Annotated in this window: 48 protein-coding genes and 1 pseudogene (1 of these 49 running past the window's edge); 29 read left to right on the top strand and 20 right to left on the bottom strand. The window is 69.7% G+C overall.

The annotated features are described in order from the left end of the window. Window positions 1-299: the 3' end of a M10 family metallopeptidase gene (locus tag GEMRO_RS0108335; RefSeq protein WP_084506708.1), read on the top strand. 1,468 nt of this gene lie to the left of the window's left edge; only the last 299 of its 1,767 coding nucleotides appear in the window; its start codon lies beyond the left edge, outside the window; it ends in the stop codon at window positions 297-299. Between the two features lie 921 nt (window positions 300-1,220). On the opposite strand, the gene GEMRO_RS0108340 is transcribed toward GEMRO_RS0108335, so the two are convergent. Beyond that, complete coding sequence (locus GEMRO_RS0108340) at window positions 1,221-2,297, bottom strand: ATP-dependent 6-phosphofructokinase (protein ID WP_027133619.1); 1,077 nt, start codon at window positions 2,295-2,297, stop codon at window positions 1,221-1,223. 98 nt (window positions 2,298-2,395) lie between these two features. On the opposite strand from GEMRO_RS0108340, the gene GEMRO_RS0108345 reads away from it, so the two are divergent. Next, window positions 2,396-2,605: a YdcH family protein gene (locus tag GEMRO_RS0108345; RefSeq protein WP_027133620.1), complete on the top strand. Its 210-nt coding sequence runs from the start codon at window positions 2,396-2,398 to the stop codon at window positions 2,603-2,605. A 37-nt stretch (window positions 2,606-2,642) separates the two neighbouring features. Here GEMRO_RS0108345 and GEMRO_RS0108350 read toward each other — a convergent pair whose 3' ends face one another. Genes GEMRO_RS0108350 through GEMRO_RS0108360 form a run of 3 tightly spaced genes read right to left on the bottom strand, consistent with a single transcriptional unit; the run spans window position 2,643 to window position 4,498 of the window. Then, window positions 2,643-3,734, bottom strand: a complete 1,092-nt coding sequence (locus GEMRO_RS0108350) for a 5-(carboxyamino)imidazole ribonucleotide synthase (protein WP_035484961.1) — start codon at window positions 3,732-3,734, stop codon at window positions 2,643-2,645. Between the two features lie 33 nt (window positions 3,735-3,767). Then, window positions 3,768-4,256, bottom strand: a complete 489-nt coding sequence (purE, locus tag GEMRO_RS0108355) for a 5-(carboxyamino)imidazole ribonucleotide mutase (protein ID WP_027133622.1) — start codon at window positions 4,254-4,256, stop codon at window positions 3,768-3,770. An 11-nt stretch (window positions 4,257-4,267) separates the two neighbouring features. Beyond that, window positions 4,268-4,498: a carbon storage regulator gene (locus GEMRO_RS0108360; protein ID WP_027133623.1), complete on the bottom strand. Its 231-nt coding sequence runs from the start codon at window positions 4,496-4,498 to the stop codon at window positions 4,268-4,270. A gap of 108 nt (window positions 4,499-4,606) precedes the next feature. On the opposite strand from GEMRO_RS0108360, the gene flgB reads away from it, so the two are divergent. From flgB to GEMRO_RS0108405, 9 genes are all read left to right on the top strand, one after another. Further along, window positions 4,607-5,026 carry a hypothetical protein gene (flgB, locus tag GEMRO_RS28480; RefSeq protein WP_051328851.1) on the top strand — a complete coding sequence of 140 codons (420 nt, stop codon included), beginning with the start codon at window positions 4,607-4,609 and terminating at the stop codon, window positions 5,024-5,026. 85 nt (window positions 5,027-5,111) lie between these two features. Continuing rightward, window positions 5,112-5,519 carry a flagellar basal body rod protein FlgC gene (gene flgC, locus GEMRO_RS0108370; protein ID WP_027133624.1) on the top strand — a complete coding sequence of 136 codons (408 nt, stop codon included), beginning with the start codon at window positions 5,112-5,114 and terminating at the stop codon, window positions 5,517-5,519. 42 nt (window positions 5,520-5,561) lie between these two features. After that, entirely contained in the window at window positions 5,562-5,876 is a 315-nt protein-coding gene (locus GEMRO_RS0108375) for a flagellar hook-basal body complex protein FliE (protein ID WP_027133625.1), read from the top strand. 16 nt (window positions 5,877-5,892) lie between these two features. Then, window positions 5,893-6,171: a flagellar biosynthesis protein FliQ gene (gene fliQ / locus GEMRO_RS0108380; protein WP_027133626.1), complete on the top strand. Its 279-nt coding sequence runs from the start codon at window positions 5,893-5,895 to the stop codon at window positions 6,169-6,171. Continuing rightward, window positions 6,168-6,938: a flagellar biosynthetic protein FliR gene (locus tag GEMRO_RS0108385; RefSeq protein WP_027133627.1), complete on the top strand. Its 771-nt coding sequence runs from the start codon at window positions 6,168-6,170 to the stop codon at window positions 6,936-6,938. The genes fliQ and GEMRO_RS0108385 overlap by 4 nt, the downstream gene beginning before the upstream one ends. 4 nt (window positions 6,939-6,942) lie before the next feature. After that, the gene (gene flhB / locus GEMRO_RS0108390) at window positions 6,943-8,025 is read left to right on the top strand and encodes a flagellar biosynthesis protein FlhB (protein ID WP_027133628.1); all 1,083 of its coding nucleotides are present in this window, start codon (window positions 6,943-6,945) and stop codon (window positions 8,023-8,025) included. 119 nt (window positions 8,026-8,144) lie between these two features. Next, window positions 8,145-10,061 (top strand): bifunctional 5-dehydro-2-deoxygluconokinase/5-dehydro-2-deoxyphosphogluconate aldolase, encoded by a 1,917-nt coding sequence (locus tag GEMRO_RS0108395; protein WP_027133629.1) that lies wholly within the window; start codon window positions 8,145-8,147, stop codon window positions 10,059-10,061. Further along, window positions 10,058-10,858: a 5-deoxy-glucuronate isomerase gene (gene iolB, locus GEMRO_RS0108400; RefSeq protein WP_027133630.1), complete on the top strand. Its 801-nt coding sequence runs from the start codon at window positions 10,058-10,060 to the stop codon at window positions 10,856-10,858. Before GEMRO_RS0108395 ends, iolB begins: the two co-directional genes overlap by 4 nt. Before the next feature lie 74 nt (window positions 10,859-10,932). Then, window positions 10,933-11,313 carry a hypothetical protein gene (locus GEMRO_RS0108405; protein WP_027133631.1) on the top strand — a complete coding sequence of 127 codons (381 nt, stop codon included), beginning with the start codon at window positions 10,933-10,935 and terminating at the stop codon, window positions 11,311-11,313. A 28-nt stretch (window positions 11,314-11,341) separates the two neighbouring features. On the opposite strand, the gene GEMRO_RS0108410 is transcribed toward GEMRO_RS0108405, so the two are convergent. Together GEMRO_RS0108410 and GEMRO_RS0108415 are read right to left on the bottom strand one after the other, a co-directional pair. Further along, window positions 11,342-11,890: a hydrolase gene (locus GEMRO_RS0108410; protein ID WP_027133632.1), complete on the bottom strand. Its 549-nt coding sequence runs from the start codon at window positions 11,888-11,890 to the stop codon at window positions 11,342-11,344. 103 nt (window positions 11,891-11,993) lie between these two features. Further along, window positions 11,994-12,530, bottom strand: a complete 537-nt coding sequence (locus GEMRO_RS0108415) for a hypothetical protein (RefSeq protein WP_157505508.1) — start codon at window positions 12,528-12,530, stop codon at window positions 11,994-11,996. 498 nt (window positions 12,531-13,028) lie between these two features. Here GEMRO_RS0108415 and rfbF point away from each other — a divergent pair, with 498 nt between their 5' ends. Genes rfbF through GEMRO_RS0108435 form a run of 4 tightly spaced genes read left to right on the top strand, consistent with a single transcriptional unit; the run spans window position 13,029 to window position 17,275 of the window. Then, on the top strand, window positions 13,029-13,802 hold the full coding sequence (rfbF, locus tag GEMRO_RS0108420) for a glucose-1-phosphate cytidylyltransferase (protein WP_027133634.1): 774 nt from the start codon (window positions 13,029-13,031) through the stop codon (window positions 13,800-13,802). Between the two features lie 11 nt (window positions 13,803-13,813). Next, window positions 13,814-14,851: an NAD-dependent epimerase/dehydratase family protein gene (locus GEMRO_RS0108425; protein ID WP_027133635.1), complete on the top strand. Its 1,038-nt coding sequence runs from the start codon at window positions 13,814-13,816 to the stop codon at window positions 14,849-14,851. Window positions 14,852-14,853: 2 nt separating this feature from the next. Beyond that, complete coding sequence (locus GEMRO_RS0108430) at window positions 14,854-16,080, top strand: class I SAM-dependent methyltransferase (RefSeq protein WP_027133636.1); 1,227 nt, start codon at window positions 14,854-14,856, stop codon at window positions 16,078-16,080. A gap of 13 nt (window positions 16,081-16,093) precedes the next feature. After that, window positions 16,094-17,275, top strand: coding sequence for a class I SAM-dependent methyltransferase (locus GEMRO_RS0108435; RefSeq protein ID WP_027133637.1), 1,182 nt, complete (start codon window positions 16,094-16,096; stop codon window positions 17,273-17,275). 98 nt (window positions 17,276-17,373) lie between these two features. Here the strand turns inward: GEMRO_RS0108435 and GEMRO_RS0108440 are convergent, their stop codons facing one another. Next, a complete protein-coding gene (locus GEMRO_RS0108440; protein ID WP_027133638.1) occupies window positions 17,374-18,078 on the bottom strand; it encodes an SDR family oxidoreductase in 705 nt (234 codons plus the stop codon). 129 nt (window positions 18,079-18,207) lie between these two features. On the opposite strand from GEMRO_RS0108440, the gene GEMRO_RS0108445 reads away from it, so the two are divergent. Continuing rightward, complete coding sequence (locus GEMRO_RS0108445; RefSeq protein WP_027133639.1) at window positions 18,208-19,125, top strand: LysR substrate-binding domain-containing protein; 918 nt, start codon at window positions 18,208-18,210, stop codon at window positions 19,123-19,125. Window positions 19,126-19,138: 13 nt separating this feature from the next. Here the strand turns inward: GEMRO_RS0108445 and GEMRO_RS0108450 are convergent, their stop codons facing one another. Together GEMRO_RS0108450 and GEMRO_RS0108455 are read right to left on the bottom strand one after the other, a co-directional pair. Then, entirely contained in the window at window positions 19,139-20,338 is a 1,200-nt protein-coding gene (locus tag GEMRO_RS0108450) for a glycosyltransferase family 4 protein (protein ID WP_084506710.1), read from the bottom strand. A 795-nt stretch (window positions 20,339-21,133) separates the two neighbouring features. Continuing rightward, window positions 21,134-22,546 carry a homospermidine synthase gene (locus GEMRO_RS0108455; protein WP_027133641.1) on the bottom strand — a complete coding sequence of 471 codons (1,413 nt, stop codon included), beginning with the start codon at window positions 22,544-22,546 and terminating at the stop codon, window positions 21,134-21,136. 129 nt (window positions 22,547-22,675) lie between these two features. Between GEMRO_RS0108455 and GEMRO_RS0108460 the strand changes: the two genes are divergently transcribed. Next, the gene (locus GEMRO_RS0108460) at window positions 22,676-23,914 is read left to right on the top strand and encodes a serine hydrolase (protein WP_051328852.1); all 1,239 of its coding nucleotides are present in this window, start codon (window positions 22,676-22,678) and stop codon (window positions 23,912-23,914) included. Window positions 23,915-23,945: 31 nt separating this feature from the next. On the opposite strand, the gene GEMRO_RS0108465 is transcribed toward GEMRO_RS0108460, so the two are convergent. After that, complete coding sequence (locus tag GEMRO_RS0108465; protein ID WP_027133643.1) at window positions 23,946-25,556, bottom strand: BCCT family transporter; 1,611 nt, start codon at window positions 25,554-25,556, stop codon at window positions 23,946-23,948. A 679-nt stretch (window positions 25,557-26,235) separates the two neighbouring features. Between GEMRO_RS0108465 and GEMRO_RS32520 the strand changes: the two genes are divergently transcribed. Together GEMRO_RS32520 and GEMRO_RS28490 are read left to right on the top strand one after the other, a co-directional pair. Then, window positions 26,236-28,437 carry a M10 family metallopeptidase gene (locus tag GEMRO_RS32520; RefSeq protein ID WP_051328853.1) on the top strand — a complete coding sequence of 734 codons (2,202 nt, stop codon included), beginning with the start codon at window positions 26,236-26,238 and terminating at the stop codon, window positions 28,435-28,437. Between the two features lie 70 nt (window positions 28,438-28,507). Continuing rightward, window positions 28,508-29,326, top strand: coding sequence for a calcium-binding protein (locus GEMRO_RS28490; RefSeq protein ID WP_084506712.1), 819 nt, complete (start codon window positions 28,508-28,510; stop codon window positions 29,324-29,326). A gap of 10 nt (window positions 29,327-29,336) precedes the next feature. On the opposite strand, the gene GEMRO_RS0108480 is transcribed toward GEMRO_RS28490, so the two are convergent. The 4 genes from GEMRO_RS0108480 to GEMRO_RS0108495 are packed head-to-tail and all read right to left on the bottom strand — an operon-like array spanning window position 29,337 to window position 32,666. Continuing rightward, window positions 29,337-30,281: a branched-chain amino acid ABC transporter permease gene (locus GEMRO_RS0108480; protein ID WP_084506714.1), complete on the bottom strand. Its 945-nt coding sequence runs from the start codon at window positions 30,279-30,281 to the stop codon at window positions 29,337-29,339. Continuing rightward, window positions 30,281-31,195 (bottom strand): branched-chain amino acid ABC transporter permease, encoded by a 915-nt coding sequence (locus GEMRO_RS0108485; RefSeq protein ID WP_027133644.1) that lies wholly within the window; start codon window positions 31,193-31,195, stop codon window positions 30,281-30,283. Before GEMRO_RS0108485 ends, GEMRO_RS0108480 begins: the two co-directional genes overlap by 1 nt. After that, complete coding sequence (locus GEMRO_RS0108490) at window positions 31,192-31,902, bottom strand: ABC transporter ATP-binding protein (RefSeq protein ID WP_035484965.1); 711 nt, start codon at window positions 31,900-31,902, stop codon at window positions 31,192-31,194. The genes GEMRO_RS0108485 and GEMRO_RS0108490 overlap by 4 nt, the downstream gene beginning before the upstream one ends. Window positions 31,903-31,904: 2 nt before the next feature. Beyond that, a complete protein-coding gene (locus GEMRO_RS0108495) occupies window positions 31,905-32,666 on the bottom strand; it encodes an ABC transporter ATP-binding protein (RefSeq protein ID WP_240476634.1) in 762 nt (253 codons plus the stop codon). Between the two features lie 387 nt (window positions 32,667-33,053). Between GEMRO_RS0108495 and GEMRO_RS0108500 the strand changes: the two genes are divergently transcribed. From GEMRO_RS0108500 to GEMRO_RS35210, 4 genes are all read left to right on the top strand, one after another. Further along, window positions 33,054-33,362, top strand: coding sequence for a DUF1127 domain-containing protein (locus GEMRO_RS0108500; protein ID WP_084506716.1), 309 nt, complete (start codon window positions 33,054-33,056; stop codon window positions 33,360-33,362). Window positions 33,363-33,441: 79 nt separating this feature from the next. Then, entirely contained in the window at window positions 33,442-33,720 is a 279-nt protein-coding gene (locus GEMRO_RS0108505; RefSeq protein WP_027133648.1) for a hypothetical protein, read from the top strand. Between the two features lie 171 nt (window positions 33,721-33,891). Continuing rightward, window positions 33,892-34,248: a calcium-binding protein gene (locus GEMRO_RS32525; RefSeq protein WP_276202850.1), complete on the top strand. Its 357-nt coding sequence runs from the start codon at window positions 33,892-33,894 to the stop codon at window positions 34,246-34,248. A 276-nt stretch (window positions 34,249-34,524) separates the two neighbouring features. Continuing rightward, the gene (locus GEMRO_RS35210) at window positions 34,525-34,764 is read left to right on the top strand and encodes a hypothetical protein (RefSeq protein WP_051328856.1); all 240 of its coding nucleotides are present in this window, start codon (window positions 34,525-34,527) and stop codon (window positions 34,762-34,764) included. Window positions 34,765-34,781: 17 nt separating this feature from the next. On the opposite strand, the gene GEMRO_RS0108515 is transcribed toward GEMRO_RS35210, so the two are convergent. Continuing rightward, a complete protein-coding gene (locus GEMRO_RS0108515; RefSeq protein WP_027133649.1) occupies window positions 34,782-35,471 on the bottom strand; it encodes a GntR family transcriptional regulator in 690 nt (229 codons plus the stop codon). 108 nt (window positions 35,472-35,579) lie between these two features. Here GEMRO_RS0108515 and GEMRO_RS0108520 point away from each other — a divergent pair, with 108 nt between their 5' ends. From GEMRO_RS0108520 to GEMRO_RS0108535, 4 genes are all read left to right on the top strand, one after another. Beyond that, window positions 35,580-36,653 carry a 4-hydroxythreonine-4-phosphate dehydrogenase PdxA gene (locus GEMRO_RS0108520; protein ID WP_027133650.1) on the top strand — a complete coding sequence of 358 codons (1,074 nt, stop codon included), beginning with the start codon at window positions 35,580-35,582 and terminating at the stop codon, window positions 36,651-36,653. A 43-nt stretch (window positions 36,654-36,696) separates the two neighbouring features. Continuing rightward, on the top strand, window positions 36,697-37,683 hold the full coding sequence (locus GEMRO_RS0108525) for a TRAP transporter substrate-binding protein (RefSeq protein WP_027133651.1): 987 nt from the start codon (window positions 36,697-36,699) through the stop codon (window positions 37,681-37,683). An 87-nt stretch (window positions 37,684-37,770) separates the two neighbouring features. Continuing rightward, the gene (locus GEMRO_RS0108530; protein ID WP_027133652.1) at window positions 37,771-38,328 is read left to right on the top strand and encodes a TRAP transporter small permease; all 558 of its coding nucleotides are present in this window, start codon (window positions 37,771-37,773) and stop codon (window positions 38,326-38,328) included. Then, complete coding sequence (locus tag GEMRO_RS0108535) at window positions 38,325-39,608, top strand: TRAP transporter large permease (RefSeq protein ID WP_027133653.1); 1,284 nt, start codon at window positions 38,325-38,327, stop codon at window positions 39,606-39,608. The genes GEMRO_RS0108530 and GEMRO_RS0108535 overlap by 4 nt, the downstream gene beginning before the upstream one ends. 155 nt (window positions 39,609-39,763) lie before the next feature. Here the strand turns inward: GEMRO_RS0108535 and GEMRO_RS0108540 are convergent, their stop codons facing one another. The 5 genes from GEMRO_RS0108540 to GEMRO_RS28500 form a co-directional block, all read right to left on the bottom strand. Beyond that, window positions 39,764-40,516 carry an SDR family NAD(P)-dependent oxidoreductase gene (locus GEMRO_RS0108540; RefSeq protein ID WP_027133654.1) on the bottom strand — a complete coding sequence of 251 codons (753 nt, stop codon included), beginning with the start codon at window positions 40,514-40,516 and terminating at the stop codon, window positions 39,764-39,766. 45 nt (window positions 40,517-40,561) lie between these two features. Further along, window positions 40,562-41,002 carry a hypothetical protein gene (locus tag GEMRO_RS0108545; RefSeq protein WP_205624934.1) on the bottom strand — a complete coding sequence of 147 codons (441 nt, stop codon included), beginning with the start codon at window positions 41,000-41,002 and terminating at the stop codon, window positions 40,562-40,564. A gap of 65 nt (window positions 41,003-41,067) precedes the next feature. After that, entirely contained in the window at window positions 41,068-41,733 is a 666-nt protein-coding gene (locus GEMRO_RS0108550) for a nitroreductase (RefSeq protein ID WP_027133656.1), read from the bottom strand. A gap of 35 nt (window positions 41,734-41,768) precedes the next feature. Continuing rightward, window positions 41,769-42,686 carry an MBL fold metallo-hydrolase gene (locus tag GEMRO_RS0108555; protein ID WP_084507747.1) on the bottom strand — a complete coding sequence of 306 codons (918 nt, stop codon included), beginning with the start codon at window positions 42,684-42,686 and terminating at the stop codon, window positions 41,769-41,771. A 117-nt stretch (window positions 42,687-42,803) separates the two neighbouring features. Continuing rightward, the gene (locus tag GEMRO_RS28500) at window positions 42,804-43,574 is read right to left on the bottom strand and encodes an SDR family oxidoreductase (protein WP_051328857.1); all 771 of its coding nucleotides are present in this window, start codon (window positions 43,572-43,574) and stop codon (window positions 42,804-42,806) included. A gap of 227 nt (window positions 43,575-43,801) precedes the next feature. Between GEMRO_RS28500 and GEMRO_RS0108565 the strand changes: the two genes are divergently transcribed. Next, window positions 43,802-45,397 (top strand): winged helix-turn-helix domain-containing tetratricopeptide repeat protein, encoded by a 1,596-nt coding sequence (locus tag GEMRO_RS0108565; RefSeq protein ID WP_027133658.1) that lies wholly within the window; start codon window positions 43,802-43,804, stop codon window positions 45,395-45,397. 589 nt (window positions 45,398-45,986) lie between these two features. After that, window positions 45,987-46,788 (top strand): annotated as a pseudogene (locus GEMRO_RS28505) (IS630 family transposase); the annotation flags it as partial.

The raw sequence follows: 46,788 nt of genomic DNA on the forward strand, positions 1-46,788 counted from the left end.
GCGCCGACCTGCTGGACGGCGGCAGCGGCGACGACCTGATGTTCGGCGGTGCCGGCGACGACCTGATCATCGCCTGGTACGGCCAGGACACGATCGATGGCGGGGCCGGGACCGACACGCTGTCGGTGGCGTTCGATTCAACCGGCTACCGGGTCGAGGGAACGCTCACCGCCGGCCGGTTGGTGGATATCGGTCCAGGCGACGGCGATCTGGGCATCGACAGCCTGCGCTCGATCGAGGCGGTTCAGTTCCTGGACCGGACCCTGGTCTGGCAGAACGGCCAGTGGCTGGAAGGATGATCCCGACCTGCCGAAGGACCGGCCTGGTCGCAGCCATGACGGGCCATGCAGGACCGGATGCAGGCCAGGGGCTTCCTGCCAGGGTCGGCGCGAGCCGGACCAGCGGGCGGCGACGGGTCGATCGCCTGGGCCCTGGATGGCTCGGCACGTGAACACGGCCCGGCTGGGCTGGAGCGCCAGGCGCATGGGAACGCGGTGACGCGCTGCCAGGCAGGGCTGCACGACCGGCCGGATGGGCCTGATGCCGGGCGAGCCGGCTGCCTTGAAGGCCCGGATGCCATGGAATGTCGCTCCGGAGCGGGATGGGGAGAGTGCATGGCCATGAGTGGATTTGGGCGGCTTTCCCGAAGCAGCTGAGGGGGCCTGCTCGGCGTTTGGGGCATGGGCCGCCTGCTTTGGCCCCTTCACCTGATCCGGCCGACGACATGCCTCGGGCATGATCCCAAAGAATTGGCCTTGTCGGCCGTATCGGGATTGGAACGCCGGCCGAGGCTTGTCCGGACCAGCGGCTACGGCCGTGGGATCAGGCTGGAGCGGGATCCGGCCGGAAGGGCTGGATCTGTCGGCGCTGGTATTCACGCTGGATGCGCCCGTCCGGCCCTGCCAGGAAGCGCTCCCCGAACTTCTACCTGTTCGCCACCCCCGGCCCTGGAGGATCAGGCCTTCTCCCTCGTTCTGCCTGACCCCGACACCCGGCCAAGGAGCCTGTTCCTGCCGAAGAGCTGTCCAGCCGGGCGAGACCGGCATCCACGCTCCCAGGCGGCCTGAGGTACAACCGGCATGGCGCCGCTGCACCGGCTGCTTCGGGTCCAACCTGGTCGAGCGGGTCTGGCCAGGGCTGGCCAGAGCGCTTGCACTCCCGCCGCGTGCCCGATGGTCGCCAAAGCCTCCTCGCCGGCCCGCCTGGAACCGGCCGGCGGCTCAGGCAGGCTCGCCGAACGAAATCCCCAGGCCGCGGGCGGTGTGGACCAGCGTGTCGTTGGGATCGACGGCGCGGGTGCCGGCGGTCACCGCCTCCAGCGGCACGTCCACCACCCGGCGGTCCTGCCAGGCGACCATCCGGTCGAAGCGGCCCTGCGCCACCAGGTCGACCGCGCTCACCCCGAAGGCGGAAGCGACGATCCGGTCGAGCGGCGAGGGCGAGCCGCCGCGCTGGACATGGCCCAGCACGGTCACCCGGCTCTCCGCCCCGGTACGCTTGGCGACCTCCTCGGCGATCACCCGGCCGATCCCGCCATAGCGGCTCTGCCCGTGCGCGTCGGTGACCATCCGCACCGACCCCTCCGGCGACTTCACCGATTCCGCCACCACCACCAGCGAGAAGTTGCGGCCGATCCGGCGCCGCTCCTCGATCTTCGCGCAGACCGCCTCCAGCCGGTAGGGGATCTCCGGGATGAGCACCACGTCGGCGCCGCCGGCGATCCCGGCAGACAGGGCGATGTAGCCGGCATCCCGGCCCATCACCTCCAGCACCATCACCCGGTTGTGGCTGGCGGCGGTGACGTGCAGCCGGTCGACCGCCTCGGTGGCGATCTCGACCGAGGTGGAATGGCCGACCGCGTGCTCGGTGAGGTCGACATCGTTGTCGATGGTCTTGGGCACGCCCACCAGGTTCCAGCCGCCGGCAAGCGCAAGCTTGCGCAGGATCGCGAGGCTGCCGTCGCCGCCGATCCCGATCAGCGCGTCCAGGCCCAGCTCATGGTAGCCCTGGATGATCTCCCGGGAGCGGTCGACCGTGCCGCCCTCGCCGTTCGGGTAGGCGTAGGGGTTGCCGCGGTTGGTGGTGCCCAGGATGGTGCCGCCCAGGTGCAGGATCCCGCTGGTGGTCTCGCTGGTGAGCGGGATCGCCGCAACCGGCCGGCACAGGAGGCCATGGGTCGCCTCGCGGATGCCGAACACCTCCATGCCATGGCCATAGACCGCCCGCAGCATCACCGCCCGGATCACGGCGTTCAGGCCGGCGCAGTCGCCCCCGCTGGTGAGCACGCCAAGTCGCATCTGCCCTCTCCCGGAAACCTCGACTGCCTGCCAAGCTGCACGCCCAGCTGCAAACTGGTATAGTCGATCGCCTGCAGCGGGGAGAGACCAAGCGGACGATGGCCGATGAAATCGACAAGCGCGAGATCGACACCGAACTCGAGGGGCTGAGGGCTGCCCACCGCGCCCTGGACGACCTGATCCGTCAGCTGACCGCCGAGGGGGCGGCCGACCAGCTGCGCGTCCAGCGGCTGAAAAAGCGCAAGCTGATGCTGAAGGACAGGATCAGCACGATGGAAGGCGACCGCATCCCCGACATCATCGCCTGACGACCGGCCAGCCGCCTTCGCCGGATCCGGCTTTCGGTCAGCCGTCCAGCCCGTCCGGGCGTTCGCCTAGGGGGAACAGAAGGTTGAGGTGGCCCATCTTGCGGCCGGGCTTGGTTTCGGTCTTGCCGTAGAGATGCAGGCGCAGGCCGGGCTTGGCCAGGAGCTCCGGCCAGGCCTCGGCCTCGAAGCCCAGGAGGTTGCGCATCAGCGCGTCGTGGTGGCGGGCCGGGCTGCCCAGCGGCAGGCCGCACACCGCCCGGACCAGCTGCTCGAACTGGCAGGTGGCGCAGGCATCCATGGTCCAGTGCCCGGAATTGTGCGGCCGCGGCGCCAGCTCGTTGACCAGGACCCGCCCGTCCCTGGCCAGGAACATCTCGACCCCCAGCACGCCCACCAGGTCCAGGGCCACCGCGATCTGCTCGGCCATCGCCACCGCCTCGGCGCGCTGCGCCTCGCTCAGGCGGGCAGGGGCCAGGGTCAGCGCCAGCACATGGTCGGCATGGCGGTTCTCGACCGGGTCGAAGCTGGCCTGGCTGCCGTCCGCGCCGCGCGCGGTCACCACCGAGAACTCGAAGGCGAAGTCGACGAACGCCTCCAGGATCGCCGGGCCGCCGCCGATCCGCTCCAGCGCGCCCTGGACGTCCGCCGGCGTGCGCAGGGCGGTCTGGCCCTTGCCGTCATAGCCTAGCCGGGTGGTCTTCAGGATGGCGGGCAGCCCGACCCGTTCGACCGCCAGCGCCAGCTCCGCCTGGTCGGCCACCGGGGCGAACGGGGTCACCCCGATGCCCAGCCCCTCGACGAAGCGCTTCTCCGCGATCCGCTCCTGGCAGACCGCCAGCACCGCGGTGCCCGGCCGGACCGGCACGCGCTCGGCCAGATGCTCCACCGTGGTGGTCGGCACGTTTTCCCATTCCAGGGTGACCACGTCGACCGCGGCGGCGAACCGGTCGAGGGCGGCGCGGTCGTCGAAGGCGGCGCGGGTCTGCGCCGCCGAGACCAGGGCCGCCGGCTGCTCGGTCTCGGGCGCGAAGACATGGCAGCGATAGCCCAGCCGCGCGGCGGCCAGCGCGGTCATCCGGCCGAGCTGGCCGCCGCCTAGGATTCCGATGGTCGAGCCGGGCGGGATCATGGGCACGTGCAGGGTCCGTCCAGGAGGAAGAGGTCAGTCCTCGACGCTGTCCGGCACCGATTCGGTCTGGGCCAGCCGCCAGCTGTCCAGCCGGGCCGCCAGCTCCGGATCGCCCAGCGCCAGGATCGAGGCGGCGAGCAGGCCGGCATTGATCGCCCCGGCCTTGCCGATCGCGAGCGTGCCGACCGGAACGCCCCCCGGCATCTGCAGGATCGAGAGCGCGCTGTCCACACCGCCCAGGGCGGCGCTCTGCACCGGCACGCCCAGCACCGGCAGGGGCGTCAGCGAGGCGATCATGCCCGGCAGGTGCGCGGCCCCGCCGGCACCCGCGATGATCACCCGCAGCCCCCGGTCGCGGGCGGTGCGGGCAAACTCGAACAGGCGCTCGGGCGTGCGGTGGGCGGACACCACCCGGCTCAGATGCGGCACGCCCAGCGCCTCCAGGGTCGCGCAGGCATGGCGCATCGTGGCCCAGTCGGACCGGCTGCCCATCACCACCGCGACGCGGGCCGCCGGATCCATCGCGCTGCTGCTCAAGATGACGTTTCTTTCCGCTCGGGAAGGTCCAGAAGCGCGCCCGGATCGGCGGCGGCCTGCTGGTTGGCCTGCTTGATCTGCAAGAAGACCTCCTCGCGCAGGACGCTGGCCTCGGGCGGGAAGTTGAAGCCGAGCTTCACCGTCCGCCCCTTCATCTCGATGACGCGGACCTCGATGGCATTGTTGATGATGACCGCCTCACCCGGGCGGCGCGTCAGATAGAGCATCGATCCACCCGCCACCGTTTCAGCGAGAACGCAACGATTTGTTAACCTTAACGGCGTTAGGCTGCAACTGCGCCCGGATGGAATGCCGCACGCGAGGAGTGATCTTTCATGGTAGCGGTCAATTCGCGGTTGTTCACCCTGTTGTCGGCCCGGCAGGGCTGGCTGGCCGACCGCCAGACGGTGCTGACCCGCAACATCGCCAATGCCGACACGCCGGGCTTCGTGCCGAGCGACCTGTCCGAGGCCGAGTTCCGCCGCCGGGCGACAACCCTTGCCCGTCCGGCGCCCAAGGTGGCGATGGCCGCGACCGATTCGTCCCACCTGCCGCCGGTCCGGCAGGCCGACCTCGCCGACGCCCGGCCGCGCAGCGCGCAGGGCTGGGAGGTGGCGCCGTCTGGCAACGCGGTGGTGCTGGAGGAGCAGGCGGAGCTGATGGCGCACACCCAGCTGAACCACCAGCTCGGCAACGACCTCTACCGCAAATACGCCCAGATGTGGCGCACCGCCGTGGGCAGCGGCCGTGGTTGAGCCGCGGCGGCCGGGCCGGCCGGGGCGCAGGTCCCGGCCTGAGCAGGCCGGTGGCCGATAGCCCCCCGACAGGAAAGCACGACCCATGGATCTCGAAAGCTCGCTGGCCATCGCCGGGGCAGGGATGAAGGTGCAGAGCTCGCGGATGCGAGTGACGGCCGAGAACCTGGCCAACGCGGATTCCACCGCGACCACCCCGGGCGGCGACCCGTATCGGCGCAAGACCATCTCGTTCGGCGAGGCGTTCGACCGGGCAAGGCAGCTGGATCTGGTCGAGGTCCGCCGCTACGGCACCGACCCCGCCGAGTTCCGCACCGAGTACAAGCCCGGCCATCCCGCCGCGGATGCCGACGGTTATGTCCAGCTGCCGAACGTCGAGCCGCTGGTCGAGATGATGGACATGCGCGAGGCGCAGCGCTCCTACGAGGCCAACCTGAACGCCTTCGAGGTCAGCAAGAAGATGATGCAGCGCACGATCGACCTGCTGCGCTGACCCCCCTCCCTGTTCCCCTGATCCGAACTCTGGAGACTTTCGATGAGCATCGAGATCGGCCCCAAGGCCGCTGCCGCCGCCTACCGCCGGGCCCTGGAGCGCATCGCCGGACCGGGCGGCGCCGAGGCGCCGGCACCTGGAGCCAGCTTTGGCCAGCTGGTCCAGGACCAGCTGGGCGAGGCCATTCAGTCCGGCCGGCTGGCCGAGCAGAAGAGCGCCGAGGCGCTGGTCGGCAAGGCTGACCTGCAGCAGGTGGTCGAGGCGGTGACCGCGGCCGAACTGAACCTGTCCACGGTGACCGCGGTGCGCGACCGGGTGGTCGCCGCCTACCAGGACATCATGCGCATGCCGATGTGACGGCCGGGACGTCCCGATGACCCCGGAGCAGGTGCTCGACCTGGTGCGCGAGGCGATCTGGCTGATGGTCCGGATCGGCGGGCCAGTGATGCTCACCGCGGTGGTGGTGGGCCTGGCCGTCTCGCTCCTGCAGGCGCTCACCCAGATCCAGGAGATGACCCTGACCTTTGTGCCCAAGGTCCTGGCGATGTCGCTGGCGCTGGTGCTGGCCCTGCCCTTCATGCTGGGCGAGCTGCGCGCGTTCACCGAGGAGCTGTTCGCCCGGATTGCCGTGGTCGGGACCAGCCAGGAGTGAGCGGCCTGCTCGCCGAGCTGGTGGTCGCGGACGTGGTCGCCTGCTTTTTGGTGTTCGCCCGCATCGGCACCGCCATGATGATCCTGCCGATGTTCGGCGAGCCCTGGCTGACCATGCGCGGCCGGCTGGTGATGGCGCTGGTAACCGCCTTCGTGCTGGTCCCCGCCTCCGGCGTCCAGGCCCCGCCGGTGCCCGACCCCGCCCGGATGTTCGTGCCGGTGGTGAGCGAGATGGCGGTGGGCGCGTTCCTGGGCCTGCTGGTCCGCTCGGTGTTCGCCGCCCTGCACGTCGCCGGCGCCACCATCGCCATGCATGCCGGGCTGCAGGTCGCCTCGATGTTCGACCCGAACGAGGCGACCCAGTCGACCATTCCCTCGATCCTGCTCTCGACCACGATCCTCACCCTGATGTTCGCCGCCGACGCCCATCACTTGCTGCTGGCCGGCCTTGCCCGCAGCTACGAGGTGCTGCCGTTCGGCCTGCTGCCCGACGCCGGCTACCTGTCCGAGGCGATGACAAGGGCCGGCAGCCGCGCCTTCGACCTGGCGTTCCGCGTGGCCGGCCCGGTGATCCTGGTGGCGCTGCTGCTCAACGCCGTGCTGGGCGTGATGAACCGGATGATGCCGACCCTGCAGGTCCTGTTCATCGCGGCGCCCTTGCAGATCATGGTCGGCCTGTTGGTGCTGGCGGCGGCGCTGGGCTCGATCGGCTCGTTGTCCCTGCGCTTCGTGGCGCTGGCCTGGACCGACGTCCTGGGGGACCTGTGAGCCGATGGCCGAGGAACGGGACGACGACAAGACCGAGGAGCCTTCCCAAAAACGGCTGGACGACGCCCGGGCCAAGGGCCAGGTCGCCCTTTCCCGCGACGTCAGCCACGCCCTGATCCTGGCGACGGCCGCGAGCCTGCTGGTCCTGGCGCTGCCGGCTTTGGGCCCGCAGGCGCTGCTGGCGCTGCGCTGGTACCTGGAACATGCCGCAGCCCCGGCCGGGCAGGTCGACGAGATCCGCGGCCATCTCGTTGCGGCGGCCGTGACGCTGGCGACGGTGGTGGCGGTCCCGGCCGCGGGCTTCGCCCTGGCGGCGATCCTGGCCACGGTGGGCCAGCAGGGCCTGCTCTGGAGCGCGGAGAACCTGCACCCCAAGCTCGAGCGGCTCTCGCCCCTGGCCGGTGCCAAGCGGCTGTTCGGCGGCACGGCGCTGGTGGAGTTCGCCAAGAACGCCCTTCGGCTGGTCGTGGTCGGGGTGGCGTGCTGGCTGCAGCTCCAAGGCGAGCTCGCGGCCCTGGTGGCGGCGGTGGGCCGGGAGCCCGGCGGGATCGGGGGGGAGATCCTCCGCCTGCTGGGCAGGGTCGCCCTGGTCTGCACCTTAGCCGCCGCCGGCTTCGCCGTGCTCGACCTGTTCTGGCAGCGCTTCCGGTTCCGCCAGCGGATGCGGATGTCGCGCCAGGACCTGAAGGACGAGATGAAGCAGAGCGAGGGTGATCCGATCATCAAGCAGCGCTTGCGCCAGATCCGGATGGCCCGCTCCCGCCAGCGCATGCTGGCCGACGTGCCGAGATCCACGGTCGTCATCACCAACCCGACCCACTACGCGGTGGCGCTGCGCTACGAGAACGGCGAGCAGGCGGCGCCCCTGGTGCTGGCCAAGGGCGTCGACCATCTGGCGGCGGCGATCCGCAAGGCCGCCGCCGAGCATGGCGTGCCGGTGATCGAGAACCCGCCGCTCGCCCGCGCCCTCCATGCGATGGCGGAGATCGGCCGGCCGATCCCAGTGGAGCACTACCAGGCGGTGGCCGAGGTGATCGCCCTGGTGATGCGGCTGCGCCGGGACGGCGGCCGCCGCCCGCCCGGCTGACCGCCCCTCTGTCTGATCGCCGTCCCGCCGTCCTGCCGGGTCCGGCGCCGAGACGGCTGGACCATGCCCGCTCTCCTGGTCGATGATGGCGGCAGAAAACGGAAAGTTCGGGTGGGGCGATGACGATCGGTCTCGACGTGGTGACCCTGGGCCGCAGCTCGGTCGACCTTTATGGCGAGCAGGTCGGCGGCAGGCTCGAGGATATGGCGAGCTTCGCCAAGTATGTGGGCGGCTGCCCGGCCAACATCGCGATCGGCACGGCCAGGCTGGGCCTGCGCTCGGCCCTGATCACCCGGGTCGGCAACGAGCATATGGGCCGGTTCATCACCGAGCAGCTGCGCCGCGACGGGGTCGACACCAGCGGCGTCGTCACCGACCCGGACCGGCTGACCGCCCTGGTGATCCTGGGGATCCGCGACCAGCACAGCTTTCCGCTGATCTTCTACCGCGAGAACTGCGCCGACGCGGCGATGCAGCCGGACGATGTCGACCCGGAGCTGGTCGCCTCGGCCAAAGCACTGCTGGTCACCGGCACCCATTTCAGCCGCCCCAACCTGGACGCCACCAGCCGCCGCGCCATGGCGATCGCGAAAGCGCACGGGCGCCGGATCGTCCTGGACATCGACTACCGCCCGGTTTTGTGGGGGATCGGCGGGCATGACAGCGGCGAGGAGCGGTTCGTCGCCGCCGACGACGTGTCGCGGCACCTGCAGTCGATCCTGCCCGGCTGCGACGTGGTGGTGGGCACCGAGGAGGAGATCCACATCGCCGGCGGCTCCACCGACACCCTTTCGGCCCTGCGCCGGGTGCGAGAGGCGGCGCCAGGGGCCCTGATCGTGCTCAAGCGCGGGCCGATGGGCTGCGTCCTGTTCGACGGCCCGATCCCCTCTTCCCTGGAGGACGGGATCACCGGCCAGGGCTTTCCGATCGAGGTCTTCAACGTGCTGGGCGCCGGCGACAGCTTCATGAGCGGGTTCCTGCGCGGCTACCTGCGCGACGAGCCGCTCGCCCAGTGCGCGCGCTTCGCCAATGCCTGCGGTGCGATCACCGTCAGCCGCCATGGCTGCGCCCCGTCCGGCCCATCCTGGACCGAGCTGCAGTCCTTCCTGCGCGAGGGCAGCCCGACCCGGCGGCTGCGCGAGGACGCCCGGCTGGAGCAGCTGCACTGGTCGACCAACCGGCGCCGCCGCCAGGGCCAGGTCCTGGCCTTCGCCTTCGACCACCGCATCCAGCTGGAGAACAAGGTCGCCGAGCGTGGCCTGCCGGCGGAGCGGATCGGCCGGTTCAAGGAGCTGGCCCTGGACGCGGCGCTGGCCGCCACGCAAGGCCGCGCCGATGGCGGGATCCTGGTGGATGCCCGGCTGGGCCAGCAGGCGCTGCACCGCGCCGCCGGCACCGGCCTTTGGATCGGCCGGCCGATCGAGTACCCGGCGACCGTGCCCCTGGCGTTCGAGGGCGGCGACGATTGCGGCTCCAGCCTGAAGGAATGGCCGCTCGACCACTGCGTCAAATGCCTGGTGTTCCAGCATCCCGACGACGACCCGGCGCTCCGGGCAGTCCAGGAGCGCAAGGTCGCGCAGCTGTTCGACGCCTGCCGGCGGACCGGCCACGAGCTGCTCCTGGAAGTGATCGCCTCGAAATCCGGCAAGCCTGTGGACGAGCTGAGCGTGCCGCGCGTGATGGCGCGCTACTACGAGCTCGGCATCCACCCCGACTGGTGGAAGCTGGAGACGCCCGCGGGCGATGGGGGCTGGCGGGCGATCCGCGACGTGATCGTGCGCCACGACCCGCATTGCCGGGGCGTCTTGCTGCTGGGCCTGGAGGCGCCGCTCGACCGGCTGGTCGAAAGCTTCGCCCTGGCGGCCCGCCACCCGGTCTGCCGCGGCTTCGCGATCGGCCGCTCGATCTTCGGCCAGGCCCTGGACGGCTGGCTGGACGGCCGGATCGACGACGATGCGGCAAGCGCGGCGATGGCGGGGATCTATGGCGACCTGATCTCGGCCTGGGATCGGGCGAAGGCGGAGGCGGCCCGATGAGCGACCTGCAGCTGAAGAACCATGCGCCCGATCCCAGCGGCCTCGTCCACCGGGTGACGCCGAGGAGCGCCGGCTGGACCTATGTCGGCTTCGACCTCTGGCGGCTCCATCCCGGCCAGTCTCTCGACCTCGCCACCGGCGAGGAGGAATGGTGCATTGTCCTGATCTCCGGGCAGTGCGACATCGCCATCGCCGAGGGCCCGGTCTGGCCAGGGGTCGGCGGGCGGCCTGACCCGTTCTCCGCCCTGCCGCACTCGGTCTACGTGCCCTGGCACCGGCGGCTGCGCCTGGAGGCTAATGGCTCGGTCGAGCTGGCGATCTGCAAGGCGCCGGGCGGCGGCGACTACGCGCCGCGCCTGATCGCGCCCGACGACGTGCGCACCAGCTCGCGCGGCAAGGGCAGCAATACCCGCTACCCGCGCGACATCCTGCCCGAGGACCAGCCGGCCCACTCGCTCCTGGTGGTCGAGGTGATCACCCCCTCGGGCTGCTGGTCGTCCTACCCCTCGCACAAGCACGACCAGGACGACCTGCCCGAGGAGTCCGCGCTGGAGGAGGTCTACTACCACCGCTTCACCCCCCCGCAGGGCTTCGGCTTCCAGCGCGTCTACACCGACGACCGCTCGCTCGACGTGGCGATGGCGATCGAGGACGGCGACCTGACCCTGGTGCCGAAGGGCTACCACCCCTGCGCCGCCGCCCATGGCTACGACCTCTACTACCTGAACGTGATGGCCGGCCCGAAGCGGGTCTGGAAGTTCAACACCGAGAAGGCGCATCGCTGGCTGCTCGGCTGAGCGGCCCTTTCCCCGGGCAGCCCGGGCGCTAGATGGAATCCGGGACCCACCTCCATCCGGAACCTTGCTGCCCCATGTCGTCCGCACCCGCCAGGACCAGGATCGAGCCCGGCCACCGCCTGGTCCTGCCCGAGCCGCTCGGCACGCTGCGGCCGGCCCGCACCGAGACCCAGCGCTGGCAGCGGCTGGGCATGGCCGAGGGCGAGCTGGTGCTGGGCTGGTCGGCGGGCCAGGTCCTGGTGCGGATCGAGTATCACTGGATCCGCTGGCTGAGCCGGGCGGATCCGGGAGCGGACGACGTCTACACCGCCGAGCTCTGGGCCAGGCGCCCGGCCGGCGACTGGGCCTACCTGATCCTGCCGGGCGGGCCGCGCCTGCGCCTCGTCGAGCATGGCCGGCTGCGGCCCCTGCTGGCACGGCAGCTGGGGGTCGACATCGGCGAACCCTCCGGCTGAGGCAGGCCGGCCCTCCCGGCAAGCGAGGTCAGAGCTGGCGCAGCAGCGGCGCCATCGCCTTGAAGTCCTCGGTGCCGGCCCGCTCCAGCCATTCGAACGCGACCATGTCAGCGGTGACGATCTGCGCCCCGGCCCGGCGCATCCGCACCAGGGCGACCTTCTTGTCGGCCGCCCGGCGCGAGCCCGAGGCGTCCGACACCACCGCCACCTTGCGGCCGCGCGCCAGCAGGTCCAGCACGGTCTGCAGCACGCAGACATGGGTCTCCGCCCCGGCCACCACCAGCGTCTCCCGGTCCAGCATCGCGATCCGCTCGGCCACCTGCGGCTCGCGCAGGGCGGAGAACGCCGACTTCGCCACGATCTCGCCCGGCGCCAGCAGCTCGTTCAGCTCTGCGACGGTGTGGCCCAGCCCCTTGGGGTACTGCTCGGTCGCCAGGACCGGCACGCCCAGCTGCCGGGCGGCGGTCAGGACCAGCCGGCAGCGTCCGATCAGGCTTTCCGGGTCCAGCAGGGCAGGCACCAGGCGGCCCTGCAGATCGATCAGCAAGAGCGCACTGGAATGCGCTGAAAGCAGCATGGAAGGGTTCCTTTGTCGGACGGCTCCGCCTGTCCGCCCATCATCGCCGCCCGGCACCGACAGGTCGATGACCATCCGGCTGCGGGACCGGAGGGAAGCAAGGTCAGGCGGACGGCAGGCCCAGGGCCGCCAGCCGCTGGTCCAGCACCGCCGTCTCCGCCGCCATCATCCGGCGCCGCTCCAGGACCAGCCGCCGCTCCGGCCCGTCCGGCAGGCGTTCGCCGCGCTCGCCCAGGCAGGACAGGCAGCGCTGCCGGTCCTGCCGCATCCGCGCCGCCAGCAGGGCGCGCCGCTCGGGCGGGAGCAGGCCGATGAAGCAGAGCCGGAGCTGTTCCTGGAGCACGCGGAACTGATGGCAGGGCCGGCCATCCAAAGGCCGGCACAGCTCGTCCTCGAGGCGCTGCCGCCCGGCCGGGGTAGCCACCAGGTCGCGGTCCTGCCCGGCCAGGGCCACCACGCCGTCGCGCAGGCCGATCTCGACGCGGCCGAGAACGAAGCTGTCCCCTGGGTCCAGCCAAGGCCGGCACAGGGCCCGGGTGCCGTCGACGGCCCGCCCGACCATCCTGGCGCGATCGTACAGCGTGCCCAGCAAGGCGGCGTCGACCAGCCGCATGGTCGCATCGACCTCCATTGCCGGCATCCCGAATCTCCAGCCCGGGCGGCGTGATCCGCCATGCGACGAGCAGTGGAACCAGACCCGGCGCCGGGCGTCCAGGAAAAGGCGACCGAACGTCGAATGCGAACATTTCCATGAGCCCGGGTTCCCGGCCATGGATGGCAAGCCCGGCCTGGCGATGCTGCCGACCCCCAGATTGTCCGCCTCTGGAGGGAAGGTGCGGCTGCAATGTGGCGCGCATGTCACGTCAGTGACACGCTCTTGGTCAAGTGATCCCAGTCACCTGCGCAATGCTGGCGACAAGCGGGGGATCGGGCTAGGTGGCAGCCGGCGCAACAACGTCCTGCCCCTTTCGCGCCTGTGCAATCCCTCTTGCGCCTGCGCAACAATGCCGCGGAAATCTCGTGCTGCGGCGGATTGCGTGGCTATCAGGCCGTGCGCCAGCTGCCTTCTTGGTAGTACCGGAAAGGCAGCTAGGTCTATCTGGAGTATGGATGTGGCTTTCGACTATCGGTGGAGCTCATGAAGGTTGGAATTCTAGCGGGTGGTCTCGGATCCCGCCTTTCGGAAGAAACCGTCAGCAAGCCGAAACCCATGGTCGAGGTGGGCAGCAAACCCATCATCTGGCATATCATGATGCATTATGCCCATTTCGGGCATAAGGACTTCGTGATCGCCCTGGGGTACAAGGGCGAGTACATCAAGAAATACATGACGGATTACTGTTCGCTGAGCAGCGACCTGACGGTCGACCTGCGGCGCAGCACCGTCGAGCGCCACACCGAATCTTCGCTGGACTGGCGGATCGACCTGATCGACACCGGCCTGAACACCCAGACCGGCGGCCGGATCAAGCGCCTGGCGCCCTATCTCGCCAAGGACGGCACCTTCCTGCTGACCTGGGGCGACGGCGTCTCGACCATCGACCTGGACGAGCTGGTCCGGTTCCACAAGCGCCACGGCAAACTGGCCACGGTCTCGGCGGTCCGTCCGCCGGCGCGCTTTGGCCGCCTGGACATTCAGGGTGACCAGGTGGTCTCCTTCGAGGAGAAGCCGCAACTGGGCGAAGGCTGGATCAATGGCGCCTTCTTCGTCCTGGAACCCGGAATCTTCGACTATATCGACAACGACAACACCCATTTCGAGCGCGAGCCGCTGGAGCGGATCGCCTCCGACGGGCAGTTGATGGCCTATCGCCACGAAGGCTTCTGGCAGTGCATGGACACGGTCCGCGACCGGGTCCGGCTGGAGGAGCTGTGGGATTCCGGCCAGGCACCCTGGAAGATCTGGGACTGAGGATATCTCCGATGCGCGTTCTCGTTACCGGCCATGACGGCTATATCGGCCATGTCCTTGTTCCGATGCTCCAGGCCGCTGGCCATGAGGTGATCGGGCTGGACAGCCTCCTGTTCGACGGCTGCACCTTCCCCGGCCAGCCGCGGGTGTCCTGCCGCCAGATCGTCAAGGACGTGCGTCAGGTCGAGCGGTCGGATCTGGAGGGCATCGACGCCGTCCTGCATCTGGCCGGCCTGTCCAACGACCCGCTTGGCGACCTGGACCCGGAGACCACCTACGACATCAACTGGCGCGCCTCGGTGCGGCTGGCCGAGCTCGCCCGCGACGCCGGCGTGCAGCGCTTCGTGTTCTCCTCGTCCTGCTCGAACTACGGCGCTGCCGGCAACGACTACCTGGACGAGAGCGCCGGCTTCAACCCGGTCACGCCCTATGCCGAGAGCAAGGTCTGGACCGAGCGCGACGTGGCGCCGATGGCCAGCGACCGGTTCAGCCCGACCTTCCTGCGCAGCGCCACCGCCTACGGCATGTCGGCCCGGCTGCGCGGCGACCTGGTGGTCAACAACCTGACCGGGTTCGGCGTGACCACCGGCAAGGTCGAGATGAAGAGCGACGGCAAGCCCTGGCGGCCCTTGGTCCACATCGAGGACATCGCCCTGGCGTTCAAGTCGGTGATGGAAGCCCCGCGCGAGGCGGTCCATGGCGAGGCGTTCAACGTCGGCCAGACCGCCGAGAACTACCGGGTGCGCGAGGTCGCCGAGCTGGTCGCCAAGGTGGTGCCGGACGTGCAGGTGACGTTTGCCAGCGACGCCAGCCCGGATTCGCGCAACTACCGGGTGAACTGCGACAAGATCGCCCGCGTGCTCCCGGCCTTCCAGCCGAAATGGACGGTCGAGGCCGGCATCCGGCAGATCTACGAAGCCTACCGCCAGGCGGGCCTGAGCAAGGACGAGTTCTTCAGCCCGCGCTACATGCGCCTGGCGCACGTGAAGAACCTGATCGCCGGCGGCACCGTCGACGCTTCCCTGACCCATCTGAAGGCGGCCGCCTGACCATGGCAGAGATCGTGAGCTGCCGCGCCTGTGGCCGGCAGCACCTCAAGCCCTTTTTGTCCCTGGGCGACCTGCCGCTCTCCGACGGCTTCATCGCCGAGGCGGACCTGGGCGATCCCGAGCCGCGCTTTCCGCTGGATGTCGCGTTCTGCGAGGACTGCACGCTCGTGCAGATCCTCAAGACCGTGCCGCCCGAGGAGCTGTTCGGCAACGACTATCCCTATTTCTCCTCGTTCACCGACGCGCTGGTCGCCCATGCAAGGGCGAACGTCGAGGCGCGGATCGCCGAGCGCGGCCTGGGTGCGTCCAGCTTCGTGGTCGAGCTGGCGTCCAACGACGGCTATCTGCTGCAGCACTACCAGAACGCCGGCATTCCCCTGCTGGGCATCGACCCGGCGCCGGGACCGGTCGAGGCCGCGCGCAAAAAGGGCATCGACACCCGTCTGGCCTTCTTCGGCCTGAGCGTCGCCGAGGAGCTCGCCGCAAGCGGTCGGCGCGCCGACGTGATCCACGGCAACAACGTGCTGGCGCATGTCGCCGACACCAACGGCTTCGTGCAGGGCATCGCCACGCTGCTCAAGGACGACGGGGTCGCGGTGATCGAGGCGCCCTATGTGCGCGACCTGATCGACCACGGCGAGTTCGACACGATCTACCACGAGCATCTGTGCTACTTCTCGGCGACCGCGCTCAAGGCGCTGTTCCTGCGGCACGGGCTCTATTTCAACCGGGTCGAGCGCCTGCCGATCCATGGCGGTTCCCTCCGGATCTTCGTGGAGAAGATCGACCGGCCGGACGCCTCGATCACCGATCTGCTCGCCGAGGAGCGGGCGCTGGGCCTGGACAAGTTCGGATACTATGCCGACTTCGCCGCCCGGGTGGAGAAGATCAAGGCCGACCTGCGCGCGATGCTCCTGGAGCTGAAGGCCGAGGGCAAGCGGATCGTGGGCTATGGCGCTGCCGCCAAGGGCACCGTCCTGCTGAACTATGCGGGGATCGGTCCGGACCTGCTGGACTACGTGGTCGACCGCAACACCTTCAAGCAGGGCCGCTGGATCCCCGGCGTCCGCCTGCCGATCAAGGCGCCCTCGGTCATCGAGGAGACCAGGCCCGACTATCTCCTGATCCTGCCCTGGAACTTCAAGGACGAGATCATGAGCCAGCAGGCGGCGCACGCGGCGCGCGGCGGCAAGTTCATCCTCCCGATCCCGACGCCCGTCATCGTCTGAGAGAACGTTCAGCATGTCGCACCATGTCTGCAAGGCGTGCGGAAGCACGGACCTCGACCTGTTCTACAAGGTCGACCGGATTCCCGTGCACAGCTGCCTGATGGTGGACACACGCGAAGAGGCGCTGGCGTTTCCCAAGGGCGACCTGGAACTTGGCTTCTGCAACGCGTGCGGGTTCATCCAGAACGTCAAGTTCGACGCCACGCCGCAGAACTACTCCACCGCCTACGAGGAGACCCAGGCCTTCTCGCCGCGCTTCGTCCGGTTCCTGGAAGAGATCTGCGACGACCAGATCGCGAAGTTCGGCCTGGAGCCCGGCAAGACCGCGCTGGAGATCGGCTGCGGCAAGGGCGAGTTCCTGGTGACCTTATGCGAGCGTTCCGGGGCGGCCGGGATCGGCATCGATCCGGGCTACCGGCCGGAGCGCACCGTCAGCGAGGCGGCGGGCCGGCTCCAGTTCATCCAGGACTTCTACGGCCCCAAGTACCGCCACCTCCAGGCCGACCACGTCTCCTGCCGGCACACGCTGGAGCACATCCACGAGGTGCGCACCTTCATGGAGCTGGTGCGCGAGAGCATCGGCGAGCGGCCCCATGTCGACGTGTTCTTCGAGCTGCCCGACGCCGAGCGGGTGCTGACCGAGCCGGCATTCTGGGACATCTACTACGAGCACTGCTCCTACTTCACCTACGGCTCGCTGGCCCGCCTGTTCCGCCGCACCGGCTTCGACGTGACCAACCTCTGGAAGGCCTACGACGACCAGTACCTGATGCTGGAGGCCAAGCCCGTGGACGGGCCGACCGAGGCGCGCCTGGAGCTGGAGGACGATCTGGCCAAGACCAAGGCGCAGGTCGCCCAGTTCCGGGCGGTGATCGGTCCGGAGCTGGAGCGGCTGCGCGCCCAGTTCGAGCGCTGGAAGAACGAGAACAAGCGGGTGGCGCTGTGGGGCTCCGGCTCCAAGGCGGTGTCGCTGATCACCACGCTGAAGATCGCCCAGATGGTCGACGCGGTGGTCGACATCAATCCGCACAAGCACGGCAAGTTCCTGGCCGGCTGCGGCAACGAGATCCTCTCGCCCAAGGCCCTGGCCGAAATCCGGCCGGACGTGGTGGTGGTGGTCAACCCGATCTACCTGAACGAGATCGGCAAGGACCTGGCGGCGATGGGGCTGGAGCCGGAGCTCACCGCGCTCTGACCCTCGCCGGTCCACGCACCACAAGAAAGGCCGCGGCTCCCCTGAAGGACGCCGCGGCCTTGGTCGTTTACCGACCTTGGGCACATGCCCCTTAAGCGTCAGACCGAGCGGGTCAGGCCGCCATCGATCCGGATGTTCTGGCCGGTGACGTAGGCGGCGCCCTCCGATGCCAGGTAGCCGATCAGCGCGGAGACCTCCTCGGCCTTGCCGTAGCGGCCCATGGGGATGCGCGCGCGGCGCTCCTCGGTGGCCGGCAGGCTGTCGATGAAGCCCGGCAGCACGTTGTTCATGCGGATGTTGTCCGCGGCATAGCGGTCGGCGAACAGCTTGGTGAAGGCGGCAAGGCCCGAGCGGAACACGCCCGAAGTCGGGAAGACCGGGTCCGGCTCAAAGGTCGCGAAGGTCGAGATGTTGATGATGGCGCCGCTCTTTTGCGCCTGCATGACCGGGGTGACCAGCCGGGTCGGCCGGATCACGTTCATCAGGTAGACGTCCAGGCCGCGGTGCCAGTCCTCGTCGGTGAGGTCGAGGATCGGCCCGCGCGGGCCGTGGCCGGCGGAGTTCACCAGCACGTCGATCCGGCCCCACTGCTCCATCGCCAGCTCGACCAGGCGCTGCAGGTCGTCGACCGACTGGTTGGAGCCGGTGACGCCAAGCCCGCCCAGTTCCCGGGCCAGCGCCTCGCCTTTGCCCGAGGAGGACAGGATCGCCACCTTGAAGCCGTCGGCGGCGAGCCTTCGGGCGGCGTCGGCGCCCATCCCGCTGCCGCCGGCGGTGACCAGGGCGACTTTCTCTGCGGCCATCGGAGATGCCTTTCGGAGGAGCCGGCGGGGCAAGCCCGGCGGCGGTCATCGGTTGGACCCAGCCTCTATCACTGCTAGGAGGCCGGCTCGAACCAGTTCCGTTCGCGCCTGCCAATAGAAAATCTGCCGATGGCCGAGACTTCCCACCGACTGCCGCCGCTGAATGCCCTGCGGGCGTTCGAGGCGGCCGGCCGGCACCTGACCTTCCGGGCCGCCGCCGAGGAACTGGGGGTCACCCAGGGGGCGGTCGCCCAGCAGGTGCGCAGGCTGGAGGCGCATCTGCAGGTCCGCCTGTTCGACCGCCTGCAGCGCCGGCTGGCGCTCACCGACCAGGGCCGCCTTTATCACCAGGAGATCGTCCGCGCCTTCGGCCTGATCGGCGCGGCCACCGGCCTGCTCCGCCCGGGGCCGGCCCGGGTCACCATCAGCGTGACGCCCACGTTCGCCGCCAAATGGCTGATCCCGCGCCTGCCGGCCTTTGGCCGGGCGCATCCCTCCATCGACCTGCGGATCCTCGCCACCGAGACGGTGTCCAGCTTCCAGGCCGACGGAATCGACCTGGCAGTGCGCCAGGCCCGCCCGCCTTTCGGCGCGGCGCTGGACGCCGACCTCCTGTTCGCGCAGGAGATCGTCGCGGTGTGCAGTCCGCGCCTGCTGGACGGCGGGGAAGGGCCGCAGGATCCGGCGGACCTTTCCCGGTTCGTGCTGCTGCACGACGCGCACCATCTATGGCCGGATTTTCTGGAGAGGGCGTTCGGCCGGCCGGTCGGCCACCTTGGGCGGGGGATGCGCTTCAACCAGACGGCACTCACGATCGATACCGCGATCGCCGGCCAGGGCCTGGCGCTCGCCAGCCTGTTCCTGGTGGCGGACGACCTTGCCGCCGGTCGGCTGGTGCGGGCGATGCCGGCCTGCCTGCGCGGCCCGCTGGACTTCTACCTCCTGTCGCCGCGCGACCGAGCGAGCGAGGGCGCCGCCCGTGCGGTGCGGCACTGGCTCCTGGAGCAGCGGGCGGCACCGCCGCCCGGGGCGGCTGCGGCCGGATGATTGCGGGGCCGGATCAGGCGGCGTTGTTGGCCATCAGGGTCGAGCGGGTGGCGGCGCGACCACCGGTCAGGCCGACATAGACGTTCTCGCAGATCTGGGCGGTGCGCGACCAAGCACATTCCCGGGCAACATGGTCGTAGGCGGCCGCAGCCAGCCGGTCGCGCAGCTCCGCGTCGCCCGCCAGGCGCAGCAGGGCCGCGGCGAACGCGTCGACATCGTCGTTGGGCACCACCAGGCCGTTCTGGCCGTCGCGGATCACCTTGGCCGACCCTGCCGACGACACCACCGCCTTGCCGGCCGCCATGTAGTTCAGCAGCTTTTGCGGGATGCCGTCGCAGACCGTGCGCGGCATCACCGCGATGGCGGCCTCCGCCAGCCGGTCGGGCAGCACCCGGAAGTCGTCGGTCTCGAGGAGGATCGCGTCGCGGATGCCAAGCGAGGACGCCAGTTCCTCGTAGCGCTCGAAGCTGGAGCTGGCGGCCACCACCAGCTGCATGGTCGGCCGCACCGCACGGGCCTTGGCGAAGGCCTTGAGCAGCAGGTCAAAGCCCTGATAGCCAGCCAGCGTGCCGGTGTAGATCACCCGGTCCGGGGCGACCGGCGCCCTGCCGACCGCGCGGGAGAACACGTCCAGCTCGACCCCGTTCATGGCGACGGTGACCTGGTCGCCGGTCAGCCGGCCGCAGTTGACCAGGCGGTCGCGGATGTCGGGCGTGACGGTGACCACATGGTCGGCCAGCGGCGGCAGGTGCACGTCCAGCCAGCGGCCGGTCCCGCCCATCATCCGGCTGATCACGTTGCCGCCATACGAGGGCAGCTCCGATCCCAGCATGGTGTGGGCGTCGTAGACCAGCGGCACCTGCTTGCGGCCGCGTCCCCACCAGGCGGTGAGCAGGCCCTCGACATGATGGGCGTGCACCACGTCGAAAGGCTTGTCGGACAGGAGCTGCCCGATCTTCGCCGCCAGCATCGGATCGTACTGGAGGAGCTTTCTAGGGGTGGGGCCCGGCGCGATCGTGCCGACCTTCATGGTCTTGCTGGTGCGATGCACCGGGAAGGACGAGGGAGCGTCGCTCTCACCTACCGGATAGGTGATCACCTCGACGTCGTGACCGAGCTCCGTCAATGCCTCGGACAGCCGCTCGATTCGCAACGGCGTGCCACGACGTGCCGGGAACGGGCAAGCGGCGACCATTGCGATACGAAGACCCATCTGCACTCCTACAACCAGTAGACGACCCTACACATAGTGTGCCTACGCGATGTTGCCTGCGGCATCATAGCGTTGCATGGACGATCGGTCAGACCCACCACGATGCAACCCACGCAACCCCATATATAGGTTTCGTGATGACTCGGCACGGAGAGAGATCCCGGCCAGGGCAGGAACCGCTCCGATCTGACCCGTGGTTGCCGTCGGCCAGCCACGAGGCGCCGGCCAGCGCCACGTCATCAGTGCAACGTAACCGAGCCGCCTGCACAAGTGCGAAAACCGCCATCATCCGCGCCACCGCACGATTCCCGCAGCACTGCGGCGGGAATCCCTGCTGCCACCGGGCGAGAAGCTGATTCTCCCACCAAAAGCCGTGAATTCTTCTTTGGATTATTCGGCCCGGGAGCAGATTGCCTCGATCTTTGCCCAGAGGGTTGCAGGTCCATCTCGCAGCCGGATCATGCAATCTTGTAAGATGTTCTCGATATTTTGGTGCACTTCCGGATGGACAACGTTTCATCCGCCTCTGGCCCGGCCAGGCCATTGCGGCCCTTTCCGGACCACATGCAGCGCCGCCCCGGCCAGGATGGGCAGGGACGGTCGAACATCGGGACAGGGAAGAACGGCCGGGATCGCATCGGGGGCGATGGCATTGGTGGGGATCAGCCCGCCGCGGGGGAATGCGGCGCTCGCCTGCTGACCTCGATCCCGGCCTGGACAGGAGAGTGCCGCAGGCCGGCCCGTTCCGCTGTGACCATTATCACCAGGCGGAAAGGGCCGGGCGCTTTTCTGGGCTCAGCGGACCAGGATGTTCTTGAACTGCCAGGGATCGGACGGGTCCAGGTCCTCGGGAAACAGCACGCCGCGGTCCTGCAGCGGCGTCCAGTCGCTCCAGGCACCCACCACCGGGCCCAGATAGGGGCGCGCCACCTCCATCACCCGGCGGTGGTCGAGCTGGTCGGCCTCGACCATGCCCATCGCCGGCGATTCGATCGCCGCGACCACCCCGCCCAGGACCCCGGCCGCCACCTGCAGCGAGGTCGCGCTGTTGAACGGGGCCAGCTCGCGCGCCTCGTGGGTGGACAGCCGCGAGCCGTACCAGAACACGCCCTTGGGGTTGCCCATCAGCAGGACGCCCAGCTCGTCGATCCCGTCGCTGATCTCGTCCATCAGCAGGCGCTGGGCCGGCTGCATCTGCCAGTTGCGCCCGGCGAACTCGTGCACCGACAGCACCGCGTCGTCGCAGGGGTGGTAGGCGTAGTGCACGGTCGGCCGCCAGGTCACCGTGTCGCCATCGCGGCAGGTATAGTAGTCGGCGATCGAGATTGCCTCGTTATGGGTGATCAGGAAGCCGTGATACGGGCCGGCCAGCGGCGTCCAGCTGCGCACCCGGGTCGAGGCGCCCGGCCGCTCCAGGTAGATCGCGGCGTCGCAGCCATAGCCGTGGCGGCGGCCTTCGGCCGGCAGCTGCTTCTCGTGGGTGCCGAAGCCCAGCTCCGCCGGCTGGCAGCCCTCGCCCACGAAGCCGTCGATCGACCAGGTGTTGACGAACTCGCCGGGCTTCTTGGGATGGCCGGCCGCCACCTGGGTGTCGCGCTCGGCGATGTGCACCGCCTTGATGCCGAGGTCGCGCATGAGCACCGCCCAGCCGGCCCGGTCGACGGGTTGCGCGCAGGCGAGCCCGGTCTCCTCGGCCATGCGCAGCAGCGCTTCCTTGACCAGCTGCGACACCAGCCCGGGATTGGCGCCCTGGGCGATCACTGCGGTGGGGCCAGCACCCAGCTCGCGGCCCAGCTGCAGCGCCACCTCGCGCATCCCGTAGTTCGAGCGCTCCGACGCGGACTTGGAAAGGTCGGTGTAGCCGCCGGCCCAGGGCTCGATCACCGTGTCCAGGTAGAGCACCTGCAGCTCGCGGGCGAGGCGGACCATCGACACGCTCTCGACGTCGACCGACAGGTTCAGGAGGAAGTCGCCCGGACGGAGCAGGGGCTCCATCACCGCGCGGTGGTTCTCCCTGGTCAGCGGCTGGACCCGGTACTCCACGCCGAACCGCTCGGCGGCGGCCCGGCCGCGCTCGTCGGCGGTCACGATGGTGATCCGGTCCGGCGACGGCACCACGTGGCGCAGCAGCAGCGGCAGGACCGCCTGCCCGATCGAGCCGCAGCCCACCATGACGATGCGGCCGGAAAACTGGGTGGCAAGGGTCATCAAGATGCTCGCAGAGCCTGGGGTGGACGGGATGGTGCCGGGCCTCGCCAGCTGGCGACCGGATTACAATGAAGTCGTGCGGGCGTCGCCCGGCTCCACTCCGCCGCCCTCGCAGGGGATAAGGGAGCGATGGATGTCACCACCCAGGGAACCGAGATGAGGGAGCATGGTCGTGGCCGCAACAACATCCTGGCGCTGCTCGCCCTGCTGCTGGGCGCCGGCCCGGCCGGGGCGGAAGAGCAGGCCGTGAACCAGCCGGCCGCGCTGGAGCGGCTGTTCGAGCAGGCGGAGATCCGGCCGGAATGGTTCACCGCCGACTTCCTGGCCCAGGTCCCGCTCGGCCAGGTGGAGGCGCTGCTGGCGCGGCTGGCCCGGCAATACGGGCAGGTCCGGGGAGTTGCCGCGGCGGGCGAAGGGCGCTTCGTCGTGAGCCTGGAGCGCGCCACCGTCCCGGCCACGGTCACCCTGGACGAGGACGGCCGGATCACCGCGCTCCTGCTGGAGCCGCCGGTCGCCTCGGCGGGCGGGCTGGACGAGCATGTGGCCGCGATCGCGGCGCTGCCCGGACAGACCTCGGTGCTGGTGACCACCGATGGCAAGATCGTCGCGGCGCATCGGCCGGAGGCGGTGATGGCGGTGGGCTCGGCCGGCAAGCTGGCGATCCTCGAGGCATTGCGGATGACTGTCGAGGACGGTCGTCTGCGCTGGGACCAGGTGGTGCGGCTGGATCCGGCATGGCGGTCGGTGCCCTCGGGCATCTTGCAGGACTGGCCGGACGGATCGCCGCTCACCGTCGCCAGCCTCGCGAACCTGCTAGTCTCACTGAGTGACAACACGGCGACAGACGCGGTGCTGGAACTGGTTGGTCGCGAAAGCGTCGAGGCGATCAGTCCGCGCAACGACCCGTTCCTCTCCACCCGCGAGATGTTCGTGCTGAAGGCCCGCAGCCATGCCGACCTGCGTGCAGAATGGCAACAAGGGGATCGCGCGGCGCGCCATGCGCTGCGCGCACGGCTGGCGGGGATGGCGCCGCCGCAAGCCGCCGGGCAGGAAACACGGCCGACTTTGGAAGCGGAATGGTATTTCTCGGCGGGGGAGCTCTGCGCCCTGCTGGAAAGCACGGCCGACCTGCCGGCTTTCCGGATCGAGTCCGGCCCGGCACAAGAAGATGCCTGGCACAGCGTCGCCTACAAGGGCGGGTCGGAAGCGGGCGTGCTCAACCTGTCGATCCTGGTGGTCGGCCAGGACGGCGCCCGCCACTGCGTTGTCGCCAGCTGGAACGACGACCAGCCGCTCGAGGCCGAGCGGCTGATCGCCTCCTATCGCGGCCTGCTCCGGTCGCTGCGGGCCGGGGCGCCGGACGGCTGACCCGGCCCGAGCGCCGCGCGCCGGCCTGGGATCAGCGCGGCTCGGAGCGCAGCCCCTGGACGATGGCGTAGCAGGCGCCCAGCAGCACGATGGTGAAGGGCAGGCCGGTCGACACCGACATCGCCTGCAGGGCGGTGAGCCCGCCGCCCAGCAGCAGGGCGATCGCCACCAGGCCCTCGAACACCGCCCAGAACACGCGCTGGGACACCGGGGCGCTGACCTTGCCGCCGGCGGTGATCGTGTCGATCACCAGCGAGCCGGAATCCGATGAGGTCACGAAGAACACGATCACCAGCACGATGCCGATGAACGAGGTGATCGCGGCCAGCGGCAGTTCCTGGAGCATCAGGAACAGCTGCAGCTCCAAGGCACCGCCCGCGGCCGCCTCGTAGCCGCCGACCAGCTGGCTGATCGCGGTGCTGCCGAACGCAGTCATCCAGAACACCGACACGATCGAGGGGATCAGCAGCACGCAGACCAGGAACTCGCGCACGGTGCGGCCACGGGAGATCCGCGCGATGAACATGCCGACAAACGGCGACCAGGAGATCCACCACGCCCAGTAGAAGGCGGTCCAGCCCTGGCGGAAATTGTCGTCGCTGCGGCCGAACGGGTTGGACAAAGCCGGCAGGTATTCGACGTAGACGATCAGGTTGTCGATGAACCCGGTCAGGATCAGCAGGGTCGGCCCGACCGCCACCACGAACAGCAGCAGCAGGCCAGCCAGCACCATGTTGATCTCGGACAGGCGCTTCACCCCGGCTTCCAGGCCGGCGACCACCGAGACCAGCGCGATCGCGGTGATGCCCAGGATCAGGAACACCTTGGAGGCGTCGCTGGAGGGGATGCCGAACAGGTAGTTCAGGCCGGCATTGGCCTGCTCCGCCCCGAAGCCCAGCGAGGTGGCAAGCCCGAACAGGGTGGCGAACACCGCCAGGATGTCGATCACGTGGCCGGGCCAGCCCCAGACCTTCTCGCCGAAGATCGGGTAGAAGATCGAGCGCACCGTGAGCGGCAGGCCCTTGTTGTAGGAGAACAGCGCCAGGGCGAGGCCCACCACCGCGTAGATCGCCCAGGGATGCAGGCTCCAGTGGAAGATCGTCGCGGCCATGCCCAGGTCGCGGGCGGCCGCGACGTCGCCGGCAGCACCGCCCAGCGGCGCCCAGCTCTCCGGCGAGCCGGCACCCTCGGCCACCGAGGAGCCGTAGTGCGAGAGCGGCTCGGAGACGCCGTAGAACATCAGGCCGATGCCCATGCCCGCGGCGAACAGCATGGAGAACCAGCTGATGTAGCTGAAGTCGGCGACCGCCTCGCGTCCGCCCAGGCGCACCTTGCCCAGCGGCGTGACGATCAGCACCAGGCACAGGATCAGGAAGACGTTGCCGGCGAGCAGGAAGAACCAGTCCAGGTTAGAGGTCAGCCACTCGCGCAGGCCGCTGAACAGCGGGCCGACGCTTTCCTGGAGCGCCAGCGTCAGGACCACGAAGGCGACGATGGTCAGGCCGGAGATCGCGAAGACCGGATTATGGACATCCAGCCCGAACGGGCCGATCTTCGCCTGGATATTGTCCTGGCCGACAGTGTATTCTGTTTCAATGAGATTGGCTGCGCCATCAGGAAGACGCTCTGCTACGTCCGTCATGGCCGCTCCTTTCGTCCGGTCGTTCGATCGTGGTGGCTTTTCCGGGTATCCGGTCTTTCCCATGCTGGGCGGCGATCTATCCTATACTGAATATCGAGCTCCTGTCGTTCGGCATGACGCGATCGGACAGGACCTGGAGGTCCTGGCGGGGGGATCCGCGGGGGATCGTGTCGGTTCTGGAGACGACCGCGCGGGTCGCGAGGGCAGCAGGCTGCATGCGGCCCAAGGCCGGCAGCAGCGCCCGTCGACTGGCCGGACGATGCCCGCCCGGCCGATCAAAGAAGCCCGATCCTAACCACACCATGGCCCAGAATCCAGGTTGGGCTCTTCAACCGCGCCATGTGCCTGCCGCATGGGCTCGGATCCATGCGGAAAAGGAAGCGCCGGACGGGGTCCGGCTGGTCCTTTCTTTCCGGGCGGACCCTGTAGATGGGCGCAGAAACCACACAGCTATCGGCATGGCTGCCACAGTGCGGCCCCTGCATGCCGCCAAGGGTAACAGGGCCCTTTTCTCACGGCCGGAACCGTTCATCTGTGCACACGCCTCCTTCCGGCGACCGGAGAGGCGCGGCTGCCGGTCGCGACGGCGGACGTGCATCCTCTTTTGGACCCTTCTGGGGTTCCACCACGTTTCTTCCAGGTCCCGTTCCGGGCCGACGCATCTTCTGGACCGCTTGGCATGGCTCGTCTCTCGGCAGTCTCGGCGAACGACACCCCTTCCGCTTCGACCTATCTCTCCGACTCCCCGTTCGCCTACGTCACCACGTCCGGCGACCTGGCGATCGACGGGATCAGCGGGCCGACCAAATGGGGCACGGTGCAAGGCGGCCCCGCCACCGTCACCTACAGTTTCGGCGAGACCGGCTCGAGCTGGATCGAGGGCTATGCCGAGCCCCGCACCGGCTACCTGCCTTTGTCGCAGGGGCAGCGCGAGGCGGTGCGCAGCGCCCTGGACGCCTGGGCCACCGTGGGCGGGATCCGGTTCGTCGAGGTCAAGGAGACCGGCGAGGCGCAGGGCGACATCCGCTTCGCCGTCTCCGGCATCCCCGAGACCGCGGACGCGCGCTATCCCGGCGAGTACACCTCGGCCGGCGATGTCTGGCTGGGCAGCACCGACCACCGCCCGAACAGCGACCTGGCCGCCGAGCGGGCCAAGTACGCGCCGGGCGGCTATGCCTACTACGTGATCGTGCACGAGATCGGCCACGCGATCGGCGCCAAGCACCCCCACGAGACCCTCGGCCGCAACACCGTGCTGCCGCCGGAGGACGACTGGCGCGGCGCCAGCGTGATGTCCTATCGCGACGCGCCCTCCGACCCGGTGCAGAGCGGCGCCTCCGCCAGCATCTACCCGACGGCGCCCATGGAGCTGGACGTCGACTGGATCCGCTCGGTCTACGGCAACTCGGCGAACAGCAACCGCGGCGACACCGTTTATCGCTGGGATCGCGGCGAGGCGATCCTGGAGACGATCGTCGACGATGGCGGCGCCGACCGGCTGGACTGGTCCAACCAGAAGAGCGCGGTCGAGTTCGACCTGCGCGGCGGCTGGCAGAAGGCCGGGCCGGTCTACCGGTGGGACAAGGGCTCGCGCGACACGACCCTGTTCCTTCATGGCGAGGACGCCATCGAGGACGCGTTCGGGGGCAGCGGCAACGACCAGATCCGCGGCAACGCCAAGGCCAACCACTTGGCCGGCAACGACGGCGACGACCTGCTGGCCGGGCGCGGCGGCGACGACCTGCTGGAAGGCGGGACCGGCAACGATCGCTACCTGGTCGAGAAAAATCCGGGCAGCGACCGGATCGTCGACATCGGCGGCAGCGGCGACCGCATCGAGTTCGCCGCGGGCTTCCTGTTCGCCGACCTCCTGTTCACCACCTCGGCCAACGACCTGCGGATCCAGTCGTCCAACGCCAAGGCGCCGCTCGACCTGCTGCTGGTCGACCAGCTCCTCTCGGCCGGGATCGACGAGCTGCGCTTCGCCGACGACAGCATCCAGCGCTGGAACGGCAGCTCGTTCGGCTCCGGTACCGGCGGCGGCTCCGGTACCGGCTCCGGCACCGGCGGCGGCACGCCGTCCCCGGACGCGAACGCGCCGAGCGAGCTGGCCGACTTCCTGATCCTGACCGACGGCAACGACCGGGTGGCGACCCTGGGCGGCAACGACGTGGTCTTCGCCAAGGGCGGCAACGACTGGGTGGATGGAGGCAACGGCAACGACTGGCTGATCGGCGGCGCCGGCCTGGACGAGCTGATCGGCGCGGATGGCGACGACAAGCTCGATGGCGGCGACGGCAACGACCAGCTGTTCGGCGGGGCCGGCAACGACGTGCTGCGCGGCGGCGGCGGCGCCGACATCCTCCAGGCCGGCGACGGCGCCGACATCGCCTATGGCGCGGTCGGCGACGACACGATCTTTGGCGGCGAGGGCGACGACCTGCAGCTGGTGGGCGGCGTCGGCAACGACACGGTCTATGGCGGGGCCGGGCGCGACTCCCTGGACGGTGCCAGCGGCGACGACATCCTGGACGGCGGCGACGGCAACGACCTGATGGTGGGCGGGGCCGGCAACGACCAGCTGGGCGGGGCCGGGGGCGACGACGTGCTGCGCGGCGGCTTCGGCAACGACCGGCTGATGGGCGGTGCTGGCAACGACGAGCTGAACGGCGGGTTTGGCAACGACGTGCTGGTCGGCGGGCCCGGACAGGACACTGCGATCTTCAACGGCACCATCGCGCAGTATCGCTTCACCGATATGGGCGGCGGCGTTACCGAGGTACGTCATTTACCGGCGAACGGCATCTGGTACGGTGCCGACCTGTTGAGCGAGATTGAACTGGTGAAGTTCGGCAACGCCGCGCCGATCCCCTTCGGCTGAGGCAGGCTGCCTCCCCAGGGAGAGCCCGGCGCTGCCTGCCTGTTCTGGAGAAACGAAGGGAGCGCCCGCCATGCCGACCCAGGCTGTTTTGACCCCCAGCCTCGTGCCGACCGAAGGCGACGACCTGCTGCTCCTGAGCGAGGGCGACGACACGATCGACGCTCTGGGCGGCGCCGACCTGGTGTTCGGTCGTGGCGGTGACGACGACATCATGGGCGGGCTTGGCGCCGACCATCTGGTGGGCGGAAACGGCGACGACCGGCTGCGCGGCGGGTTCGCCGCCGACCTCCTGGACGGCGGCGACGGGCTGGACCTGCTGCAGGGCGATGCCGGCGACGACATCCTGCGCGGCGGGGCCGGGGTCGACCGGCTGGAGGGCGGCACCGGCGCCGACATCCTCTACGGCGGCCTTGGCAGCGACATCCTGGACGGCGGCGAGGGCGCCGACCGGCTGCTGGCCGGCGGGGTCGGCGACGACACCATCACCGGCGGCAGCGGCGTCGACCTGCTGGACGGCGGCTCGGGCAACGATTTCGTGGACGGCGGCAGCCAGGCGGACCGGCTGTTCGGCGGCGGCGGCAACGACACGCTGCGCGGCGGCGAGGGTCAGGACGTGCTGTTCGGCAGCTCCGGCGACGACCGCCTGGAGGGCGGCAAGGACAATGACCGGATGACCGGCGGGTTCGGCAACGACATCCTGGACGGCGGCACCGGCATCGACATCGCCGAGTATAGCGGCCGCCCCGACCAGTACGCGATCACCCGCGGCATGGACGGGGTGGTCCAGGTCCGCCACCTGCCGGGCAACGTGCCGAGCTTCGGCACCGACATCCTGCGCGGGATCGAGTTCATCGAGTTCGGCAACGGCGCGGTGATCAACCTCCGCTGAGCTGCCGGCGTCAGCCTGCCGCTCGCCGGCGCCGGAACAGGCCGGCCGGGCGGAACAGCAGGACCAGGCACAAGGCCACGCCGATCGCCGCCACCTGCAGGGCGGCCGCCTGCGCCTTGCCCTCCGGCGGCACCGCCAAGTCCAGCAGCATCCCCGACCCGGTCCAGATCGCCCAGACCAGCACCGCCCCGGCGATCGCCCCCTTGTGGTCGCCGGAGCCGCCCACGATCAGCATGGCCCAGACCTGGAAGGTCAGGATCGGCAAAAAGTCCTCCGGCGCGATGAAGCCGATGAAATGGGCATAGACCGCGCCCGCCAGCCCCATCACCATCGCCCCGATCACGAACGCCTCCAGCCGGAAGCGGAAGGCGTGCTTGCCCAAGGCCGAGGCGGCTGTCTCGTCCTCGCGGATCGCGCGCAGCACCCGGCCCCAGGGACCGGCGGTGAGCGCCGCGAAGCCCCGCCAGACCAGCGCCACCAAGGCCGCCACGAACAGCAGATAGGCCAGGTTCCAGGCTTGGCCGCCGCCGATCGCGTCGTGGAACGGCCGCGGGATGAAGTTCATCCCGAACGGCCCGCCGGTCAGCACCTGCAGGTTCAGCGCCACCAGCTGCAGGGTGACCGCGATGCCGAAGGTGGTGATCGCCAGGTAGTCGTGGCGCAGCCGCAGGGCCGGGATGCCCACCACCAGCGCGAACAGCCCGGCGCAGAGCATCGCCCCGGCCATGCCGACCGGGACCGGCAGCCCGAACCCGCCGATCCGGGCGGGATCGTCCGGGGTGGTCAGGATCGCGCTGACATAGGCGCCGACCAGGACGAAGCCGGCGACGCCGACATTGAACAAGCCGGTGAAGCCCCATTGCAGGTTCAGCCCGAGCGTCACCAGGGCATAATAAAGGGCGATCACCAGGAAGAAGGTCAGGTAGGCCAGGGGCCCGGCCAGGAGCTCGACCATCAGCCGCGTCCCCCGAACAGCCCGGTCGGCCGGACCAGCAGGATCAGGATCAGCAGAACGAACGCCACCGCGGCGCGGTACTCGGCGCCGACCAGCGGCACCGCCAGGCTCTCGGCCAGCCCCACGATCAGCCCGCCCAGCACCGCGCCATAGACCGAGCCGATCCCGCCCAGGATCGCCGCGGCGAACAGGGGCAGCAGCAGGTCGAAGCCGAGCGTCGGGCGGATCTGCACGGTCAGGCCGGCGAACACCCCGGCCACCGCCGCGAGGCCTGCGCCGATCACCCAGGTCCAGCGCACCACCGCCTGCACGTCGATCCCGGTCACCGTGGCCAGCTGCGGATTGTGCGCCACCGCGCGCATCGCCCGGCCGAGCGTGGTGCGGGTCAGGAACAGGTGCATCGCCACCACCAGCATGCCCGCCAGCGCCAGCACCGCGACCTGGTCCGGCGTCACCCGCACGCCGCCCAGCACCGAGCGCGGCAGCACCGCCAGGGCGATCTGGATGTCGCGGCTGTAGTATTCCGGCACCCCGCCAAAGCCGAAGAACAGGAGGTTGCGCAGCGCCAGCGCCGCGCCGAACGAGCCGATCACCAGGGTGATCGCGGTGCCGGTGCGGCCAAGCCTTTCGAACAGCAGCCGGTCCAGGAGCAGGGCCAGCAAGGCTGTCGCCAGCATCGCGGTCGCCAGGGCGGCCAGGAGCGGCCAGCCGAACGAGAGCGGGCCGAAGCTCGCGCCGGAAAAGGCCTGGAAGAACCCCAGCGCCACCAGCGCCACATAGGCCCCGAAGGTCAGGAACTCGCCATGGGCGAAGTTGGCGAAGCCCAGGATCGAGTAGGTGAGGGTGACGCCGATGGCGCCCAGGCCGATGATCGAGCCCAGGATCAGGCCGTCGGCCAGAAGCTGCAGGATCATCGCGCCGCTCCGCCCAGATAGAGTTGCGCCAGGTCGGCGGAAGAGCGCAACTCGGCGGCCGGGCCCTCGACCTGCTCGCGGCCCTCGACCAGCACATAGGCCCGGTCGGCCAGCGCCAGGGCGGCCTTCACGTTCTGCTCGACCATCAGGATGGTGACGCCGGACGCGCGCACTTCCGCCAGCTTCTGGAAGACCTGGCCGACCAGCTTGGGCGACAGCCCGGCCGAGGGTTCGTCCAGCATGATCATCGCCGGCTCCACCAGCAGGGCGCGGGCCACCGCCAGCATCTGGCGCTGCCCGCCGGACAGCCGGCCGGCGGGCAGGCCGCGCTGGCGCGCCAGGTCGGGGAACAGGTCGAACATCGCCTGGACCCGGGCCTTGCGGCGGCGGCCGAGGTAGAAGCCGGCCAGCTCCAGGTTCTCGGTGATGGAAAGGTTGGCGAACACGTTCTCGGTCTGCGGCACGAAGGCCAGTCCCTGGCGGATCAGGCGGTGCGCCGGGATGGCGAGGATGTCCTGGCCGTCGAACGCGATGGTGCCGGAGGTCGCCGGCACCAGACGGGCGATCGCCTTGATCAGGGTCGACTTGCCAGCCCCGTTCGGGCCCAGGATCGCGACGATCTCGCCGCGCTCGACCCGGATCGAGGCGCCGCGCACGATCGGCAGGCCGGGCTCGTAGCCGGCCACCAGATGGTCCACCCAGAGCATGCTCACGAGGGGGGCCCCTCCGGCCCGGCCTCGACCCCGCCCAGGTAGGCGTCGATCACCCTGGGATCGCGCCGCACCTCCTCGGCGCTGCCCTCCATCAACAGCCGTCCGCCGGCCATCACCAGGACCGGCCGGCACAAGGACATCACCAGGTCCATGTCGTGCTCGATGATCAGGAAGGTGACGCCCTGGGCATTGAGCGCGCGGATCTTCTCGACGATCACCGCCATCAGCGGCGGCGCCACCCCGGCCCCCGGCTCGTCCAGCAGCACCAGGCGCGGGTCCAGCATCATCACCCGGGCCAGCTCCAGCAGCTTGCGCTGCCCGCCGGACAAAGTGCGCGCCGGCGCCTCGGCCAGCCGGTCCAGGCCGACGAAGCGCAGCCAGTCCATGGCGCGGGCCTGCACCGAGGCTTCCTCCCGGGCCACCCGGGAAGGAGCGCTCCACACCCGCCAGAACCGCTCGCCGGCCTGGCCGGGTGCGGCGACCATGACATTGTCCAGCACGCTCATCGCCGGGAACGGCCGCGGGATCTGGAAGGTCCGGCCGATGCCGTGGCGGGTGCGCTGGTCCGGGCGCTGCCGCTCGATCCGGTGCCCGCCAAAGGTCAGGCGGCCGCTGTTGGGCCGGTACATGCCGGCGATCAGGTTGAACAGCGTGGTCTTGCCGGCCCCGTTCGGGCCGATCAGCCCGGTGATGCTGCCGGCCTGGAGCGTGAACGACACGTCGTCGACGGCGCGCACCCCGCCGAACCGCCTGGTCAATCCATGTGCCTGAAGCAAGTCTGCCGCCTGTAATGCGCATGCGCCGCCCGTGACGGGTTAGCGATGAACGGCGCAAAGGACAATCCGCGCCCTCTGATGCAGCGCAACAAGGCAGAGCCTGCGGAAATCTTGGGCACCAGCTAAGGATTTCTTAGGTGCCGTCTGGATTTGCGTCGGATTGATCACGGTTCCGTGACGAAAAGATGCAGCGATCTGTTTACGCAGCGCTGCGATGCAGCATGGCGGGTAGTGGGCGCGCGATCCCAGTCCTATCTTCCTGTTCGTTGGGTCCGACCAAGAGATCCGTGAGATCGGGAAGGTCCGGGAACAACCCGCCGCACGCTGGCATGAAGTCCAGCGTGTCGGCATCCGAGTGGAGTGGAATAAATGGGTATCGTGCAGCAAATCCTCGACAGCCTTGGTACACAGTTTCGTGCTTACGAGACTCGTCGCTCGCTGAACCGCTTGAGCGACCGCAGCCTTGCTGATCTTGGCATGGAGCGCGACCTGATCGCCGACATCGCGACCATGGCCGCGGCCCGCAACAGCGGCACCGTCTCGCTGGCCGAGATCCGCGACATGGCTCAGCAGGCCATGCAGGCCCGCCAGGTCGAGCAGCTGGCGCCCTCCTCGCCCTCGCCGCTGGCAGCGCTCCTGGGCACGCCCAAGAGCAGCCGCCTGGCCCTTGCCGACTGACCACCATCGACCTTTGCCGGAAACGGCACCTCGCCGGCTTCCTTCTGACCGCCGGCTTTCTCCTGACTGGATGACTTTCATGCTTGCGAACCTCACCGCGCTCGTCCGCTCGACCGACGCTTGGCGCCGGTTCGAGATCGCCCGTTTCCACAACGCCGCCCTGGCCCGCGTCCGCGCCGAGCTCTCGAGCTACCGCCCGCACGAGCTGGCCGGCGACCTCGGCATCTCCACGGCCGACATCGAGCCGCTGGCCCAGGAAGAGGCGCGCCGCCGCACCGAGCTGCACATCGCGCGCCACCCGCATCTGCGCGGCGCCGCCGGCAGCCTCAGCGCCGATCTGGGCCTGGCCGGCGCCTGACGCCCCGGCCTCCACCAGGGCTCCTGCGTCCCGGCCCCGGGGGCTCCGGCGGCCTCCCCCGCCGACGCCTGGCCCCTTGCCGCACGATGACGCCCGCCCCTTGGCCGACGAGCCGGGGCGGGCTTTGTCGTTTCTTTGAGCGCCGCCGCGGCCCGGCTGTTTCCCACCATGATGCTTAACGTCCGAGGACCGCTTGCCATCCTGCCCCTCCGGCCCGGTCCGCCGAGCAACAGGAAGCATCGGACGGCAACCCTTCTCGGCAGCGTCGCCGACGACCTCCTGATCGGATCGATGGTCGACGACGCGATCCATGGCGCAGCCGGGCATGACCGCCTGTTCGGCCGAAGCGGCGCCAACCTGCTGAAGAGCGGTGCCGGCGACGACATCCTGGTCGGTAGCGCGGGCGACGACACTCTGTTCGGCAACCAAGGCGCTGACCTTCTCCACGGCGGAGCCGGCAACGACCAGCTCGACGGCGGCATCGGCGACGACGTCCTGGTCGGACAGTCCGGCTTCGGCCGTCTCTAGGGCGGCGACGGACGGGACAGCCTCAGCGGGTCCGGGGAACTGCGGGGTGGTGCCGGCAACGACGATGTTACCGGCAGCGTCCTGGGCGGTGGCGACGGCAATGACGGGCTGGATGGCGCCGACGGCGACGACCTCCTGTTCGGAGGCACCGGCGACGACATCCTGAATGGCATCGACCAGCGCGGCGGCAACGACATCCTGGTCGGCGGCCCGGGCGACGACCGCTACCTGTTCACGATCAACGGCGCCGACACCAGTCTCGGCCGCGACCTGGTCGTGGACAGCGGCGCGTTCCGCCTGGTCGTGGGCGACGACAGCGTGCCTCTGGACGGTAACGGCGACGGCGTCATCGATGAAGGCGACCCCCTGGCAACCATCGGCCAGGCGACCTTCGACGGCCGCGCCGCCGCCTCCCTGCAGCTGGAGATCAACCATTCCAGCAGCACCGGCTACGCGGCGCTGTTCGGCATCACCGCGATCGGCGGCGACGTGATCCGCTTCAGAGTCGAGGTCTGACCGGCAGCCGCTGCCCCTCAGACCACGGTCTTTACTCGGTCCCAGGTGTTCATCAGGTGCCGGGCCAGCACCTCGCCCAGACGCTCGCCGTCGCGCACCGCCAGCGCCTGCGCCATCTCCTCGTGCTCGGCTACGGCGCTGGCCCAGGCGTCGGGACCGCGATTGCCCAAAAAGCGGATCCGCTTCAGGCGCGCCTGGATGTTGGCCTGCACCTCGATCAGCGTCGGGTTGCGCGACAGCCGGGCGATCTGCGTGTGGATCGACTGGTTCAGCTTGTAGTAGGGCAGCCGGTCGCGCCGGGCGTAATGCTCCATCATCGCCTGGTGGATCGCCAGGAGCCCGGCTAGCTCCGTGTCGGTGGCGCGCGCGCAGGTGAGCCGGCCGGCCAGCTTCTCCAATTCGGCCAGCACCTCCAGCATCGCGAACACGTCCTGGGCAGTCAGCCGGCGCACCACGCTGCCGCGCGACGGGCGGATGTCGATCAGCCCCTCGCCCGCCAGGGTGCGCAGGGCCTCGCGCAACGGCGTGCGCGACACGCCCAGCGTCTCCACCAGCGCCTGCTCGTTGATCCGGGTGCCGGGTGCGAGATGGCCCTCGATGATCAGGTCGCGCAGCCGCTCGGCGACCTGCTCGTGCAGGGTCTGCCGCTGGATGAGCCCCGACGGCGGCAGGACGCCGTCCTCCTGCCCGCTCTGCGCTTCCGACAATGCCACGCTCCGCCCCCTGCCGTCCCGCCGCCAGCCATACGCCAAAATCGGTTGTGTGGGCAGATGGGCATATTGTATGCAAAATGCATTAGGGGAGCTGGAGTGCCGATGTTCAAGGATCAGGTGGTCGCGTTCGCCATGGGCGATCCGGCGGGAATCAGCCCGGAGCTGGCCGCGCGGCTGCTGACCGGCGAGGTTGCCGACCAGGCGGTGATGCTGGTGCTGGGCGACCGCCGGGTCCTGGAGCTGGGCGCCCGCCATGCCGGGGTCGAGCTCGACCTGCCGGTGCTGTCCGCAGGCGAGCTGGGCGATGCCCGCCCGACCCGCTCCTGCCTGGTGGATCTCGGCCATTGCGATCCCGCCGACCTGCAGCCGGGGGTCGCCAGCGCCGCCGGCGGGCGCTCGGCCCTGGCCAATTTCCGCCTGGCGCTGCGCGCGGCCGATGCCGGCTATGCCGACCTCGTGTTCTTCACGCCGTTCAACAAGCACGCCATGCGCTTAGGGGAGCCGGCCTATGTCGACGAGATCGGCTTCATCAACCGCACGCTCGGCACGACCCGCAGCGGCAGCGAGTTCAACGTGCTGGACGAGGTCTGGAACGCCCGGGTCACCTCGCACATCCCGCTCTCCCAGGTGGCGGGCGCGCTCAGCGCCGAGCGGGTGTTCGAGAGCCTGCGCCTGACCGTGCGGACCATGGAGGGGGCCGGCTTCAGCCGTCCCCGGATCGGAGTGGCGGCGCTCAATCCCCATGCCGGCGATGGCGGCCTGTTCGGCACCGAGGACGACCAGGTGATCCTGCCGGCGGTGGAGCGGGCGCGCGCCCTGCAGATGGCGGTGACCGGCCCGGTGCCGTCCGACACCGTGTTCATGCGCGCGGTGAAGGGCGAGTTCGACGCGGTGCTGACCATGTACCACGACCAGGGGCAGATCGCGATGAAGCTGATCGGCTTCGACCGCGGCGTCACCCTGATCGCCGGCTACCCGTTCCCGATCGTCACCCCGGCCCACGGCACCGCCTACGACATTGCCGGCCAGGGCATCGCCAACCCCAATGCCGCGCAGAAAGCCATCGAGCTCGGCCTGAAGCTGGCAGCCCGGGCCACCGGTCCGCGCGACGACGTGGCGATGCCGACCTTCGCGGCGCTGGCTGCAGGCGCCCTGGAGGGCGGCCCGCCCGGCTGAGCCGGCCGCTCACGACGATCCGTTGCACCAAGGGAGGACGATAATGAATCAGATCACGTGGAAGGGGCTGCTCGCGGGCGCCGTCCTGCTGGCCGGCACCGGCATGGCCCAGGCCCAGGAAGAGATCATCTTCGGCATCAGCGCCGCCAACGGCTCCCTGCAGGAGCGCACCGCCAGCGAGTTCGCCCGGCGCGCCAACGAGAAGCTGGGCGACCTGGCGGTGGTGAAGGTGTTCGACTCCTCCCAGCTTGGGAAGGACAAGGACATGATGCAGAAGATCAAGCTCGGCACCATGCACCTCACCCTGCCCTCCTCGACCATGCCGGAAGTGGCCGCCGAATACGCCCTGTTCGACCTGCCCTTCCTGATCAAGGACCGCGGCCAGCTCGCGACCATCGACGAGACTTTGTTCAAGGACGTGCTGGTGCCGGCCGCCGAGGCCAAGGGCTACCGGCCGCTGGCGATCTGGGAGAACGGCTTTCGCCAGATCACCAACAACAGCCGGCCGATCGAGACCCCGGCCGACCTGGAAGGCCTGAAGATCCGCACCCCCAACTCGTCCTGGCGGGTGGCGATGTTCCAGGCCTACGGCGCCAATCCCACACCGATGTCGTTCTCCGAGGTGTTCGTGGCGCTGCAGACCGGCGTCATCGACGGCCAGGAGAACCCGCTCACCAACATCGAGGCCGGCAAGCTCGACGAGGTGCAGAAATTCCTCTCGCTCACCGACCACATCTACTCCCCGGCCTTCCCGACCGTGGGCGTGAACGCGTTCGGCAAGCTCGACCCCAAGATCCAGGACGTGCTGGCAAAGACCGCCCAGGAAGTCGCGGTCTGGGCGCGCGAGCAGGGCGAGGGCGAGGACGACCAGCTGCTGCAGCAGCTCACCGACAGCGGCATGCAGGTCAACAAGGCCGACCGCCAGGCCTTCGTCGACGCGTCCGCGCCGCTCTACGAGAAGTTCGCCGCCGAGGTGGAGGGCGGCCAGGAGATGATCGACCAGGTGCTCTCCATGGCCGAGCAGCCCTAAGCATCCGGACCACCGGCAGGCGGGAATGCCCTTCCCGGCCTGCCGGTTCCTGACTGGCGCGGTTCCTTCCGGGAAGGCTGAACACCCATGGCCAGGCTCGCCCGCTGGCTCGACATCTTCTTCCAGGTGGTGACCCTGGCCCTCCTGGTGTCGCTCACCGTGGTCGTGCTGCTGGGGGTGGGCTTCCGCTACTCCGGCCGCTCGCTGATCTGGTACGACGAGGTGGCGTCCATGCTCCTGGCCTGGATCACCTTCGCCGGGGCCGGGCTGGCGACGCTGCGCAACGCCCATCTGGGCTTCAGCGGCCTCCTGTTCGGCCTGCCGCGTCCGGCCCGCACCGCCTTGTTCGTGCTGGTCGAGCTCCTGTTCGTCCTGACCTTCCTGGTGATCGGCTGGGCCGGCTGGGCGATCCTGGAGATCTTCGCCGGCGAGACGCTGATCTCGGTCCGCTTCGTCACCCGCAGCTTCGTGCAGAGCATCCTGCCAATCGGCGCCGGCCTGATCGTGCTGTCCCGCCTTCTGACCCTGCCGCAGCGCTGGCGGGACGTGCAGGAGGGCCAGGATCCGGAAACACAGGAGATCCGCGAGGAGATCGCCCGGGCCGAGCAGGAGCTGCAGGGCATCCGCCTGGAGACGCCGCGATGACCGAGGCCCTGGTCCTGTTCGGCATGTTCCTGATGATCGCGGTCGGCCTGCCGATCGCGGTGGCGATCCTGACCAGCGCCCTGGTCGGCGTCTGGCTGCTCAACGGCTCGCTGGGCTTTCTGAACGCCGCGCTCTCGATCTTCGACGGCGCCACCAGCTTCCCGCTGATCGCGATCCCGCTGTTCATCCTGGCCGGTGCTTTGATGAACACCGGCGGGATCTCGCGGCGGCTGATCGCGTTCGTGTCCGCGCTGATTGGCTTCATGCGCGGCGGCCTCGCCATGGTGAATGTCGGGGTCTCCCTGTTCTTCGCCGAGATCTCCGGCTCGGCCGTGGCCGACGTCGCCGCGATCGGCTCGGTGATGATCCCGGCCATGAAGAAGAAGGGCTACAGCGCCAGGCTGGCCGCGGCGGTCACCTCGTCCTCGGCCTCACTGGCGATCATCATCCCGCCCTCGATCCCGATGATCCTCTATGGCGCCCTGTCCGACACTTCGATCGTCCGGCTGTTCGTCGCCGGGATCGTGCCGGGCCTCCTGGGCGGGCTCGGGATGATGGCGCTCTCCTACTGGTTCGCGGTCCGCTACGACCTGCCGCGCGAGGAGGCGTTCAGCCTGAGGCGCCTGGCCAAGGCCACGAAGGAGGCCGCCTGGGCGCTGGTGCTGCCGGTGATCATCCTGGGCGGCATCTTCGGCGGCTTCGTCACCGCCACCGAGGGGGCGGGCCTCGCCGTGGTGGCGGCGCTCCTGATCGGCGGGCTGGTCTATCGCGAGATCGACCTTGCCAAGCTCTACCACGCGATGATCGAGGGGGTGATCCAGACCGCCGTGGTCATGCTGCTGGTGGCGACCTCGGCGGTGCTGGGCCTCTACCTCACCGAGACCGAGCTGCCGCAGCGCCTGGCCGCCGGCATCACCACGCTGACCACCGACAAGTTCATGGTCCTGATGATCATCAACCTGTTCCTGTTCTTCGTGGGCATGGTCCTGCACGGCGCCGCGGCGATCATCCTGACCGTCCCGATCTTCATGCCGCTGGTCCACCAGATCGGCATCGACCCGATCCAGTTCGGCATCCTGCTCACCCTCAACATCGCGCTTGGCCAGCAGACCCCGCCGGTGGCCAGCGTGCTGGTGACCGCCTGCTCGATCGCCCGCACCGACATCTGGCGCACCACCCGGACCAACCTGCCCTTCATCGGCGTGCTGGCCCTGATCCTGATCCTGGTCACCTATGTCCCGGCCGTGTCCCTGTCGCTGGTCGACTTCTTCTACGGCTGAACCCGAACGACCGCCCCGGCCTCTCCCTGGCCCGGCAGGTCGGGGAGGGGCCGCAGCCGATGCAGGCTCAGGCTCGTCCGCTCGATCTAGGGACCATCATCCGCCAGGGCCCGTGCGACGTCCGGGCCCGGCAGCACAGGATGGCCACGCCTGCCTCAGGCCAGGCCCAGCCCGCCATCGACGGCGATCACCTGGCCGGTCACCCAGTCGAACGCCGGATTGGCCAGCTGCACGACCCAGGCGGCGACCTCGTCCGGCTCGCCGCGCCGGCCGAGCGGGATCCGCTGGCGCTCCTGCTCCCTCACAGTTTCCGCCTGCGCCGCCGACAGGTTCATCATCCCGGTCAGCGCCGCCGATTCGGTCGGTCCCGGTGCTACCGCATTCACCCGGATGCCCTGGGGCGCCAGTTCCAGCGCCCAGCAGCGGGTAAGCTGCTCCAGCGCGGCCTTGCTGGCGGCATAGTGCGCGAGGCCGACGGCCGGTCGATGGCCGTACGTGCTGGAGATGTTGACGATCGTGCCGCGCACCGCGGCCAGGTGAGGCAGGGCCGCTGTCGCCAGCAGGCTGGGCCCCACGACATTTACCGCGAAAATCCGCTCGATCTGCGCGGCGGTGGCCTCGGCCAGCGGCAGGATCGCGCCCGCCCCGGCATTGTTGACCAGCACGTCCAGGCGGCCGAAGCGCTCGATCGCCATGTCCACCGCACGCGCCGCGTCCTCAGGATCGGCCGCATCCGCCACCAGGCCGATCATGCCGGGATGTTCCGCCGCGCTCGCTTCCAGGGCCGCGGCGCGCCGACCGGTGATGACGACGTTTGCCCCAAGGCTGGCGAAGCGCCGGGCGGCCGCCCGGCCGATGCCGGAGCTTCCCCCGGTGACGAGGACGGTCTTCTGGTTCAGCGATGACATGGCTTTGCCTCGATGCAGGGCATGAAAGGGGGAGGACGCGGCGGGTCAGGCGTAGGCGCTGCCGCGGGCATGCCGCTGGCTGATCGCCCAGAAGGTCAGGACCGCGCCTACGATCGCGGGGAGGCTGACGGCGGGAAAGTCGCGCAGGAGGGCCGAAGGCGCGCAGATGCCCACCGCCACTTCCCACAGGTGGAACGCGGCATGCGCGGCCAGCCACAGGGTCGCCACGAGCCACAGGCCGATGCGGCGCTCCGGCCGGGCCAGGCCGACGCCAAAAGCGACGCCGAGAAAAAGCTGGATGAGCCCGATGTCGCGAATGAAGTGCTGATTGAAGAAGCCCGTGTCGGTGACGCCGGGCACCGAATCGTACCAGACTTGGGGCGTCGCCAGCATGAACAGGCCGTTGGCGGAGAGAAACAGCGTGTTGAATGCCACCATGCTGAGGATCAGCATCGCGACAAGGCTGTTCTCGTCGATGGACTTCATGTTCCATCATCCTTGGCAGGCAGGGGAATGATTCGCCGTGATGGCACGGCCCAGGCCGCGCGGCGCTAGCCGCCGACGAACGTCACCGTCTGGTCGAGCGGGACGCGGCCCGTGCGGGGCGTGCTCGCCATGGGGTCCTCGTAGCCGACCGACATGCCGCAGAAGAGGATGAGCCCGTCGGAAGGGGACAGGACCTCCGCGACCGTCTCGCGGACCTGGGACCACGCCATCTGCGGGCAGCTGTGCAGCCCTTCGGCGCGGAGCAGCAGCATGACCGTCTGCAGGTACATGCCGACATCGGCCCATTGTGGCCGGCCGAGGTCGCGGTCGATGTAGCAGAACAGGGCCGCGGGTGCGCCAAAGCAGTTCCAGTTGGCAATGGCCGCCCGCTGGCGCGCCTCCCAGTCCTCGCGCGCAATACCCAAGGCACTGTAGCGCTCCTTGCCGAAGGCGGACCGGCGCTCCCCGTAGGGGGACTTCAGCGCGGGCGGGTACATCTCGTACTGCCGCTCATCCCAGGGGTCGCCGTGGGCCACGCGCTCGATGGCGCGCGTCTTGAGCTCGGCCAGCGGCGCACCGGTCAGCACATAGGTGTTCCACGGCTGGATGTTCGAGCCGGAAGGCGACCAGGCCGCGGCGGACAGCACGCGCTCCAGCACCTCCCTCGCCACGGGCCGGTCCTTGAACCCGCGCACGGATCGCCGGCTGACGACGGCCTCGTAGACGTCCATGATCGTTTCTCCGCTGGTTGGGGCTGGAAGGGCAGTCAGTACTCCCAGACGGCCGGCACCCAGCGGAATGCGTCGCCGGCGGCCGCCACATGGCAGATCGACGGGAACGGCAGGTGGGTGGCCACCAGCGGCTCGCGGTTCGCCGCCAGTTCCCGCAAGAGCCGGACCCGGACCCGTTCTGCCTCCTCGGGATCGTGCTCGAAGCCGTTGTGCCAGTCGGGGTGGTCGAACCCGACCGTGAACACGGCGTCGCCGGCGAACGTCAGCCGGTCGCCGCCGGACGCCAGGCGGACCACGCTGTGTCCGGGGGTGTGGCCGCCGGTGCGACGGACGAGCACCCCCGGCGCCACCTCGTACTCCGTCTCGAACGGCCGCAGCTGGCTGCCATACTCGTGGAGGAACCGCGTAGCGGTGGATCGGAGCGCGTCGGGGAACCCTGGCGGCATGGCGGTGCGGGAGAAATCGGGTGCCGCCCAGAACTTCGCCTCGGCGGCCGCCACGTGGATCCGCAGGTCCGGACGCAGCCGCTCCCTCAGCCCGTCGGCGAGCAGCCCGCCGATATGGTCCATGTGCAGGTGGGTCAGCACCACGTCGGTCACGGCGGCGAGATCGATGCCGGCTGCCTCCAGGCGCTCGACCAGCCGGCCGGCGCGCGGCAGGTTCAGGTCCGGGTCGGCGCCCAGGCCGGCGTCGATGAGGATGGTCCGGCCGCCGCTGCGCACCACGACCACGTTCAGCGCCCAGTCGAGCACGTCCGGCGGCAGGAACATGTCGTTCAGCCAGGCCGCCCGGGCGGACGGGTCGGCGTTGTGGCCCAGCATCTCGCCCGGCAGCGACAGCACGCCGTCGCTGACCACCAGCACGTCGATGTCGCCGACCTGCATCGCATAGCGCGACGGGACCAGCTCGTCGGGCCTGGGTCCGACGGCATGCGGATGATTCTCAAAGCTCATGTTCGTCTCCTGTGGGCTGCCTTGCTCCAGCATCGACGCCGGATCGGGCCGCGATGGCGGTGGACCGGGCAAAGGGGGAGGGGAGCCCGCGACGCGGAGGGGTGATCCAGGACAAGGTCAGCCGCGGGATGGCTGGTCGGCGCGCACGGTATGCCCGAGCCAGTCGCCAAAGCGGGTCGCCCCGAGCCGGGCACTGTCGCCGGCGGTCAGGGAGCGGTCGTCGAGCTCGGTGCCGAAGTAGCGGGCATGGATGTCCGACACGACCGTGCGCGGGTCCGCGGCGGCGCGCAGGAAGCTGCCGACCAGCTCGTCGAGGGGGATCTTCTCCGGCCCGGCGACCTCGACCATGCCGTTGCGGGGCGCTGCGAGCGCGACCTCGGCCAGAGCGGCCACCACGTCGGCCGAGGCGATCGGCTGGAGCAGGGCCGGCGACACGCGGACCGTCTGCCCGACCGTGCCTGAATCGGCGATCCGGCCGACGAACTCGAAGAACTGGGTCGCCCGGACGATGGTGTAGGGAATGCCGGAGCCCGCGATCAGCCGCTCCTGGGCAAGCTTCGCGCGAAGATAGCCGCTCTCGGGCGAGCGTTCGCTGCCCACCACCGACAATGCCACGTGATGGCGCACGCCGGCGGCCGAACCGGCCGCGAGCAGGTTGCGGCTCGAGGTCTCGAAGAAGGCCAGCACCGCCTGGTCCTCGAAGGACGGCGAGTTCGCCACGTCGATCACCACCGCGGCGCCGGCCAGCGCCTGGGCCAGTCCCTCGCCGGTGATGCTGTTGACGCCCGTGTTGGGAGAGGCCGCCACGACCTCGTGGCCGCCGCGGCGCAGGGTGTCGACGAGCTTCGACCCGATCAGGCCGGTGCCGCCGATGACGACGATCTTCATGGGCTCATCCTCCGACATCGCTGGCCGCTCTTGCCGCGGCCGATGGGCGAAGGTTGCCGCAAGTCGGTGGGCAAGACCTTGTCGCGACCTTGGAATTCCCGTGGGATTGGCGTGGATATCTGTCCACGGACCGGCGCCCGGGTGCTATCAGACGCCTTCCCGGCCAGGGCGGGCCGTGGGCCGCCCTGGCTTCTGCCCTCGGGGCGAGGGGGATGAAGGAACCGCACATGCGTCTGGCGTTCGGGGAGTGCGTGCTCGATTCCGACCGGCGCGAGCTCTTTCGCGGGTCCGAGGCGGTCGCGGCCGCTCCCCAGGTCTTCGACCTGCTGCTCTATCTCGTGGAGAACCGCCGGCGCGTCGTGAGCCGGGACGACCTGCTCGACGCGGTATGGGGCGGCCGGATCGTGTCCGAATCGACCCTGGCCAGCCATGTCAACGCGGTGCGCCGGGCGATCGGCGACAGCGGACAGGATCAGCGCCTGGTCCGCACCGTCGCCCGCAAGGGCTTCCGGTTCGTGGGCGAGGTGAGCGAGGTGGTGGGCGGGGACGGACCGGGCGTGCCCGGCGGCGAGGCCGACCTGCCGGCCGAACCGGCGGCGGTTCTGCCGCTTCCCGACCGCCCCTCGATCGCCGTGCTGCCGTTCGTCAACCTGAGCGGCGACCCGGACCAGGACTATTTCGCCGACGGGGTGGTGGAGGACATCATCACCGCCCTGTCGCACATCCGCTGGCTGTTCGTGATCGCCCGCAACTCGAGCTTCACCTACAAGAACCGCGCCGTGGACGTGCGGCGGGTGGGACGCGAGCTGGGCGTGCGCTACGTGCTGGAAGGCAGCCTGCGCCGCACGCCTGGCCGGGTGCGCATCACCGCGCAGCTGATCGATGCGACCACCGGCATCCATGTCTCGGCCGACCGCTTCGACGGCACGCTCGACGACATCTTCGAGCTGCAGGACCAGGTCGCCTCCAGCGTGGTCGGTGCCATCGCCCGGCAGCTGGAGCGGGCGGAGATCGAGCGCGCCAGGCGCAAGCCGACCCGGAGCCTCGACGCCTACGACTACTACCTGCGGGGGATGGCGCACCTGCACCAGGGCAGCCGCGAGGACATGGACCTGGCCCTGCCGCTGTTCCGCCAGGCCGTTCAGCTCGACCCGGGCTTCGCTTCCGCCTATGCGATGGCCGCCTGGTGCCATTTCTGGCGCAAGGTCAATGGCTGGATGACGGACCGCGAGCGCGAGAGCGCCGAGGGGATCCGGCTGGCGCGGCTGGCGGTGGAACTGGGCCGGGACGATCCGGTCGCGCTGACCCGCAGCGGCCATGCGCTCGGCCATCTGCTGGGCGACCTCGACGGCGGCATCGCACTTCTCGACCGGGCGCTGGCCCTGGATTCCAACCTGGCGGCGGCCTGGTTCCTGGGCGGCTTCCTGCGGGCGTGGCGGGGCGAGCCGGAAGACGCCATCGCCCACTTCTCCCGGGCGATGCGCCTGAGCCCGCTGGACCCGGAAACGTACCGGATGCAGGCGGGGATGGCCCTGGCCCACCTGCTGGCCGGCCGCTTCGACGCCGCGTCGTCCTGGGCGGAAAAGGCCTTTCGGGACCTGCCGAGCTTCCTGATGGTGATCGGCATCATCGCGGCCAGCCATGCGCTGGCCGGCCGGTCCGAGGAAGCGGAACGGGCCATGCGGCGCCTGCGCCAGCTCGACCCCAGGCTGCAGGTCTCCGATCTGCGCCAATGGCTGCCGATCCGCCGCAGCGAGGATCTCGCTATGCTGGCCGAAGGCCTGCGAAGGGCAGGCCTGCCGGAAGGCCCCGGCCCCGGTTGAACGCCGCCCGCCCCGTCCGGCCACGCACCTGCCGGCAGCATCCGCCAGGCAAGGCCCGAATACGGCCCGGCCGCCTTGCGCCAGCCAGGAGGTGATGCCCCAAAGGACGCCCGCTCGAAACCGTCGCTCCCTTCCAGGCCAAGTCCGGGCAAGGGGTCCCAAGGAACGTAACTGGCTGCGTAGAGGCGCCAACCGGTCCGGCGGCCTTGGCCGCCGCGGCCCGCGCGCGCTGGCGCGAACACGGCCGGCCGAGCCCGTCCACTCCTTGCGCGCCGAGCCTGAGGCAAGGAGCGCCGTCGGCTGGCGGCTTTGGCGCGCGCCCGGCCCGATCAGCCCCTGCAGGTAGATCGGCGCCCACAGTCGTCGCTTCCTGTGCCCCATCGTCGCCAGCAAGGGCGCGAGCCAGTTTTCTAGATCTTCCCGCCAGTCTGTCGTCGCCTCGACCTTGCCCCACCAGACGGTCAGGACACGGCAACGGCTCAGACACCTGCAGGTTATGCCCAGGTAGTGCTAGTGGTCTGAGTTGAAGATCAGCTTGCAGTTGGATCAAGTTGGGCGATGGTAGCATCTTCGTTTGGAGGAGGCTGCCATGGCTCGTGGACCAAAGGCGATTGCTCTTGAGCTGACATCGGCGGAACGGGTGGCGCTGGAGAACCTGATCCGTCGACACAAGGTGGGACAGGCGCTGGCTTAAGCGTGCCCGGGTGGTGCTTGCCTGCGCCGAGCCGGAGGCCACCAATCTCGGGGTGGCCAGGGCGCTGGGCGTGAGCCGGCCGACGGCGGCCCTATGGCGCCGGCGTTTTGCCCTGCATCGACTGGAGGGTCTGGTCGATGCGCCGCGTCCTGGCGCACCAAGGCGGATCGACGATCAAGCCGTGGAGCGTCTGATCGCGTTGACCCTGGAAGAGATGCCGGCCAACGCCACCCACTGGAGCACCCGGTCGATCGCCAGGCGGGCTGGGATGAGCCAAAACGGCGGTGAGCCGGATCTGGCGTGCGTTCGGTCTGCGGCCCCACCGGGTGGAGGCGTTCAAGCTCTCCACCGATCCGGCCTTCGTGGACAAGGTGCGTGATGTGGTCGGCCTGTACTTGAACCCGCCGGACCGGGCCCTGGTGCTGTGCGTCGACGAGAAGCCGCAGATCCAGGCGTTGCGGCCGACCGCGCCGGTCCTGCCGATGCGGCCGGGACAACTCGAGCGCCATACGCACGACTACCGGCGCTGCGGCACGACCGATCTGTTCGCGGCCTTGGACATCAAGGCTGGCACCGTCATCGGCCGCTGCCAGCGCCGGCATCGCAGCATCGAGTTCCGCGCCTTCCTCGACACCATCGAGGCAGGCGTACCAGCAGATGCCGACGTTCACGTCGTGCTGGACAATGCCGCCACCCA

The sequence above is a fragment of the Geminicoccus roseus DSM 18922 genome, from assembly GCF_000427665.1.
GTDB classification, from domain to species: Bacteria; Pseudomonadota; Alphaproteobacteria; order Geminicoccales; family Geminicoccaceae; genus Geminicoccus; species Geminicoccus roseus.

Excerpts from the sequence above, each read along its gene's own strand:
- GEMRO_RS0108405 (WP_027133631.1), top strand. The coding sequence starts at position 10,933 with ATGTCGTCCGCACCCGCCAGGACCAGGATCGAGCCCGGCCACCGCCTG.
- GEMRO_RS0108455 (WP_027133641.1), bottom strand. The coding sequence starts at position 22,546 with ATGACCCTTGCCACCCAGTTTTCCGGCCGCATCGTCATGGTGGGCTGC.
- GEMRO_RS0108480 (WP_084506714.1), bottom strand. The coding sequence starts at position 30,281 with ATGGTCGAGCTCCTGGCCGGGCCCCTGGCCTACCTGACCTTCTTCCTG.
- GEMRO_RS0108485 (WP_027133644.1), bottom strand. The coding sequence starts at position 31,195 with ATGATCCTGCAGCTTCTGGCCGACGGCCTGATCCTGGGCTCGATCATC.
- GEMRO_RS0108545 (WP_205624934.1), bottom strand. The coding sequence starts at position 41,002 with ATGAAGTCCATCGACGAGAACAGCCTTGTCGCGATGCTGATCCTCAGC.
- fliQ (WP_027133626.1), top strand. The coding sequence starts at position 5,893 with ATGACCCCGGAGCAGGTGCTCGACCTGGTGCGCGAGGCGATCTGGCTG.
- GEMRO_RS0108395 (WP_027133629.1), top strand. The coding sequence starts at position 8,145 with ATGACGATCGGTCTCGACGTGGTGACCCTGGGCCGCAGCTCGGTCGAC.
- GEMRO_RS0108440 (WP_027133638.1), bottom strand. The coding sequence starts at position 18,078 with ATGGCCGCAGAGAAAGTCGCCCTGGTCACCGCCGGCGGCAGCGGGATG.
- iolB (WP_027133630.1), top strand. The coding sequence starts at position 10,058 with ATGAGCGACCTGCAGCTGAAGAACCATGCGCCCGATCCCAGCGGCCTC.
- GEMRO_RS0108530 (WP_027133652.1), top strand. The coding sequence starts at position 37,771 with ATGGCCAGGCTCGCCCGCTGGCTCGACATCTTCTTCCAGGTGGTGACC.
- GEMRO_RS0108535 (WP_027133653.1), top strand. The coding sequence starts at position 38,325 with ATGACCGAGGCCCTGGTCCTGTTCGGCATGTTCCTGATGATCGCGGTC.
- GEMRO_RS0108340 (WP_027133619.1), bottom strand. The coding sequence starts at position 2,297 with ATGCGACTTGGCGTGCTCACCAGCGGGGGCGACTGCGCCGGCCTGAAC.
- GEMRO_RS28490 (WP_084506712.1), top strand. The coding sequence starts at position 28,508 with ATGCCGACCCAGGCTGTTTTGACCCCCAGCCTCGTGCCGACCGAAGGC.
- GEMRO_RS0108550 (WP_027133656.1), bottom strand. The coding sequence starts at position 41,733 with ATGGACGTCTACGAGGCCGTCGTCAGCCGGCGATCCGTGCGCGGGTTC.
- GEMRO_RS0108430 (WP_027133636.1), top strand. The coding sequence starts at position 14,854 with ATGGCAGAGATCGTGAGCTGCCGCGCCTGTGGCCGGCAGCACCTCAAG.
- GEMRO_RS0108450 (WP_084506710.1), bottom strand. The coding sequence starts at position 20,338 with ATGGGTCTTCGTATCGCAATGGTCGCCGCTTGCCCGTTCCCGGCACGT.
- GEMRO_RS0108505 (WP_027133648.1), top strand. The coding sequence starts at position 33,442 with ATGCTTGCGAACCTCACCGCGCTCGTCCGCTCGACCGACGCTTGGCGC.
- rfbF (WP_027133634.1), top strand. The coding sequence starts at position 13,029 with ATGAAGGTTGGAATTCTAGCGGGTGGTCTCGGATCCCGCCTTTCGGAA.
- GEMRO_RS28500 (WP_051328857.1), bottom strand. The coding sequence starts at position 43,574 with ATGAAGATCGTCGTCATCGGCGGCACCGGCCTGATCGGGTCGAAGCTC.
- GEMRO_RS0108525 (WP_027133651.1), top strand. The coding sequence starts at position 36,697 with ATGAATCAGATCACGTGGAAGGGGCTGCTCGCGGGCGCCGTCCTGCTG.
- GEMRO_RS32520 (WP_051328853.1), top strand. The coding sequence starts at position 26,236 with ATGGCTCGTCTCTCGGCAGTCTCGGCGAACGACACCCCTTCCGCTTCG.
- purE (WP_027133622.1), bottom strand. The coding sequence starts at position 4,256 with ATGGATCCGGCGGCCCGCGTCGCGGTGGTGATGGGCAGCCGGTCCGAC.
- GEMRO_RS0108460 (WP_051328852.1), top strand. The coding sequence starts at position 22,676 with ATGGATGTCACCACCCAGGGAACCGAGATGAGGGAGCATGGTCGTGGC.
- GEMRO_RS0108490 (WP_035484965.1), bottom strand. The coding sequence starts at position 31,902 with ATGCTCTGGGTGGACCATCTGGTGGCCGGCTACGAGCCCGGCCTGCCG.
- flgB (WP_051328851.1), top strand. The coding sequence starts at position 4,607 with ATGGTAGCGGTCAATTCGCGGTTGTTCACCCTGTTGTCGGCCCGGCAG.
- GEMRO_RS0108415 (WP_157505508.1), bottom strand. The coding sequence starts at position 12,530 with ATGCCGGCAATGGAGGTCGATGCGACCATGCGGCTGGTCGACGCCGCC.
- GEMRO_RS0108520 (WP_027133650.1), top strand. The coding sequence starts at position 35,580 with ATGTTCAAGGATCAGGTGGTCGCGTTCGCCATGGGCGATCCGGCGGGA.
- GEMRO_RS0108540 (WP_027133654.1), bottom strand. The coding sequence starts at position 40,516 with ATGTCATCGCTGAACCAGAAGACCGTCCTCGTCACCGGGGGAAGCTCC.
- GEMRO_RS0108435 (WP_027133637.1), top strand. The coding sequence starts at position 16,094 with ATGTCGCACCATGTCTGCAAGGCGTGCGGAAGCACGGACCTCGACCTG.
- GEMRO_RS0108375 (WP_027133625.1), top strand. The coding sequence starts at position 5,562 with ATGAGCATCGAGATCGGCCCCAAGGCCGCTGCCGCCGCCTACCGCCGG.
- GEMRO_RS0108360 (WP_027133623.1), bottom strand. The coding sequence starts at position 4,498 with ATGCTCTATCTGACGCGCCGCCCGGGTGAGGCGGTCATCATCAACAAT.
- GEMRO_RS0108500 (WP_084506716.1), top strand. The coding sequence starts at position 33,054 with ATGGGTATCGTGCAGCAAATCCTCGACAGCCTTGGTACACAGTTTCGT.
- GEMRO_RS32525 (WP_276202850.1), top strand. The coding sequence starts at position 33,892 with ATGCTTAACGTCCGAGGACCGCTTGCCATCCTGCCCCTCCGGCCCGGT.
- GEMRO_RS0108445 (WP_027133639.1), top strand. The coding sequence starts at position 18,208 with ATGGCCGAGACTTCCCACCGACTGCCGCCGCTGAATGCCCTGCGGGCG.
- flgC (WP_027133624.1), top strand. The coding sequence starts at position 5,112 with ATGGATCTCGAAAGCTCGCTGGCCATCGCCGGGGCAGGGATGAAGGTG.
- GEMRO_RS0108345 (WP_027133620.1), top strand. The coding sequence starts at position 2,396 with ATGGCCGATGAAATCGACAAGCGCGAGATCGACACCGAACTCGAGGGG.
- GEMRO_RS0108555 (WP_084507747.1), bottom strand. The coding sequence starts at position 42,686 with ATGAGCTTTGAGAATCATCCGCATGCCGTCGGACCCAGGCCCGACGAG.
- GEMRO_RS0108350 (WP_035484961.1), bottom strand. The coding sequence starts at position 3,734 with ATGATCCCGCCCGGCTCGACCATCGGAATCCTAGGCGGCGGCCAGCTC.
- GEMRO_RS0108565 (WP_027133658.1), top strand. The coding sequence starts at position 43,802 with ATGCGTCTGGCGTTCGGGGAGTGCGTGCTCGATTCCGACCGGCGCGAG.
- GEMRO_RS0108425 (WP_027133635.1), top strand. The coding sequence starts at position 13,814 with ATGCGCGTTCTCGTTACCGGCCATGACGGCTATATCGGCCATGTCCTT.
- GEMRO_RS0108465 (WP_027133643.1), bottom strand. The coding sequence starts at position 25,556 with ATGACGGACGTAGCAGAGCGTCTTCCTGATGGCGCAGCCAATCTCATT.
- flhB (WP_027133628.1), top strand. The coding sequence starts at position 6,943 with ATGGCCGAGGAACGGGACGACGACAAGACCGAGGAGCCTTCCCAAAAA.
- GEMRO_RS0108410 (WP_027133632.1), bottom strand. The coding sequence starts at position 11,890 with ATGCTGCTTTCAGCGCATTCCAGTGCGCTCTTGCTGATCGATCTGCAG.